The organism is Roseovarius halophilus (ex Wu et al. 2025), from assembly GCF_047086965.1.
Genome location: NZ_JBKOTX010000005.1, coordinates 1 through 57,671, shown reverse-complemented (window position 1 = coordinate 57,671; position 57,671 = coordinate 1). Strand labels below are relative to the sequence as shown.

Sequence of the window (57,671 nt, the reverse complement as noted above, 5' to 3'; positions counted from 1 at the left end):
GGATCAGTTGAAGGCCTTGTCGGTGACCTCATGCGTCCATGCGGCGTCGCCGGGATGCTCGGTGATAACAGGGTCCGACCCGCCCGAGAGCAGCGATTCGACCGTGCGCTCGAAATCGGCCGGGTCGAGAGCACCGTCGGATCCCTCCGTCAGCTTGGCGATCTCCTTCATCATGCGGATCTGGTGCTTTTCGGTCTGCGCGCCGGTCGCATCGTTGTCCAGCACGATCATGGCCGCTTGCTCGGGATTCTCCTCGGCCCACTTCCAGCCTTTCATCGAGGCCCGCACGAACCGCGCCAGCTTGTCGACTTCCTCGGGATCTTCGAGCATGTCCTCGTGCACGTAAAGCCCGTCCTCAAGCGTGGCGACGCCCTGATCCTCGTACTTGAAGGTGATCAGTTCCTCCGGGGAAATACCCGCGTCGATGACCTGCCAGTACTCGTTATAGGTCATGGTCGAGATGCAATCGGCCTGCCCCTGCAAAAGCGGGTCGACGTTGAAGCCCTGTTTGAGGACCTCGACACCATCCTCCCCACCGTCAGTCGGAATATTTAGCTGGCTCATCCAGCTCAGGAACGGATATTCGTTACCGAAGAACCACACGCCGAGCGTGCGCCCGGGGAAGTCCTCGGGGCTTTCGATCCCCGTGGATTTTAGACAGGTCAGCATCATGCCCGAGCGTTTGAAGGGTTGGGCGATGTTGACCAGCGGCAGGCCCTTTTCACGCGCCGACAGCGCGGCGGGCATCCATTCGACCGTGACGTCCGCGCCGCCGCCCGCGATCACCTGCGTCGGTGCGATGTCGGGGCCGCCGGGCTTGATCGTGACGTCAAGGTTCTCTTCCTCGTAGAACCCCTTGTCCTTGGCCACGTAATACCCGCCGAACTGGGCCTGCGTGACCCATTTGAGTTGCAGCGTCAGGTCGTCTGCCGCCTGCGCCATGCCGGCCCATAGCCCGGCTGTGGCGAGGCCGATTGTCTTGGCCAGTGTTTTCATGTCAGTCTCCCTTGTTGGTAGCGGTTTTCTTTTTATGCCCGGCCCCGTTGTGACGGGTGCCAGAATGTCACCGCTTTCTCGATCAACGCAACCCCGCCGTAGAACAGCGAGCCCGCGAGGGCGGCGACAACGATCTCGGCCCAGACCATGTCGATGGCAAGCTGGCCGACCGAGGTCGAGATGCGGAAACCCATCCCCTTGATGGGAGACCCGAAGAACTCCGCGACGATGGCCCCGATCAAGGCCAGTGTCGTCGCGATCTTGAGCCCGTTGAATATGAACGGCATCGCCGCCGGCAGGCGGAGCTTCAGCAGTGTCTGCCAGTAGCTCGCACCGTAGGTGCGCATCAGGTCGCGCTGCATGCTGTCGGTATCGCGCAGCCCGGCCACCGTGTTCACCAGCATGGGAAAGAAGACCATCACCACCACGACCGCCGCCTTGGACTGCCAGTCGAAGCCGAACCACATCACCATGATCGGCGCGACGCCTATGATCGGCAGGGCGGCCACGAAATTGCCCACCGGCAACAACCCCCGGGTCAGGAAGGGCGAGCGGTCGATCGCGATCGCCGCCAGCACCGCTGCCGTGCAGCCCATGGCGTAGCCGGTGAAAGCGCCTTTCACGACCGTCTGGACGAAATCAACCCAGAGCGTTCCAAGGCTCGCCCCGAAGCGTTCGGCAATGGCGGTGGGAGCCGGCAGGATCACCGGGCTGACGTCCAGCCCACGCACGATGAGTTCCCACATCACCAGTACGGTCAGACCGAAGATGACAGGGACGGCATAGCGCGCCCCGCGCACACCGCTTTCGGCAAGCCGCGCATTGGCCCACCACGCCACAAGCCAGATCAGAACTGCCATTGCTACCAGGGTCATCGGGCCACCCCCATGCGTCGGTCCGCCGCGCGCTGGATCGCGCCGACGATGATGATCAGGATACCCGCGAGGATCGCCGCGGCAAACAGCGCGGCCCACATGATGAGGGGCTGGCCGAACTGGCTACCGATCAACATCCGCGCGCCGAGACCGTTGATCGCGCCAGTGGGCAGCTCGCCCACGATCGCGCCGATGAGGCTGGCCGCGATGGCGACCTTGAGCGAGGCGAAGAAATAGGGCAGCGACGCGGGCAGGCGCAGCTTCCAGAATACCTGTCCTCGGCTCGCGCCATAGGTCTTGAGCAGGTCGAGCTGCATGCCGTTCGGCGACCGCAGGCCGGAAACCATGCTGACAAGAACGGGGAAGAACGACAGGTAGGCCGAGATGATCGCCTTCGGCACCAGACGGTCCTCGACACCGACGGCATTGGCCACGACCACGATCATCGGAGCGAGCGCGACGATCGGGATGGTCTGGCTGATTACCGCCCACGGCATCACCGACATGTCAACGGCGCGGCTGTGCACGATCGCGACAGCAAGACCGACCCCGGCCACGATGCCAAGCGCGAACCCCCACAGCGTCGCCTCCAGCGTGACGAACCCGTGGTAGACGAAACTGCGCTTGGACGTCACGGCATGGCCGAAGACACCGTCCCATAGCGTCGCGATCACCTGGTGCGGGGCAGCGACGACGGGCCGATCCTGCGTCATCGTGGCAACCACCAGATCGAAAAAGCTCATCTCGCGGCCCAGCCTCTCGGCCATTTGCAGCGCCCAGGTGGAATTCATCCAGATCGCCGCCAGGTACCAGATCACGACGATCACGGCGACGACGGTGAGAACGGGAAGCGCGTTGCGCATCAGGTATCCTCCTTGCCGGTTGGCCCGAGCGGGCGACGGTCACTCGTCATAGCCGTGCCCCGCGCGCAGGCCCTCGCGGACGCGATGGGCAACTTCGAGGAATTCGGGTGTGTCGCGGATATCGAGCGGCCGCTCCTTGGGCAGCGGACTCTCGATCACGTCGGTGATCCGGCCCGGGCGCGGCGACATCACCACGATCCGGGTCGAAAGGTAGACCGCCTCGGGAATCGAGTGGGTCACGAAACAGATGGTCTTGTTCGTCCTGTCCCAGAGATTCAGAAGCTGTTCGTTAAGGTGGTCACGCACGATCTCGTCCAGCGCGCCGAAGGGTTCGTCCATCAGCAGGATATCGGCGTCGAAGGCCAGCGCGCGCGCGATCGACGCGCGCTGCTGCATCCCGCCCGACAACTGCCATGGAAACTTTCTTTCGAACCCGGCCAGGTCAACCAACTCGAGGACGCGGCCAATACGTTGGTCCTGATCTGATTTTTCGTACCCCATGATCTCCAGCGGCAGCCTGACATTGCCGCCGATCGTCCGCCACGGGTAAAGCCCCGCGGCCTGGAACACGTATCCGTAGGCTCTGGATTGGCGGGCCTGCTCGGGGCTGACACCATTGACCGAAATATCCCCGCCGGTTGGATGCTCAAGATCCGCCATGCAGCGCAGGAACGTCGTCTTGCCACACCCCGACGGCCCGATGAAGCTGACGAAATCCCCGCGCTCGACCTCAAGGCTCACATCCTTGAGAGCATGAACCGGCCCGTCATTGGTTTGAAAGGTCAGCGACAAATCGCGCGCGCTGATCACTGCTTGGCTGCTCACTCCGCACCCTCCGCTTGCACAGCGCAATTGCGCTGCGCTGGCTTCGTTATGTCAATGGGCCGCGCCCGCCAAGCGGCGGGAACGGCGAAGTTTTTTCAGATTCCCGCCGGAATATTCATCGGGTCACGCTCGATCTGCTTGGGCGCAGTCAGCTCTTTCCACCTGCTCAGCGCCTGATGCGCCGACGGGAAGGCCGGGCGCGGCACGAACCGGCCGCGGCCGGGCTGTGGCTGGCTGTTCTGACCCCATGCCCAGATGACCTCGCCCCGGCTGATGGTGTAGCGGGCATTCGCCGTGACGTCGAAACCTTCGAAGACGTTGTAGTCGAGGATCGAATGGTGGTTGCTGGCCGAGATGGTGCGCGTGATGTTGGGATCCCAAACCGTGATATCCGCATCGGCGCCTTCCACGATCGCGCCTTTCCTCGGATATATATTGAGGATCTTGGCCACGTTGGTGGACGTCGCTGCCACGAATTCGTTCGGTGTCAACCTGCCAGTCTCGACACCCTTGGTCCAGAGAACCGACAGGCGTTCTTCCAATCCGTTGGACCCGTTCGGGATCTTCGTGAAATCGCCAACGCCCATGCGCTTCTGCTCGGTACTGAAAGCGGCATGATCGGTCGCGACCACCTGCAGCGAGCCCGCGGCAAGACCGTTCCAAAGGCCATCCTGGTTTTCCTTGTCGCGGAACGGCGGGGACATGACCCGCCGCGCAGCATGATCCCAGTCCTTGTTGAAGTACTCGGATTCATCAAGGGTCAGGAACTGGACCAGCGGCTCACCATACACCCGCATGCCTTTCTGGCGCGCACGCCGGATGGCCTCGTGCGCCTGTTCGCAGCTCACGTGCACGATATAAAGCGGCACGCCGGCAGCGTCGGCGATCATGATGGCGCGGTTGGCAGCCTCGCCTTCCACTTCGGGCGGCCGCGAATAGGCATGGCCCTCGGGGCCGGTGATGCCCTGCTGCAGCATCTGCTGCTGCAGATCCGCCACGATATCCCCGTTCTCGGCATGCACCATAGGCAGCGCGCCGAGTTCCTTGCAGCGCTTGAACGAGGCGAACATCTCGTCATCCTCGATCATCAGCGCGCCCTTGTAGGCCATGAAGTGCTTGAACGAGTTGACGCCCATTTCCACGGCGTCCTTCATCTCGTTGAAAATGGTCTCGTTCCACCCGGTGACGGCCATGTGATAGCCGATATCGGTGCAGATCTGCGGCGCCGACTTGCGGTGCCACTCGTTGATCGCGTTCTTGAGCGACCCGTCGGCGCCGGGCAGGCAGAAATCGATCAGCATCGTCGTGCCGCCACAGGCAGCGGCCCATGTGCCCGTTTCGAAAGTCTCCGCGGCCGTGGTGCCCATGAAGGGCATCTCCATGTGGGTGTGCGGGTCGATCCCGCCGGGAATGACATAGGCGCCTTCGGCGTCGATCACTTCGTCGCCTTTCAGGTCCTCGCCGATCTGCTTGATCTTCTCGTCCTCGATCAGGACATCGGCCTTCCACGTGCGGTCAGCGGTGCAGACGGTCCCGTTCTTGATGACCTTGGTCGTCATTTTCCATCTCCCTGTGTCAATCTCGTTCCCCGACAGCTTCTCATGGCTGATCCTATCCAGGGGAATATCGGTTGCGTTACTTGGCGTCGGCCAGATGTCATTCCACGATCTCCGCGGTCTCCACGACCGCGTGCATGAGAACGTCCGCTCCCGCCATGGCCCAATCCTTGGAAATCTCCTCGGCCTCATTATGGCTCAGCCCGTCAACGCAGGGGCACATCACCATGGCCGTGGGCGCAACGCGGTTGATCCAGCAGGCGTCGTGCCCGGCACCCGAGACAAGGTTGCGGTGCGAATAGCCCAGCCTTTCGGCGGCGTTGCGCACGGCCGTCACGCAGCCTTCGTCAAACTTGACGGGGTCGAAACCGCCGACCTTCTCGAATTCGATCTCGAGCCCCATTTCCTCGGCAATCTTGTTGCCCTCGGCGCGCAGCCGGGCTTCCATGTCCTCGATCACCTCGAGCTGCGGCGACCGGAAATCGACAGTGAACACAGCCTTTCCCGGGATCACGTTGCGCGAATTTGGATAGATGTCGATATGGCCTGCCGCACCGACGGCATCGGGCTTGTTGGACCAGGCGATCTCGTCCACCTTCTCCAGTACCCGCGCCATGCCGAGGCCCGCATTCCTGCGCATGGGCATGGGGGTTGAGCCGGTGTGGCTTTCCTTGCCGGTAATCGTCACCTGGGTCCAGCTCAGCCCCTGCCCATGCGTGACAACTCCGACATCCTTTTCCTCGGCTTCGAGAATCGGGCCCTGTTCGATATGCAACTCGAAAAAGGCGTGCATTTTGCGCGCACCGATCTTTTCGTCCCCGCGCCAACCGATGCGGTCCAGCTCATCCCCGAAGCGCCTTCCATCCGCATCGGTGCGGTCCTCGGCCCAATCTTGCGCGTGAACACCGGCAAACACCCCCGAGGCCAGCATGGCAGGGGCGAAGCGTGTGCCCTCTTCGTTTGTCCAGTTGGTGACGACGATCGGATGTTTCGTCCTGATATTAAGGTCGTTCAAGGTCCGGATGATCTCGAGCCCGCCAAGAACGCCGAGCACCCCGTCATATTTCCCGCCCGTCGGCTGGGTATCAAGGTGAGACCCCACGTAGACAGGCAGCGCATCAGGGTCCGTTCCCTCGCGGCGCGCGAACATGTTCCCGATCTCGTCAACACCCATGGTGCAGCCGGCCTCGTCACACCACTTCTTGAACAAATCGCGGCCTTCCGCATCGGCGTCGGTCAGGGTCTGACGGTTGTTGCCCCCCGCGACACCGGGGCCGATCCGGGCCACTTCCATGAGGCTGTCCCACAGCCGATCCGCATTAATCCTGAGGTTCTGACCGGGTGCGGTCATGGCAGTCTCCTTCCTGTTGTGACGTGGACCCGCATTTCCGGATCTCTTGCCTTCGGTCTTATCTTGACCGTATGGTCAGGGATGACAGCAGCACAGCTTGACCAACTGGTCAAGAAATTTCTCGGAGAGTTGTGATGGCACAATCCGCCCGCCCGCTCAGCAAAAAAGAAATCCGCCAAGAGAACGAACGGCTGATCCTCGACGCGGCTGAAAAAGTCTTTGCGGAAGCAGGGTTTGGCGGGGCAACGATGCAGTTGATCGCCGATCTTGCGGGCCTGCCCAAGGCGAACCTGCATTACTACTTTCCCACCAAGGAAGCGCTGTACCGGCAGGTGGTCCAGAATATCTTTCAGGACTGGCTCAAGGCCGCCGACTTCTTCGATGCGGCGTCGGGGCCGGCAGAGGGTATTGGCGCCTATATCGACGCCAAGATGGAAATCAGCCGACGGCACCCGGCCGGCTCCAAGGTCTGGGCGTCGGAGGTGATGCACCGCGCGCCGGTCATCCAGGATTACCTGGAAACCACGCTGGTCGAGTGGACGGAAGACCGCATGCGCATCATCGAGCGCTGGATAGACGAAGGAAAGATGGACCCGGTCGACCCGCGGCACCTGCTCTACATGCTATGGGCAACAACCCAGCATTACGCCGATTTCGGTCACCAGATCGAGACGCTGAATGGCAGCACCGCCTTGGACGAGGAACAATGGGAGGCGGCCAAGCAATCGGTAAAGGACATCATTCTCAAGGGCATCGGCGCACGCGGCACGGATTGATCCTGGCGCCACCTTTCCAGTCGATGAAAATTACATCATTCTTGCCAAGCCTTTTCCGCGACGGAGCCATAGATGAATGACGCGCAGCCGGCCCGCAAGCCGAGCCGAATCCAGCAGAAGAACCGCAAACGCATCCTCGACGCGGCGCTCGACGTGTTTTCACAACACGGGTACCGGGGCGCGACGCTCGACCAGATCGCGACACAAGCCGGCCTGAGCAAGCCAAACATCCTTTACTATTTCGGCGGCAAGGAGGAGATTCACGTCACGTTGCTCAACCAGCTCATGGATGCATGGCTGGCCCCGCTGCGCGAGATCGATCCCGATGGTGACCCGCGCGAGGAAATACTGCATTACGTCCACCGCAAACTCGACATGAGCCGAGAGTTTCCCCGCGAAAGCAGACTTTTCGCCAACGAGATACTGCAAGGCGCCCCACGGATGGCCCCGCACCTGGAAAGCGGTCTGAAACCGCTTGTTGATGACACCGCCGCCCTGATCGAACGCTGGATCGCCGAGGGCAGGCTGGCCCCTGTCGATCCGCGGCACCTGCTTTTCTCGATCTGGGCGACCACGCAGCATTATGCCGATTTCGAGGCGCAGGTGCGCGTTTTGGCGGGGGGAAAGCCCGTCCATGACGAGGCATCCGCCTTTCTCGACACGCTCTACGGCCGGTTATTGCAACCAATCACGTGAAAGGGCCCGGACGACGCCCAAGCCCTGCCACGGCGCAAGACGGCCGCCCCGCGCGATGCGCGAAAGCCGCGGAGACGGTACCCCGCGGCTTTCCCGGCAGTCTTGTTATAGCCTAAAGGCCGCGGGGGGCCGTGGCTACTCGGCCGCGCATTTTCCCGGGTTGTTGGGATGCGTCGTCCAGTTGGCGTACTCCTCTTGTACAACCTCCCTTGTACGCTCATCCATGGTTCCGGGTGCCAGACGTTCCATCGTGATGCACCCTTCGACGGGGCAGACATTCACACAAAGATTGCAGGCCACGCATTCACTGTCATCCACGTCGAAGACCCTGTCTTCGGACATGGTGATCGCTTGGTGGCTCGTGTCCTCACAGGCGGCAAAGCACCGGCCGCATTTGATGCACAGGTCCTGATCAATCCGCGCCTTGGTCACGTAATTGAGGTTGAGATGCTGCCAATCGCTGCAATTGGGCACCGCACGCCCCACCAACTCGTCAACGGATGTGAAGCCCTTTTCATCCAGGAACTCGCTCAGGCCCGAGATCATCTCCTGCACGATCTTGAAGCCATAGGTCATCGCGGCGGTACAGACCTGCACGTTGCCCGCGCCAAGCGACATGAACTCGGCCGCGTCACGCCACGTTGTGACCCCGCCGATGCCGGAAATCGGCACCCCGTTCAGATCAGGGTTCCGCGCGATTTCCGCCACCATGTTCAACGCGATAGGCTTGACTGCCGGACCGCAATAGCCGCCATGCGCCCCCTTTCCGTCGATCATGGGCTCCGGCGCGAAGCTGTCGAGATTGACCGACGTGATGGAGTTTATCGTGTTGATGAGCGAAACCGCATCGGCGCCACCGTCCTTGGCCGCCTGTGCGGGTTTGCGGATATCAGTGATGTTCGGCGTGAGCTTGACGATCACCGGCAGGTCCGAATGTTTCTTGCACCATTCCGTGACCTGCTGAACGTAGTCGGGAACCTGCCCCACTGCCGATCCCATGCCACGTTCGCTCATCCCGTGGGGACAACCGAAATTGAGCTCCACCCCGTCACACCCGGTTTCCATCACGCGTTCAAGAATGGCTTTCCAGCTGTCCTCGTTCACAGGCACCATCAGGGACGCGATCAGCGCGTGATCCGGATAGTCCTTCTTCACACGCGTCATCTCCTCTAGGTTCACCTCGAGCCTGCGGTCGGTGATGAGTTCGATGTTGTTCAGACCCAGAAGTCGCCGGTCCGCCCCCCAGATCGCGCCGTAACGGGGGCCGTTCACGTTGACGATCGGCGGGCCGTCTTCCCCCAGCGTCTTCCATACAACACCGCCCCAGCCGGCCTCGAATGCGCGGCGGACGTTGTATTCCTTGTCCGTTGGCGGCGCGGAGGCCAGCCAGAACGGGTTTGGGGATTTGATCCCGATGAAGTTCGATTCGAGATTGGCCATCTTGCTGATCTCCCTGTTTGAATTTGGCGCGGCGTTACCCGCGCGCGCCTGTCAGGCTGGCGTGGATATCCTCGGCGGCGTCGCGTCCCTCGGCAACTGCCGTCACGGTCAGGTCATCACCGCCCGCAGCACAATCACCCCCGGCCCAGACACCTTCGACGCTGGTACGTCCGGCACCGGTGATCTTGATCTTGCGACCGTCGAGCTCGGGAAGGCCGTCCGCTTCGAGCGTCTGGCCGATTGCCTTGAAAACCTGATCGGCCGGGAGGCGGAAGGTTTCGCCGGTCGGCGCCAGATCGTCATCCGTGAACTCGAATTCGACTTCGCGCACCGACCCGTTGCCGTGGATGGCAATGGGGACCGCGTTGGTGATGATCCGGACCCCCTTGGAGGCTGCGAGATCCCGCTCGTATTCGCTGGCATTCATGCGGTCGTGGCCGCGCCGGTAAACAAGGCTGACATTCAGGGCGCCCAGCAACTTGGCCTGAACGGCCGCGTCAACCGCCGTCATGCCCCCACCGATCACGACGACATCGCGCCCGATGGCAAGCTCGGACAGGTCACCCGCCTGCCGCAGATCCGAAATGAAATCAACGGCATCAAGTATGTTGTCCTTCTCCTCGTCCTGCAAGCCGAGCGCATTGACGCCCCCGAGCCCGACCCCGAGGAACACGGCGTCGTAATCCGATTTCAACTGATCAAGGGACAGGCCCTGCCCCAGTTGCTTGCCCGTTTCAACGGTAATGCCCCCGATACCGAGAAGCCAGTCGACCTCGCGCTCGGCAAACCCGTCGACCGTCTTGTAGGCCGCGATACCGAATTCGTTCAACCCGCCGGGCTTGGCGCGGCTATCGAAAACAGCTACGTCGTGACCGCGCATGGCCAGCCGATGCGCACAGGCGAGGCCCGCGGGGCCCGCCCCGACGACGGCCACGCGTTTTCCCGTCGGCGCGTCCCGCGTAAACGGGTGACCCTTGTTTTCCATAATCGTATCAGTGGCATAGCGCTGCAACTGCCCGATGAGAACCGGCTTGCCCTCGGCCGCCTCACGGACGCATGCCTGCTCGCACAGGGTCTCGGTCGGACAGACACGCGCGCACATGCCGCCGAGAATGTTCTGATCGAGGATGGTCTTGGCGGCGGCCTCGGGGGTGCCGGTGGCGATCTGTCGTATGAACAGGGGGATGTCTATCTCGGTCGGGCACGCGGTGATGCAGGGGGCATCATGGCAGAAATAGCAGCGGTCAGCCGCCACGAGCGCGGCGTGATCATCCAACGGCGGATGCAGATCGGCGAAATTCTGTTCGTATTGCGGCGCGTCCAGCCGGCCAGGATGAATGCCGGGGTTTAGCGTCTTGTCAGTCATGGCTTGCTCCGAATGGGTGGCTCCGACAGGGGCAGTATCCCACGTTTTGAAATTTTATCAATTGGTAAAATTTATCCAATCCAAAAGGATTGGGATTGACGCCCCGTTCGGGTAGCCAAGCCGCGAATCACGGCTCAACCCCTTGGTAAACGTGGAAAACGGGGGGCCGCATCGCGGGCGTATCGCGTCGGTAACGCGTCAGCGCGGAACGCGAGGGCGGGCATCGTGAAGGCGGCGTGCGTTGCACCGCGCCGCATGTCATGCGCGTCAGCGAGAGCGTTCGTGTTCGAACCGTTGGCGCGCGATCGACTCGTGACGGTCGGCTTTCTGCTGGTTGGCCAGGGCCTGTTCCACGTAATCGAGATGGGCAATCACGGCGCGGCGCGCGGCGTCGGGATCACGTGCCTGCAACGCGGTATTGATGGCGCGATGCTGGTCAAGCAGGGCGCCGCGCGTGGTGCGCTGTTTGAACATGACCTGCCGGTTGTAAAACACGCCTTCGCGCAGAAGCTGAAACATCGACCGCATCATGTGCAGCATCACGACGTTGTGGCTGGCCTCGATGATGGCCATGTGAAATTCGGCGTCGAGGCGGGCCTCGTCCTTGGGCCCTGTCTTGTCATGGGCCGCCTGCATCTTGTCGAACACCGTCTGGATCACGCGCAGGTCGGTGTCCGAGGCCAACCGCGCGGCACGCTCCGCCGCCAGCCCCTCGAGGTCACGGCGGAACGCGATGTAATCGAAAACGGCCTCGTCGTGATCCGCGAACAGGCGGACAAGCGCCGGTGAGAACGCGTTGCCGAGCACGTCCGCCACGTAAATTCCCGAGCCCGCCCGCGTGGCCAGCAACCCCTTTTCCTGCAACTCCGAAATCGATTCGCGCAGCGACGGCCGGGACACGCCGAGCTTGTCGGCGAGGTCGCGCTCGGGCGGGAGGCGTTCCCCGGGCCTCAGGATGCCGCGAAGGACAAGTTTCTCGATCTGCCGGGTGACGGCCGACGAGAGCTTCTCCGGGGTGACTTTCTGATAGGGCATGTCGCGGCTTCCGTTCCTCAGACCGACGTGGTTATAAGGCCGCACGCCCCGCACCAACAAGAGGTTTCGAACGCCGTCGGCCATGCTGGCCCTGCGCCGGACGCAACCGGGCCGTCATGCGGGCCGGTTCCCGCGTCAGGCCAGCATGCCCCCGTCGCTGTCATCACCCGCCTCTTGCAACAATTTCTCGAAATCCGGCACGGTCACGTGCCGCTTGCCTTCGAGTTCGATCACGCCCTCCTTCCTGAGGACGGACATCTGGCGGCTGACGGTTTCCAGGGTCAGGCCAAGGTAATCCGCCATCGCCTCTCGCGTGAGGGGAAGATCGAACACGATCCTGCCCTTGATTCCCTGCATCTTGAGCGAGGCATCACGGCGCGCGATGATGGAAAGCAGTGACGCGATCTTCTCCCGGGCTGTCTTGCGGCCCAGAACCAGCATCCATTCGCGGGCCGCGTCGAGTTCATCAAGCGTCATCTCGAGAAGCCGCTGCGCGATGTGGGGCGTGCGCAGCATCATGTCCTCGAACGGTTTGCGCCGGAAACAACACATCACCACGTCGGAGGTCGCCACGACGTTATAGGCGGCCGCGTCGCGGCCGGGCCGACCGACGAAATCACTGGGCAGCAAAAGCCCCACCATCTGGGTGCGCCCGTCTTCCATCGTCTGGGTCAGGGTCGCGATCCCCGATACGACGGACCCCACGAAATCCATCGGATCACCCGACCAGATGACAGTCTGGCCGGCCTCGAAATTGCGGTAGTATTTTATCTGGTCCAGACGCTCGAGCTCGTCCGCCTCGCAGCGCGCGCAGACGGCCCGGTGCCTGATGGGACAATCGCCGCATTCGCGCGGTATCGAATTCGTTTCTTCCTTCAACATCGCACTCACTTTTTGCTTTCTTGATCTGGGTCAAGGATTTCGCCGCAGCGCGCGTCTTACATGGATGACATGATGACCAAAGCACAAATGAAACGGCTGGGGCTCTTTGACGCAAAGGTGCCCCGCTACACGAGCTACCCGACGGCCCCTCATTTCTCGAACAACGTGGGCGCCTCGGATTTCGCGGGCTGGATCGAGTCGATCCCCCCGGCTGCGGAGATCTCATTGTATGTGCATGTACCCTTCTGCCGTCGGCTGTGCTGGTTCTGCGCATGCCGCACGCAGGGAACGCAGAGCGATGCCCCCGTACGGGCCTATCTCGAGACCTTGAAGGCCGAGATGGCGATGCTTGCGCGTCATTTGCCCGAAGGTGTGCGCTTGTCAAGGCTGCACTGGGGCGGTGGAACGCCAACCCTCCTTTCTCCCGATATGATGCAAGAGCTGGCGGAGGTTATCAAGCAGGTCGTCCCGTTTTCCGAGAAAACCGAATTTTCCGTGGAAATCGATCCGAACGAGATCGACGGCGCCCGGCTGGACGTGCTGGCGGCGGCGGGCATGAACCGCGCCTCAATCGGCGTGCAGGATTTCGACGATGCGATCCAGCAAAGCATCGGGCGCATCCAGGGCTACGACGTGACCCGCGATGCCGTGCAGGAGATCCGGGCGCGCGGAATCCGCAGCCTCAATGCCGACATCCTGTACGGCCTGCCGCACCAGACGCCGGCCCGTATCACGGAGAGCGTGCAGAAGCTGCTGTCGCTCGACCCGGATCGTGTCGCGCTTTACGGGTATGCGCATGTTCCGTGGATGGCCAAGCGCCAGCAGCTCATCCCGTCGGACAGCCTGCCGACACCCGAGGAACGTCTGGACCTTTTCGAAACGGCGCGCCGCCTTTTCCGCTGGGACAATTACACGGAAATCGGCATCGATCATTTCGCCACCCCAAAGGATGGGCTGACCGTCGCCCGCGACGCCGGTACGCTGCGGCGCAACTTTCAAGGATATACCGACGACACGGCGGATGTATTGATCGGGGTCGGCGCGTCGTCGATATCGCGGTTCCCGCAGGGTTACGCGCAGAACGCCCCCGCGACGGGCGCGCATACCGGCGCGATCCGGCAGGGGCGGTTCTCGACCACGCGCGGCCACGTCTTTTCGGGTGACGACCGGATGCGCAGCCGGATGATCGAGGCCTTGATGTGCGATTTCCGGATCGACTCCGCCGAAATCACCGCCCGCTTCGGCATTTCGCACCGCGCCCTGCGCGGCATGTTCGATGGCGTTTCGGCCGCATTCGCGGGGTTGGTGCGGGTCGATGACAGCGGCCTTTTCATTCCGCCCGAGGCACGACCCCTCGCCCGGATGATCGCCCGCAGCCTCGATGCCTACGAGATGGACGAGGCCGGTCACAGTTCAGCCATCTAAGCCCGGCGCGGGGCGGTGCGCATCGCCAGTTTCAACCTGCAGAACCTGCGGCTGCGGCACGGTGCGGGCGGCCCCCGTCTTGACGGGGCCCGCGACAGGGATACCGGCGAAAGCGCGGCGCCCCGGCTCGATCAACGCGACCGCGAATTGACGGCGCGGGTGATCGCCGCGCTCGACGCCGATGTGATCGCGCTGCAAGAAGTGTTCGACCGGGCCACGCTGGAGCTTTTCCACGATACGTACCTGCTGCCCACAGGGATCGCCGCCTATACCCATCGCATCTGCCTGCCGGGCAACGACGGGCGGGGGCTGGACCTTGCCCTGCTCAGCCGCGTTCGCCCGGCGGACATCAGGAGCCACGCGAAACTGCGTCCGGGGGATCTGGGGTTGACCGCACCGGCGGGACATGCCGCGGAAACGCCCGTCTTTCGGCGCGATTGCCTCGTGGTGGATATCGGCGCGCTCATGCTGGTGATCGTGCATTTCAAGGCGCCCTACCCCGACGCCGCGGCGGCGTGGCCCGTTCGCCATCTCGAGGCTCTGGCGGTGCGCCGACTGATCGAACGGCGGTTCGACGATCCGGCGCGCGGCCTGTGGATGATCCTCGGCGATCTCAACGATCCGGCCCGGCAGACGGAACAGCGCGCCGTGTCACCCGTATTGCCGCCATTTTCGGTCAGCTTGCTGGACCGTCTGCCCGGGCAAGAGCGGTGGACGTATTACGATGCGTGGTCGGGGGGGTATGGACGGCCCGATGACATGCTGGCCAGCCCGGCCCTCGCTGCCGCCTTTCCCGACAGCCGGCCGGATGTGCACCGCGAAGGGCTGGGGCTGGAGGCAAGGCGCCATACCGGCATACACCTGCCGCAGACGGGGCGCCACCGGCCCCATGCCAGCGACCACGCCGCACTTGTCATCGAGTTTCCGGGGCTAGGTGCCCCGACGCACGACCGCGCATGAAGGTCACCGCCCAAGCGGGATTTCGCGGGTGCCGGCGCGAGGCGCCGGTCACCGGCGTTCGCGCTCAGTCGTCGGTTTGTTCGGCCATCGGCGCGTTCACGAAGGTGATCACCGGCCATTCCCCCGCGCGCATCGCGGACTTGGCCATCCAGCCGTTGGCCTCGTTGAACTGGGCCCGGCACCAAATTCCGTCGGACGTGGTGAGGCAGGCATTGACCGTGACCTCGGACTCCGCCGGGATCGTTCCGATGACCTGCGCATCGCGACGGGGCTGGCTGCGCGCATTGAGGTTCACCAGCACCTTGATCCGGGCGAGGCCATCCTCGAATGCGGGCGCCTCTGTCGCCGACGGCTCGGCACAATCCTGCGTGAACCCCAGGTAATAGCAGCCGTGCAACTTGATGGCCGCCGTCAGGTCGGCCTTGGCGCCGCTGCCGCTTTGGCGTTCGAGCACCAGAGCATTCGGCGGGCGCACGTAGTCACCTGACAGGCGCTGCGGGTTCCCGCCAAGCGCCGCCACCTGCTGACCCGACGACGTTTCCAGCAATATCTTGCCAGACTCGACACGCCACGAGATCTCTTCGGTCAGCGGCGCGGCGCAGCCCTCGGTGGCCCCCTTGAGAAGGAGGGTTCCATCGTCCGACACGCTCTCGTTGCTCAGGTATATCCGGCACGGGCCGTTGCCGTCGCTGTAGGAGTCCTCGAATGCGAACCAGGCACCCGAGAAGGCTTGGCGCAGTTCCTCTTCGGTCTGCGCGAGCGCGCCCTGCGCGAAAAACGGAAGGGCCAGCGCTGAAAGAACAGCATTTCTTAAACCGACGTTCATTTACGTGGATTTCTCTCTTGTTATGGAATTTCGCGGGTGACTTCGTGACTTTCACGATAAACGGTGCGGTCGCCCTCGGACAAGACCAATGTGACCTTCAGCGTCCCCTCGTCCGCCAATGAAACGGTGCTCGTGGCGACCTCGTCGCTCTGGCCCTTGCGCGTGCGGATGCGGCGGGATTGCTGCGTCTGGACACGCCCGTTGCCATCCTGTTTCAGCACCGTCATCTTCGCCTCTATTGTCCCGCTGCCGCGACCGTCGAGCGACGCGGTGATCCGGTAGCCGCCGTCAGTCGGCACGACGTTCAGGGACCCTGTGGCGGAGATGTCCCCGGCGAAGGTGGGCGCCGCCGCCATCAGCGCACATCCCGCCGACGCAAGAACCGACCTCAGGTACCGGCGCAGGTTCTGGTGTCCCATGTCGCTGCCCGGATTGTCACTGTGATCCCAACGGCCGCTGTATGATCGTGACCTGGCCGCCACCGGACGTCGAGACGACGCTTGCCGGCAACGAGGTGCTGGTGTTGTTGCCTTCGACGGTGAAGGAAACCGATGCGCCCGCCGTGGTGACGTCAAGGGACGTGTTGTTGCCGTCGCCGACCTGCGTCAACAGGCCCTCGGCATCGGTACCGACGACAGCGACAGTGCCCACGTTGTTGTTGCCTTCCTGCAGGAGCGAGGCGCGTGACGCGCCGCCAGCCGTGGACAAGGTGCCGGAATTGTTGTTTCCCTCCTGATACAGCAGGACCTGACCGGACCCCGCGTCGATCGATCCATCGTTGTAATCCCCGGACTGAAACATCCCGACTTGCGTATCGCTGCCCGCGACAATACTGGCCGAATTGCCGATCCCGCTCTGCGTGGCGGCACCGTTCGGATCGAAGGAAATCAACGGATCCTCGATGCTGAGAAACTGCGTCTCGTCCGGCGCCGGAGCAAGCGAGATGATATTCGTTGCATCGTTGGGATCGACACTGTTCCGGGACACGCCCGCGACGGACGAATTGCTTGCGCCCGATTGGTCGATGCTCAACGAGTTGCCATCCGATACGTTCGGGGGCGTCTCTTGTATCACGAACGCGTTGTTGCCGCTACCGGCGACAGCAGCGCCGCCGGCGCCAAGAGACAGGGCGGCAGTGAGTGATGCTGACAAAATGTTTTTCACGTAAGGTCTCATGGCAATCCCTCCATATTAAGGAAGGATAACATCAGTTCTGGATCATGACCACCGAATTTCGCGTGCCGGCCTGCGAAACGCCGGCGCTGTTGCCGTGACCGGTCTGCGCGATGCTGACCATGTTGGCCGTCCCGTCGGACAAGATGGTGGCCCGGTGGGCCTGCCCGGTCTGCAGGACCGCGAGCTGATTGGCCTCGCCCGTGATGCTGGCGGTCAGGATGTGCGCGCTGCCGGTTTGCGCGATTCGGCCCGGTTCGAGCAACGACGGGGTTCTCCGTGCCCAGTTCGCACCGGGAAGGACCGCCTGCTCGGCCCCAAGGTGCAGGCGGGCCGTATGACCCCCGTCCGCGGACTGGTCGATCATCAGCCGGTTTTCCGACGGGGCCCCGGTCCGGTCGAGAATGTTCGGATTGTCCTCCGCGCCGGCCGCGCCGCCAAGGCCGGCCGATGCCACGAAAAGCGTCACCCAGAATCCGCGTGAAAACTGCCGCGTGTTGCGCACCATTGATCTTCCCCGTTTGATCGTCGCCTGTAGGGACATACAATCAGGGAATTCTGCCCAAATTTTGGCATGCGGGTGCGAAAATACGAAAAAGGCGGCCTATTTCGGGGCCGCCTTTCGCGTCTTTCGGTGCCGTCCGGCTTTACCCCAGGACCTCGTCCTGCCTCGGCGGCGGCGGCGGATCGGGCTCTGCCTTGGGCCTGTTCCGGCGCGTGCGTATATCTTCGGCGCGCTTGACGGGGCGCGTTTGCGGAATGGCGGCCGCCTTGCGCGTGGCCGGGCGCGCCGCGGCGGCGCGGGCCGAGGGCGGGACCTCTCCGTTGAACAGCTCCTGCCGGTAGCCGGAAATGAACTTGCGCTCGGCCTCCTCGCTGTCGAAGCTCCAGATGTTGCGCATTGCCCCCTCGGCGATCAAGCCCATCACCGCCTTCTCAACCGATTGCTGCACCGCGATCTGGCGCGGTTCGTTGGTGCTGTAGCCGGCTTCGGCTTCGAGCAGCTTGTCCAGCTCGATGTAGCGGAAGACGTCGCCCTGATCCTTGATCGACGCGATCGGCTTGCGCGCGACGACGTTCGCCAGCACCTCGCCGGTCTCGGTGGACACGGCCCGGATATTGACGCTGACCACGTCGTATTTCCATTCGCGGTTTGCACCGATACCGAGATACCGCGCCCCGACACCGCCGGTATTCATGTTCGTGTCGTAGCCCACGACACCGCCGGTGATGATGATTCCCGCATGCATCAGCGGCCCGAGCACGGCGGGATTGACGTTCTGTTCGCCGCGGTACTGCTGACGCATCCGTTCGATGATCTGGCGCTCCTGCACGACGGCTTCGAGGCTGGAGCGGTCCAGCACCGAGAACCAGCGCCCGTTGGACGCGTCCTGCAACGCCTTGATGAGCAGGGGCGCGCCGGCCTGTGTCACGGCGCGCGAGAGGCTCTGCACCCTGTCACGTTCCTTGTACTGGCCGGTCAGGTCGGGGAAGTCGTAAACGGCAACGATCTGGCGCTGCGCGGGGGGCGCGATTTCGCGCAAGGACCTGTTCTGCGCCGTGAGGTTCCCGACGCTGGCGACATGTGTTCCCTCGTAAAGCTGTTCGCTACGCACGCAACCGCCGATGACGGCCACGGCTGCCAGTGCGAGAAGAATTCTTGAAATACGCGATGTCATGCGAAGCACTCGTTCCAATATGTTCCATTCCCTTGGTGGCGCCCGGACCCGCGCAACGCGCGCGGGTGACGCAGTTGACGCGGATCAACCACCGGAGGTGACCAGCTGCGGCACCGAGATCGTCGTCGAGGTGCCATCCAGCAGGTCGATGATGTCCAGCGTGATGGCCTCGGGGGTGCGTTCGAAGGTGATCGTGGTATCGCCGAACTCGACCGTTCCCTGATCCTGCGGGTCTTCGCCGAAGATCGCGTCAGTCACCTCGGCGGACAGGGCGGAGAGAAGCCGTCCCTCCAACTGCCGGACGAACAGGTCGGCGCGGCTGTTGCGGGCATCATCCCCGGTGTCGTCCCCCGTCCCAAGCACGCCGTCGCCGTCATCGGCGTCCGACGCCGTCGCCTCGCGTTGCGCGTTGGCGATCGACAGCAGGTGCCCGCTGTTTCCCGGGTTGCCGCCGAAACTGGGATTGATGAACTGGAAGGTCAGGTCCCCCGCGGACGCGGACCCGCCGGCGAGCCCGAGAGCGATGGCCATGACCGGTAAGAAAGACCTTTTGTAACGCATGAATACCCCCGTGATTCACATTCACCATGATGCAGAACCGGATGAATTTCCAGCTTACTAGCAGCAAATGCTGGCAAATATGTGTCCGCGTGCGATGCGGCGTTATATCACGCGCTCGGTGTTGCCCACGCACAACACCGAGCGCCGCGAAAGGCCATGGCAGATGGCGGGCCCGCCGCCATCCCGAAGGCGCCGCCAGATTGCTGCCCCAATTGCGCCCGAATTCGACGCGCAGGCGAATCTCAAGTGTGCATTTTTGGCAACAATAACAACCCAAAGGACGACTTGTTGTTTTTGCGTCGACAAACACGAGGCCGCCCGGCAACCCAAGGTTGAAAAGCGGCGAAACTTGGGCGCAATCGCGAAAAACTGTTGTCAGTCATGCGGCACGTTAAGTATCGTTAACACACTTTCGTTGCGCTGATTCATCAATGGATGATGCCTTTTTAACCAAGTGGGGGTCGGTATGACCACGAAGACAGCAAAACCGAGCCCCGATCCGGGCTGCTCACATCCATTCGATTTCGAAGCGTCAACGAATCTTAACCGTCGGGGTGGCGGGCAGCCGGCCCTCGACCGGCACAGTCAGAAAGCGGGGAAAACCCGCGGTATCGAGCAGTTGACGACGCCGCTATCCGCTTAGCCCGGACGGTGGCACGGAAATATATTTTTCACCCAAGTGACGAGGACATTGTCATGAAACTCTCCAAACTTCTTCTCACCTCCACAACCGCACTTGGCCTGTCGATGACGGCGGCGGTTGCGGATAACAACGAGGCCCTCCTGAATCAGGATGGCGCCGATAACTCGGCCATTATCGATCAATCGGCAGCGACCAACAGCACCGCCGGCGTGCATGGCGGGTCGAACCCGAACTCGGAAATCAACCAGGACGGCGACGACAACGATCTGGACTTCACGCAGATCGGCGATTCGAACAGCATCGGCACTGGCGATGCCTTCGTTCAGGATGGCAACCAGAACTCCGCCAACGTCACACAGGACGGTGACGGAAACAACTTCACCTACATGATCCAACGGGGCGGTGCGGCTTCCAGCCTGTCGAACCAGCTGGACCTGATGCAGGACGGTGATAACAACCGGACCAAGGAAGTGCGCCAGACGCTCTCGGGCGGCAGCACACCGAACACCATGTCGATCACTCAGGACGGCAACGACCTCGTGGCCGGCGGTCGCCTGCGCCAGAATGGCAACGGCAACTCGCTGACCATTGATCAGTCGGGGACCAACAACCGGATCGCGCCGGCCAACAACATCGTTGGTGCGCCTTCCGCGTCGCCCGCCTATTCAAGCCTGAACCAAGACGGCAAGAATAACTCGATGAACCTGACGCAGAGCGGCACGAACAACGAGGTCCGTCAGGCGCAGCAGATCGGCGATTCCAACACCACCAATGCCGATATCAGCGGGATGGACAACGGGATTGATCCGCTGACCACGTCGAGCGCGACCCGTGTGCCGACCAGCCTGACGTCAAGGATCTATCCGGGCGCATCCGGCGAAAGTGGTGCCATGGCTGGCGCTCTCGATCAGTTCGGAAACGGCAACAATGTCGACCTGATGATCACGGGTAACAGCAACGCCTATGGCACCCTGCAGATGGGCGACGACAACCTTGCCGTCAACATGATGGTGACCGGCGACGATAACTCGATCGGTGTTGGGCAGTACGGCAATCGCAACGAAATCGATCTGGCCGTCGTTGATGGCGACGAAAACAGCATCGGCTTCAACCAGGACGGTGACGACAACTTTGCCTCGGCGGATGTCGACGGCCGCCGGAACAACTCCCTGATCGGTCAGGACGGCGACCGGAACACGACCTATCTCGAAGTGAGCGGGACCAGCAACGAGGCGTCTCTCAAGGTGACCGGGAACGACAACTACCTCAACGCCAACCAGGCTGGGCGCCGTCATGAGATGGACGTCGACTTCCAGGGCGACGACAATAACAATTTCCCCACCGCCAACGCGCTTAGCGGGAGTGCACTGATCGCCCGCGACTTCGTGCGCGCCAACGGGGATCCTGTTGCTGCAAGCTTCCGTCAAGGCGATCTGATCCAGCGGGGCAATTCCAGCAACACTCCGACCTTGCTGACCCTGACCGGCGTAAATGCCGACAAGAGCAGCTTCGCGATGTACCAAGAGGGAACAGCAAATACCATTGTCGGCTCTATCTCGAACGGCAGCTACAACCAAGCGGTCGTCGGTCAGATCGGCAGCTTCAACTCTGCCAGCTTCAGCCAGACTGGCAGCGGCAACAACGTCGGTATCATGCAATAATCGCCTGATGATCGCGACGATCATTCATTCATGATCCTTCGGGTGCCCGGCTCAGAGCCGGGCACCCGTTCCTTGTCGGCTCTTTCGAGGACATTTTCATGAAAATCTCCAGACTTCTTCTCACCTCCACCACCGCGCTCGGCCTGTCGATGACGGCGGCAGTCGCAGATGACAACGAGGCTCTCCTGAATCAGGATGGCGCTGGAAATACCGCTTCCATCGACCAGACCGTGGGCGTCAAGAACCGCGCTGGCCGGCCGGGCCAGCCGATGACGCAGGACGGTGATGACAACGCCATCACCCTCATCCAGCGCAATGACGGCAGCGCTGGCAACCAGAACAATTTCGGCCGCACGAATGTGGCTGCCGGCGAAGTGACGCAGACAGGGTCGCGAAACGTGCTGGATGCCATCCAGGACGGCCGTCGCAACCAGACGGCAACCGTGCTTCAGACCGCGCCCGACGGGCTTGCCGGCACCTCGAACAGTGCGACGATCCGGCAGATGTCGAACTTCGGCGGCATCGGCACGGTCGATCAAAGCAGCGCCGTTGCATCGCCCTCGCTGATGAACACGTTGACGCTGGAACAGCTGAGCGGAAACAGCAACAAGATCGGGACGGCCGAACAGGAATTCACCGGCGCCCCAGGTGCCGCGGCGAACGAGATGACGATCACGCAGGCCGGACCGACGAACAAGGTGAACACGGCCAGCCAGAGCGGGTTCGACAACAATGCGACTGTGCTGCAGACCGGCGGGCGCACAAACATGCTCGATGTGCTTCAGCAGGTCGGATCGGAGAACGACGCGACCGTCACGATCACGGGCAATTTCAACGGCGTGAATGCAAGCAGCCTGTGGGACGTTCTGCCGCTCACCGATGATTTCTCCGGGGCCAGTGGTGCGATCGAATCGCAGGTTCTGCAGAACGGCATCGGCAACAGCACGGATCTCACCCTGATCGGTGACCGCAACGCATACGGCGTGTCGCAGCAGAGCGAGGGCAACCTCGCGCTCGGAATTGAGGTGACTGGCAATGACAACTCGGTCGGGGTCGGCCAGTTCGGGGACTTTAACAGGATCTTTCTGTCGAGCGTGACTGGCGACCGCAACAGCACCGGCTTCAACCAGACCGGCGATGGCAACTTCGCCGAGACGGATGTGTCGGGTGACGACAACGATTCGCTGGCGAAGCAGACCGGCGATGCCAACGATAGCTTTATCTTTGTCAGCGGTGACGGCAACACGACCAACGTGGCACAGGACGGTCAGCTCAACTCTGGCATTGCTGATGTCCTTGGCGACGGCGACAACGTGACGCTGATCGACCAGACCGGTCAGCTAAACCAAGGCGACGTCGGTATCAACGGCGCTGGCAATAACGTTGCCACGGTGATGCAGAGCGGTGACTTCAATTTCGGCGAGGCCAATGTTCAAGGCGGTGGCTCCAATACCACCCTCGTTGACCAGACCGGCAGTCAGAACGACGGATTCGTCGATGTCAGCGGTGCCGGCAACAACGTCACAACGCTGACGCAGGATGGCTTCCGCAACGTGGCGACAGCGCGCGTCACCGGGGCCGGCAGCAACACCCTCGACGCGTCGATGACCGGCGAATTCAACCGTCTGCAACTGGCGCAGGACGGCGGCGGCAACCTCATGGACGTGTCGGTGACAGGTAACCGCAACAACGCCACGTCCTTGCCCGCGTTCTCGGGGGATGCGCTGGCGGCCAACACCATGGCCCTGGACAAGGGTGACCTGTTCCAGCGCGGTGACGACAACGACCTTCTTCTCGACGTTGACGGCGACCAGAACAGGTTTGCGATGCTGCAACAGGGCAGCACCAACAGCATCGACGGGACGATCAGCGGAAATGGCAATCAGGCCGTTGTCGCCCAGCTGGGCAACGGCAGCTCGACCACCTTCACCCAGACCGGCAGCTTCAACAACCTCGGCGTGACCCAGTAAGCCGGGTTTGAAATTCCCCGGGGCGGTCCGCCGCCCCGGGACTTGATATGACCAGCAATTTACGGGAGAGTCCGATGACATTCAGCAAAGTCTTTCTTACCAGCACCACGGCGCTCGGGCTTTCAATGGCAGCCGCTTATGCAGACGACAATGAAGCATTCCTCGATCAAACAGGTGCCGACAACACCGCGCTGATCAATCAGGACCTCGGCGCAGATGGCTCGGTCGGCGGCGGCGCGAACCAGGTCGCGACGGTCGATCAGGATGGCGACGACAATGAAACCGACGTTCTGCAGCAGGGCGACGGCAATACCGCTACCGTCACACAGGTCGGCGACGACAACGATACGAACGTCACTCAGCAGGGCGACGGCAACCGTGCCGACAACCTGTCGGTCGGCGACTCGAACACGGTGACCGTCAGTCAAGAACCCGAGACGGTGATTATTCCGGCCGTGCAAATTCCGAACCCGTTGTTTCCGTCAGTCGGGCCCGAGTTCCTCGTGAACACCCCGGAGACCACACAGCTCCTAGGCGGCGATGACAACGAATCGGACGTCACCATCGACGGCGACGACAACACCGTCGACGTCACCCAGATCCGCGACGCCAACGACTCGAATGTCGAGATCGAGGGCAACACCAACGATGTCGACGTGGTGCAGGACGACAGCGCGGCGGGCGACGGCAACACTTCGACCGTGGTGATCGACGATAGATTCAACCGTGGCGACGACAACATCGTCAGCATCGACCAGGACGGCGACAACGAGTCGGCTGTCGACATCCACGGCGACGATAATATTGTCGGCGTCACTCAAACCGGGCTCGGCAACGAGTCGGATGTCGACATCGAGGGCGACCGCAACGATGTGAATGTCGCGCAGGACACCATTGCCCTGGGCAACGACTCGGTTGTCGATGTCATCACCGGCGACGACAACCAGGTCGATATCCTGCAGACCGGTGACAACAGCTCGGTGCTGCAGATTCTCGGCAACGGCAACCTCTTCGAAGCCGATCAGGATGGTGTCGGCAACAGCTCCACCGCCGGGATCCTCGGCTCGGGCAACGACGCGTTCATCGATCAGGACGGCGACAACAACAGCTCCGGCCTGCAAATCGGCGGGGTCCTGCCGGGCGGCGACGACAACTTCGTGACCGTCGATCAGGCCAGCCTCGCCCTCGGCAACGCGTCGGGTATCGTCATCCTTGGCAACGCCAACAAGGTCGACGTCGATCAGGACGGCAATAACACCGCCAGCGTCAGAATCGATGGTTCCGGGCTCTTTTTAAGCTTCGTTTCCCCGGGCGAAGGCGACACCAACAGCGTGACGATCGACCAGATCGGCCAGAACACCGCCGCCGTCGGCATCACCGGCGACACCAACGACGTGTCGGTGACGCAATCGGGCTTCAACTCGGCCAACGTGCAACTGAACGGCAACTTCATCGGCAGCCTGGAGAGCGACAACAACCTGCTGGTGATTGACCAGTCAGGCGGTGCTCTCGGCCAGAACACGCTCACTGTCAGTCTCTGGGGTGACGACAACAACAGCGCATCCGCCGGTAACAATGGCGATGGCACCTTCTTCGGTGACGCGGCCACGGTCGCGACGCTCGACGGGCGTCTCGCACCGGGCACCCTGACGCAGGATGGTTCGGACAACTCGATCCTGCTCAATGTCGGCGCCTCGGGCACCGAATCGGATGACAACCTGTTCTCGTTCCTGCAGGACGGCAACGGCAACAGCATCACCGGTACAATCACCTCGGGCTTCGGCAACGAGGTTGCTGTGGCCCAGGTCGGCAACGGCAGCTCGACGACGTTCAGCCAGATCGGCAGCTTCAACAACCTCGGCGTGTCGCAGTAAGCCGTAGGCCTTGCTCAGGGTCACGCCAACGTGACCATTCGGGTCCCCGGCGCAAAGCCGGGTGCCCATTTTCCATTCAGACCGGGAAGTCGCCATGTCTTTTGCAAAGTTTCCTTTCGTCGCCCGTTGCCTTGCCTCCGTTTTCGGGGTGATCGTCTTGTCAAGCGCCGCGCAGGCGCAGGCCGTGTCCGACAACGCGGCGGTGATCGACCAGATCGGTCGCGACAACGCCGCCCGGATCGAACAGACCGGCAGCCTTAACCGTGCCGGGGCCGAAAGCCTGCCGATGGTGCAGGACGGGATTTTCAACGATCTCGACATTCGCCAGACGGGCACGGTCAACACCGTCGGGCTGGCGGCGCCGGGGCTGCGGCAGCTTGGCCGCGAGAATACCGACAGGATTTTCAACAGGATCCGGATCGAGCAGACGGCAGACGGCAATTCCGTCGGGAGTGTTCAACAGCTCTCGCGCGGGAGCGTGACGAACGGGGCGAACACGCTGATCATCCGCCAATCCGGCGACGGGGCGCACAGCGTCGAGGAGGTCCGGCAAGAACAGCTTTCGGGTCAGGCCGCGCAGACCGCCGATATCACGCAAGAGGGCGATGGCAACCGTATCGCCCTGATCGACCAGTTCACCAACAGCGTGGCACAGGGGCAGCCCAACCAGATCACCGTCGTCATGCGCGGTGTGCGCAATGGCACCAATCCCCTGACAGGCTACGCGGATGTGCCCGGCATAACCAGCAGCGGCCTGATCCAGGAGGCCGGCACCCAAGACGAACGGGGCAACGGCCACTTCATGAACCTGTTGATCATTGGCGACGGGAACGATTTCGGCGTTCGCCAAGCTGGACGCATGAACTCGGTCGGGTTCATCACGGTCAGCGGGGACGACAACCAGTTCGGGCTGCGGCAGGACGGGACGGAGAACGATATCGCGCTCGCCCCGATCGAGGGGGATGACAACACGATCGGCGTCGACCAGCTGGGCACGAACACGGCCTTGATCGACCTCGACACCCGCCGGCCGAGCCGCCCCGCCAGCCTGAGCGACCGCAACCAGATACTGGTGACACAGGTCGGCACGAATACCGCCGAGCTCGCGATCAGCGGTGACGACAACGATTTCACGGTTCAACAGGGCTTTGACGGCGGTCTTGGCGGCGACAACATGGCCGAGATAACCGTGGTGGGCCACGCGAACCTCGGCCGGGTGAGCCAACGCGGCAGCAATTTCTTCGAGCTCGACATTCAGGGATCGGACAACAACAATGCCGGCGGTTTCACGGGCGCCGTGGCGTCACCGGTGCTGGTGCCGGGTGACTTCCGGCAGACCGGGACGGAAAATTTCTCGATCATCTCGGTCACGGGCGACGCCAACCACTTCGCGACGCTGCAGGACGGCAGCCGGAACGCCGTCATCGCCAGCGTCAACGGGAACGGCAACCAGTTCAGCGTGAGCCAGGACGGAAACGGCAACATCGCCGACATCCGCCAGACGGGCACGGGCAACACGGCAACCGTGCGTCAGTGACTGGCGAGGACGGGCACCATCCGGCGCGCGGTCAGGCCTGAACGGCCAAGTCGAGCGCCGCGTGCAACAGGGTGCGCGCGTACTCGGTTCTCGGGTTGTCGAAGAGGGCCTGCGCCGCGCCGGCCTCGACGATGTCGCCCTGTTTCATGACGACCACCTGGTGGCTCATGGCGCGCACCACGTTCAGGTCGTGACTGATGAACAGATAGGCCAGACCGTGTTTCACCTGCAGGCGTCGCAGCAGGTCGACGATCTGCACCTGCACCGTCATGTCGAGCGCGCTCGTGGGTTCGTCCAGCACCACCAGACGGGGCCGGAGGATCATGGCGCGGGCGATGGCGATGCGCTGCCGCTGCCCGCCCGAGAACTCGTGCGGGTAGCGGTCCATGGTCGCCGGGTTGAGCTCGACCTCCTCCATAACCTCGGCCACGAGATCCCGCACGGCGCGGTCATCGGGCTTGCCGTGAACGCCGAGCCCCTCGGCGATGATCTGTTCGCAGGTCATCCGCGGACTGAGGCTGCCGAACGGATCCTGGAAGACGATCTGCATCTGCGCCCGCCGCTTGCGCAGGCGCCGGGTGGACCACGTGTTCACGTTCTCGCCGCCGAAGGTGATCCGCCCCTCGGACTGGATCAGCCGCATGATGGCCAGCGCCAGCGTTGTCTTGCCCGATCCGCTCTCGCCCACGAGGCCCAGCGTCTCTCCCGCCCGGACCGAGATGCTGGCATCGTTGACGGCCTTGACGTGATCGACGGTGCGCCGCAGGAATCCCTTGTGGATGGGGAACCAGACGCGTAGCCCCTCAGTTTCGACCAGCGTCTCGGCCTCGGCGGGCACCGGCGCCGGTTCCCCCGAGGGACGCGCGGCAAGCAGTTTACGGGTATAGTCGTGGCCCGGGTTGGCGAACAACTCGGCCGTGGGGCCGCTTTCGACGATCTCGCCGTCCTTCATCACGCAGACGCGATCGGCGAAGCGTTCCACGATCGCGAGGTCATGGGTGATGAACAGCAGGCCCATCCTTTCTTCCCGCTTCAGTTCGGCCAGCAGGTCGAGGATTTGCGCCTGAATCGTGACGTCGAGCGCCGTTGTCGGCTCGTCCGCGATCAGGATGTCGGGCTTGTTGGCAAGGGCCATCGCGATCATCACCCGCTGCCGCTGCCCGCCCGACAACTGGTGCGGGTAGGCACCCAGCCGGCTTTCGGCATCGCGTATCCCGACCCGGGTCAGCAGTTCGACGATCCGGTCGCGCACCTTGTCGCCTGTCAGGCCCTGGTGGATTTCGAGGCTTTCACAGAGCTGTTTTTCCAGCGTGTGAAGCGGGTTGAGCGATGTCATCGGTTCCTGGAAAATGAAACTGATGTCATTGCCGCGTACCTTTCGCAGCAGCTTGTCCGAGGCACCGATCATCTGCTGGCCATCGTAGGTGACGTGCCCCGACACCCGCGCCGACGGCCCAAGAAGCGACACGGTCGAAAGCGCTGTCACCGACTTGCCCGACCCGGACTCGCCCACGATCGCGACGGTCTCGCCGCGGTCCACCGAGAACGAGACCCCCCGGACCGCCGGGATGGTCGCGCCGTCCTGCTTGAAGGCGACGGAGAGGTCCTTGACTTCGAGCAGGCTCATTCGAAGGTCTTCCGCGGATCGAAGGCGTCGCGCACGCCTTCGAAGATGAAGACAAGCAGCGACAGCATGATGGCGAAGGCGAAGAAGGCGGTGAAGGCCAGCCACGGCGCTTGCAGGTTCTGCTTGGCCTGCAGGGTCAGTTCGCCGAGCGACGGCGCCGAGGACGGCAGGCCGAAGCCGAGGAAATCGAGCCCGGCCAGCAACGAGATCGTCCCGGTGATGACGAAGGGCAGCATGGTCAACGTGGCGACCATCGCGTTGGGCAGCATGTGGCGGAACATGATCGTCAGGTTGCCCACGCCAAGGGCCTTGGCCGCGCGGACATATTCGAGATTGCGCGCGCGCAGGAACTCGGCACGCACCACGCCCACGAGCGCCATCCAGCCGAACAGCACCGTGATCCCGACCAAAAGCCAGAAACTGCGCGGCAGGATCGCGAAGAGGATGATGATGACGTAGATTTGCGGCGTCGCCGCCCAGATCTCGATGATGCGCTGGAAGATCAGGTCCAGCCAGCCCCCGAAATAGCCCTGTATCGCGCCGGCGAAGATCCCGATGAGCGAGGACAGCGCGGTCACGATGAGGGTGAACATCACCGACAGGCGGAACCCGTAGATGACCCGGGCCAGAACGTCACGCTTGGTATCGTCCGTCCCAAGCAGGTTCTGAGCGTTGGGCGGCAGCGGCGCGGCACCCGGGCGGTCAACGGGCGTGTCGAAGCTGTAGGGGATGGGGGGCCAGAGGGTCCAGCCCTTCTGGATCGGCGTGCCCGCGACCTCCCCGTCACTGGCGTCGGCGATGATGCCCGCAGGGTCGTCGAAACACTCGGTCAAGCCGCCCGACACGATCAGGCATTCAACCTCGGGGTCGCGGTATATCGCCTCGGTGGCGAAGTCGCCGCCGAATTCCTGCTCCGAGTAGAAATTGAAAATCGGCATGTAATAGCCGCCGCGATACTGAACGAGAATTGGCTTGTCATTCGCCACGAACTCTGCCGGCAGGGCCACCGCGAAGAGCACGGCAAACAGGATGAGCGACCAGAAGGCGCGCCGGTTGCGCCGGAAATTGCGCCACCGGCGCCGGTTCAGCGGTGACAGCCTCATGCCCGGCGCACCGTTTTGTGTTGCCCGAGAACATCCCGGTGACCGGCGCGCATCACGAGCGGCCAACGCCCCCGTGCCGCTGCCACGCGCGGGGTCTGTATGCCGAGCCGCGTCATCGCCTCAGCCCTCCCGCTTCTCGAAGTCGATGCGCGGATCGACAAGCACGTACATCAGGTCGGACAGGATGTTGACCACGAGCCCGATCAGACCGAAGAGGAACAGCGTGCCGAACATCACCGGGTAGTCGCGCCCAACCGCCGCCTCGAAGCCAAGGCGGCCAAGACCGTCAAGCGAGAAGATCGTCTCGATCAGGACCGAGCCGCCGAAGAAGATGCCGATGAACACCGTCGGGAAACCCGCGATCACGATCAGCATGGCGTTGCGGAAAACATGCCCGTAGAGTACCCGGCTTTCCTTGAGCCCCTTCGCGCGGGCCGTCATGACGTAATGCTTCTTGATCTCGTCGAGGAAGCTGTTCTTGGTCAGCAGTGTCAGGGTCGCGAAGGCCGCGATGGTGGAGGCCAGCACCGGCAGCGTGATGTGCCAGAGGTAATCCACCACCTTGCCCCAAAGGCTGAACTGTTCCCAGTTGTCCGAGGTCAGCCCTCGCAGCGGGAAGAGTTGAAAGTAGCTGCCGCCTGCGAACAGGACCAGCAGCATGATCGCGAACAGGAAAGCCGGGATGGCATAGGCCGCGATGATGACCCCGCTCGTCCAGCTGTCGAAACGCGACCCGTCATGCACCGCCTTGCGAATGCCGAGCGGGATCGAAACGAGATAGGCGATGATGGTGGACCACAGCCCGAGCGAGATACTGACCGGCATCTTTTCCAGCACGAGGTCCGTCACGCTGATGGAACGGAAATAACTCTCCCCGAAATCGAAGCGCATGTAGTTCCACATCATGTCGATGAAGCGTTGCAGCGGCGGCTTGTCCAGACCGTACTGCGCCTTGAGCTCCTCGATGAATTCCGGCGGCAGGCCACGGGCACCGGCGTAGCCTTCGCCCTCGCTCTCGCGGAGCGTGGAATCCTCGCCCCCGCCGGCGAAACCGCCGAAGACGTCGCCCTGCCCCTGCATCTGCGCGATGGCCTGTTCGACCGGGCCGCCCGGCACGAACTGGACCAGCACGAAATTGATCACCATGATCCCCAGAAGCGTGGGAATGATCAGCAACAGTCTGCGCAGGATATAGGCGCCCACCTAGACGGCCCTCCCCGCCGCGCCGCCCGGCGCGGGATGACATGCGCGCGCATCCGCCGCGACGGGGAGCAGCGTCATTGCAAGGCCCCCGAGGTTTCGAGCGCCTGCGCCTTTTCGGGGTCCTCCCACCAGAAGTCCAGAGTGCCGAGGCTGTAGGGCGGTATCTGATCGGGGTGGTCGTACTTGTCCCAGTAGGCGACCCAGTGATCTGGCGCGAACCCGTCCGGGATCAGGAAGAATGCGTGTCGCAGCGCGCGGTCGAGGGCGCGCATGGTCATGTCCTCTTGCTGCTGGCTTTCGGTGCGCAACGACCGCTCGATGATGCGGTCAACGAGCGGGCTGGCCAGCCCGGCCGGGTTGAACAGGCTGTACGCGGCCGCCTCGGAGCCGAAGCGCTGTGCAAGCCCGGTGCCCGTACCCAGAAGCGAGGGATAGCCATCGAACACGAGGTCATAATCGCGATCCCGCTCGCGCTTGGTGTACTGGGCCGAATCCACGGCCTCGAACCGGGCGTCGATGCCCAGCTTCTGCAGGTTCTGGACGAATGCCTGCCCGAGTGCTTCCTGCGTGGGCTCACCGCTGGCGTTGAACAGGAAATCGAGCCGCATCACCCTGCCCGCGTCGTTGCGCAGCTTGCCGTCGTCACCGACTGTCCAGCCCGCATCGCCCAGAAGGCGGATCGCCTTGCGCATGTTGCCACGGCTGAGCAGGCGATCGGGGTCGGAGTCATGCGGCAGGTAGGGGGCCTCGGTCAGTACCTCGGGCGGCACGAGATCGCCCAGTGACTCGAGGAATGCCAGCTCGTCGCCCTCGGGCAGGCCCTCGGCCTCGAGATGCGTCCCGTGCGAGAAGGACCGCTGCTGTTCGTAAAGGCCGTAATAGAGCGAAGCGTTGGTCCATTCGAAGTTGAAGGCATAGGCGATGGCCATGCGAACCCGTTTGTCCTGCAGCACCTCGGACCCGAGGTTGAACACGATGCCCGTCATGGTCGGCGGGGAGCCGTCGGGCAGTTCCTCGCGTTTGACAAGGCCGTTCTCGACTGCCGGAAACTCGTAGAAACTGGCCCATTTCTTGGGGTCGGATTCGCCGCGAAAGGTGACCTCGCCCGCCTTGAAGGCCTCGAACGCGGTCGTGGCGTCGGTGAAATATTCCAGCCGTATCTCGTCGAAATTGTGCCGTCCCCGGTTGATCGGCAGGTCCCATCCCCAGTAATCGGGATTCCGCTTGTAGACGACGCGCCGGTTCACATCGACCTTGTCGATCACGTACGGGCCTGAACCGGGCGAGACTTCGAGCCTGCTTTCGTCAAGCCGCGCGCCGGTTTCCTCGTACCATTTCCTCGACCAGACGGGCACCGTGCCGACCTGGTCGATCAGGGAGCGGCGCGAGATACCGTCGGCGAAGCGGAACTTGATCGTGTGGTCGTCGATGACCTCGACTTCGGGTATGCGCTTGCGGACCGCTTCGGCATAGCTCTGCAGCCCCTGATCCAGCAGCAGGTTGTGCGAGAAGGCCACGTCGTGCGCCGTGACGGGGGTGCCGTCGGAAAACCGCGCCTCGGGGCGCATGTGAAAGATCACCCACGACTTGTCCTCGGGATATTCGACGGTGTGGGCCAGAAGACCGTACATCTCGTCATAATCGTCGGCGGGCAACGAGCCGTTTCCGGCCAGCGTCTGGCCGAGGAGGCTTTCGTACATGACGGTGGCCAATGCCGCGGCGCGCCCCTTGCGCGTGTACGGGTTCATCGAATCGAACGTGCCGCTGAGCGCGATGGAAATCTCGCCGCCCTTCGGTGCATCGGGGTTCACATAGTCGAAATGCTTGTAATCGGGTGGGTAGTTCAGGTCGCCGAAGAAGGAATAGCCATGGCTGCGGATGATCTGCTGTTCGTCCGCCGCGGCGGGCGCAATGGCAACGATCGCCATCGCAAGCCACAGGCCAACGGCCGGAACGACCATTTGACCAAGATGGCCGAGCGCCCGGGCCTTGGCCCGGCTGCGGGGTCGGGTCATGCGCATCTCCTATTTGCCCACCGAGGTGGCGCTTTTCCTGTTACCGGCAAGCTAAATGAGGGCGGGGCTGTCTTTCAAGCGCCGAAACACCCGCATGACCTCTTGCATGGACCTGACATGCGGAGGGCCGCCGACACGGGCAGCCGGCGGCCCTTGTAACCAGTGTCGGAGTCGGCGTGGCCGATCAGCCGCCGAGCGACTCGAGATAGGCGATGACCGCCGCGCGCTCCTCCTCGGACCGGAGGCCGGGGTAGCTCATGCGGTTACCGGGCGCGTAACCGCGCGGATCCTCCAGCCAGGCGTTCAATTCATCCACTGTCCATCCGCCGTCGAGACCGGTCAGCGCGTCGGAATAGTTGAAGCCGTCCACGCTGGCGATCTCGCGGTCGATCAGGTTCACGAGGTGCGGCCCGACGCGATTCTGTTCCTTGTCGGCCACGTGGCAGGCTTGGCATTGGCGATACACTTTCTTGCCTTCCGCCGGGTCGGCTGCCGCGACCTTGGCGGCGAACCCTGATTGCCCGCTGTCCGACGTATCGGCTTGCGTATCGGCTTCGGCCATGCCCTCGGCCGCGCCGGATTCCTCGGTGGTTTCGGCCGCATCCGCCGTTGCGCCGTCTTCGGTTTCCGTGGTCATTTCCGTCGCGGCTGACGCGTCCGCGGTTTCCTCGGCCATGTCCGCGCCGGAATCGCCGGCCTCGGCCTGTTCCTCGGGCAGATCCATCTCGTAGGTGTCGCCGTCGGTCTGATCAAGGTAAGCGATCACGTTGGCACGATCCTCGGGCTTGCGCAGACCCGCGAAGCCCATCGACGTACCGGGCGCGTAGCCGGCCGGGTTTTCCAGGAAGGCGTCCAGTTCGCGCGGGGTCCATGCATCCGTGACTTCGCCCAGGGCGCCGGAGTAAGTCGTGTACCCCTCGGCACCGCCGGTTTCCCGGCCAACCACGCCATACAGGTAGGGACCAACACCGTTGGCCCCCTGCTCAAGCGCGTGGCACGCCTTGCACTTGTTGAAAACACGCTCGCCCTTGCCGGCATCCGCGCTGACGAACAATTCCGCGAAGGTCGGGCCGGTATCCTCGGCCGCCGCGGTGTCCTCCTCGTCCTCGCCAGTGTCGATCACGTATGCCTGTTGATGATCGCCGCCGTGGCCGCCACCCATCGAATAAAGCGTTTCCGCCGCCCAGTTGCCCATCATGAACACCAGCAGCGCCCCGCAGAAGCTGCCGACGATCTTCGTAAGTGTCATCGTATCGAACATAGGCCCGTTTCCATTTGGTATCCCTTGACGGGGTATCTATCCGCTTCCCCTTGTCCGACGCAAGGTGTAGTTTGCGCGACCAAACGCCCGGTCCGGGCCGCGACAGGATTGACCACAATGACAGACCGCATTGCTTTTCAGGGCGAACCAGGCGCCTATTCGCACCAGGCCTGCCGGGAGACCTATCCCGAGATGGAAGCGATGCCCTGCCGCACCTTCGAGGATGCGATGGACGCCGTGCGCACGGGGCGTGCCGAACTCGCCATGTTGCCGGTAGAGAATTCCACCTTCGGGCGCGTTGCCGATATCCATCACCTTCTGCCGTCCTCGGGGCTGCATATCGTGGGCGAAGCCTTCGTGCGCGTGCACATAAACCTGCTGGCGCTGCACGGCGCCAAGCTGGGGCAGATCGAACGCGCGATGAGCCACACCATGCTTCTGGGGCAGTGCCGCGAATTCCTTGAACGGCACGACATCCGCCGCGTCAGCGGTGCCGATACCGCCGGGTCGGCCCGGGAAGTGGCCGATCGCGGAGACCCGGCGCTGGCCGCGCTCGCCTCGGAACTGGCCGGCGAGATCTACGGGTTGGACGTGCTGGCACGGCACATCGAGGACGAAGGCAACAACCGCACGCGCTTTCTGGTGATGTCGCGCCATCCGGATCATTCCCGCCGGGGCGATGACGGGATGATGACCACCTTCGTTTTCCAGGTCCGCAACATCCCCGCCGCGCTGTACAAGGCGATGGGCGGCTTCGCCACCAACGGCGTGAACATGACCAAGCTCGAAAGCTACATGTTGGGGGGATCGTTCCACGCGACGCAGTTCTACGCCGACATCGAGGGGCATCCCGAGGATCCGGCGGTCAAGCGCGCCCTGGACGAACTGGATTATTTCACGTCGGAAATCACGATGCTCGGGGTTTACCCGGCGGATCCGCGCCGTCACTAGGCGCCGGCCGCGTGGCGGGGGCTGTCAGGCCGCCTTCGTGCCGATCGGCCGGAATTTCGGCCGTGGCAGCGCCAACCTGCGATCACCAAATGGTGATCTACGCACCCTCCGCCGCTCACATGCGCGAGAATGTGCGTGAGCGCACTTTCACGGTGCGAGTACCGATCCTTTCAATCCCGCTCGGGGCTCCCAGATCGTTGGTACGAAAGGCGGGCGCCAAGCCAGCCTTAACCCCGGCAGGACACGCCGGGACAACGATGGAAAGGAAGAAGCCATGCGTATCCTCAGCTTTACAGCAATCAGCGCTGCTCTTGCACTGTCAGCAACCACCGCGATCCAGTCGGCCACGGTCACGGCCGAGCTCAGCGCCGACGAGCGCCCGACGCATATCGCCGAGCTCAGCGCGGATGAGCGCGGGAACCACATTGGGTGACACCACGCAAGCCTGCTTCACGGCATCCGATGAAAGTGGGTGTTCCCCAACCAGACGCGCCGCCTTGTCACAGGCGGCGCGTTTTGCCATGCGTCACCGCATGTCGCCGACCGCCCCCTTGTAACGGTCCTCGATATCGTTCGCGAAATCCGCTACACGCAGCCGGAAGCGCTTGCGCAGGTTGCCACGGGCCAGTTTGAGCGATTGCACCAGCAACTTGGCCGAAAGGGTCTTGGGGACCAGCTCGATATCGAGCGCCATCCGTGTGCGCCCCCGGGAAAGCGCGACAAGATCAACCGTCATCGTGCCGCCCATCGAGGTGGATCGCGAGGAAAAGACCATGCGCGTGGGCGGTTCATAGGCGCTGAGTTCCATCTTGATCTTGCGCTGCTTGCCCCTGAGACGAAAGGAGATGTCCCACGCCATGCCCGGTCCGACGGCTTTCAGGGTGTCAACCCTCTGAACGTCGGCCCCGCGCCGCAGCGCCGATCTTTCGAAGGCGTGGAAATCGGACAGCTCGGCGAACACGTGATCAACCGGCGCTGCGATGTCTTCCCTGGTGCCGAACTGCATCATGTGCTGCCACTCTTTTCATACAACTGCCCGTCGCGATCATTCTCGCGTCAATCGAGGGTGTCCGCAAGCCAGTTGCGCAGAAGGAAATGCGCGATCGCGCCTTCGCGCGCCGGTTTGAGGAAAGGATGCTCACCGGCATGGGCGGTCAGCATGTCTTCCCGCGTGATCCACATGGCGTCCTCGATCTCGGCGGGGTCGATGCTGATGTCGCGGTTGAGCGCCTCGCCACGGCAGCCGAACATCAGGGACGCCGGAAACGCCCAGGGCTGGCTTGCAAGATAGGTCACCGCGCCCACCTCGATGGCGGTTTCCTCGCGCACCTCGCGCCGCACGGCGGCCTCGATCGTCTCGCCCGGCTCGACGAAACCGGCGAGCAGGGAATACATCCCCTCCGGCCAGCCCGGCGAACGCCCCACAAGCACGGAATTGCCCCACGTGACAAGCATGATCACGACAGGATCGGTGCGCGGGAAATGCTGCCCCCCGCACGCGTCGCACCGCCGTTGCCAACCGTCGAGGACCAGCCGGCTTTCGCCGCCGCAGCGCGCGCAGAAACGATGGCTGACATGCCATCCTGCAACGGCCCTGGCCGTCGCGGCCAGTTCCGCGTCCCGCGGGCTCAGGCGCGCCATGATGCGCCGAAGCTCGGCAAAGACGCAGTTACGCGGCGCCAATGGATGCCGCTGTTCGGTCTCGTCGGAAAACCCGTCTAGACACGCCGGATCGACCCCGTCGGGCTGCCACCCCGAGATATCGTGGGCATAGATGAGCCGGCCGGATGCCTCGCGCCCCAGCAGGATGCGCGGCAAGGCAGGGCCGGCCAGCAGCGGATGGTCCATCGGCAGCAAGGCCAGGCTGTCGCGCTGGCTGCCGGCCACCATCGGCTTGCCCCGCCACAGCACGATTGTCGCCGCAAGCCCTTCGTCAATGCGCATCTGCTGGGCCTGCGCGTCGCCGCGCAGATCGGCGGCCCTGTCGAGACCGGATCCTCCGAATGTGACTGATTCTGCTCGTTGCATCACGCCTCCCTTGGCCCTTGTTTGCACGTGGGGCAGCGAGGAACAAGGCAGCTCCTGGAGACGCCGCCAACCGTGTGCAGCGGCATAATTTTCGCGCTTGGGTTGCATGATGCCGCCTGTTGCACCAATCATACGAAAGTGTAGGGTCCAAATCTTTCGGTTCAGCCTCAATGCCAGCACCCGCCTATTTACCGGGCCACACATCAGACGCAGACGCGCGGCGCCGGCCGCGGCCCGGCGCCCTGCCCGCACGGCCATCACTGAGGCTTCGCCTGCTGGAAACGACCGATGTGCATGCCAACCTAGTGGCGCATGATTATTACGCCGATCTGGCGGCGCGGCCTTACGGCCTGACGCGTACCGCCACGCTGATCGCGGAAGCCCGCCGGGAAGCGCGCAACTGCCTGCTTTTCGACAACGGCGACTTCCTGCAGGGGACCCCGCTGAGCGACCTTTTGCCGCATTCCTCGGGCCGGTGGGCAGGGCCGCACCCGGTGATGCTGGCGATGAACGCGCTGCGCTACGATGCGGCGGCGCTTGGCAATCACGAGTTCAACTTCGGATTGACCCGGTTGCTGCAAGCGGTGTCCGAAGCGGAATTCCCCGTTACATGCGCCAACGCGATAACGTGCGAGGGCGCGACACCGGCCGACGACGACACGCTGCTGCCGCCCTATGTCATGCTTGATCGATGCTTCACCGACGATGCGGGCGCGCGCCACGACCTGCGGATCGGCATCATCGGCCTTCTGCCGCCGCAGGTCATGGTCTGGGATCACGCGGCCCTGAGCGGCGAGGTCACGAGCCGTGACATCGTCGACACGGCGCGGGCCCGCGTGCCGCAGGTGCGCGCGGCGGGCGCGGACATTGTCGTGATCCTTGCGCATAGCGGCATTGATCCCGGCCCTGCCCGGCCGGGCATGGAAAACGCGCTCAGACCGCTCGCGCGGGTTGACGGCATCGACGCGATCCTTGCCGGGCACACGCACGAGACCTTCCCCGTGCCGGATCGTGCGGGGGGGCCACCTCCGGACGGTGTCGACCCTCTCAATGGCCGCCTTCACGGGGTGCCGACGGTAATGGGCGGGTTCAAGGGGTCGCATCTGGGCGTGATCGACCTTGACCTTCGCAAAACGCCGGATGGCTGGCAGGTCGCGTCGCATCGCTGCGAGGCACGCCCGGTGGCGCGGGACGCGCAAGACGCGCTCACCCCCGAGGACGGGACGCTGCGCAAGGTCCTGAAACCCGCGCATGACCGGACACGGCAACTTATCCGGAAACCGATCGGGCACAGCGCCACGGCGCTGCACAGTTACCTGTCGCTCGTGCGGGATGATCCGGCGCTGCGCCTTGTCACCGCGGCGCAGCGTGCCGCGCTGACCGAGGCGTTGTCGGGCAGCCCGCATGCCGGCCTGCCCGTCCTGTCGGCCTCGGCCCCGTTCCGAACAGGCGGCCGTGGCGGCGCGGAACACTATACCGATATTCCGCCGGGGCCGCTCAGCCTGCGGCATGCCGCTGATCTGTACTGTTTTCCCAATACGTTGTGCGGCCTGCGCCTGACCGGGGCGGAAGTGCGCGACTGGCTGGAACGGGCCGCGATCTGCTTCAACCGGCTGATACCGGGCGACACCGACCAGAGACTGCGCGACATGACGATACCGGGCCACGACTTCGACGTCATCGACGGGCTGAGCTATCGTGTCGACCTGTCGCAACCGGCGCGCTACGATGGCACGGGTAACTTGGTTGACGCGGGTGCGCGCCGGATCCGCGCGCTGCACTTCAACGGGAAACCGCTGGACGACAAGGCAGAATTCATCCTTGCCACGAACAGTTACCGCGCGTTCGGGTCCGGCCCTTACGCGGACCTGACCGACGGCAGGCTGGTGCACGTGGGAAACCGGCCGGTTCGGGACCTCGTGGCGCGGCACGTGGCCCGGCTGGGTACGATCCGGGTATCGGCATCACCGCCCATATGGCACTTCCGCGCCCTGCCCGCGGGAACATCGGCACTTTTCGACACCGGGCCGGGGCTACGGCGCTATCCCGAAGAGCTTGAAAGACTGGCGGCCTCGGTGACCGGCCAAACCCCGGCGGGCTTCCTGCGCCTTCTTCTGCCCATGGATCGGGGCCCGCATGTCGCGGCGGCTTGCGAATCCGTCGAATGACCCGTATATCACAATCGAGAGGTTGGCGCGGGCAAGCGCCTCGCCAACCCGGTCAGGTCCGGAAGGAAGCAGCCGTAACGAGCCCCGCTTGGGTCGTTGTCCAACCTCTCACCCCGGTGCCACGCGCGCGTCGTCGCAGCCGCTGACGGCCCGGCGACTTCTTACCAGTCACGGGCCCATGCCAGCTGTTCCTGCGTTTCCACGGCACAGGGGCGTATCGCCCTGAGCCTATCCAGCGCCGCATCGGGCGCCTCCCCCGATTCGACCATCAGGCGCAGCGCCGCCATGCCGGACCGTCCACAACCGCCCATGCAATGGATCAGAACGCGCCCGCCGCCCTGCAGCGCGCCAAGCGCGGCATTGCTGGCGCGATGCCATGCCTCTTCTGCCTCGGCGCCCGGAATTCCGAAATCGCTCACCGGCACGAGCACCCAGCGTGTGCCCATGTCCTGCACGTCGCTGCCCAGCATTGCCGCGCCGTGTGCCGCCATCTCGGTTTCGGTGGCCATGGAAACCACGAGGGCCGGCTGCCAGTCATGCAGGTGGGCGATGTCCTCGCGGTAGTGGCCGCCCCGCCCCGGCAAGGGCGCGAGCGCCAGTATGCCGCCGGCCAGTGGCAGTGCGAAAATGACGAAACCGGACACCGGTTCAGCCCGCGCCTCGGGCCGTGATCGTTTCGGCCACGTCGCGTGGCAGGATCGTTTTCGCGTGCATGTCCCCCTTCCGTTCGTCGGTGCGTCACCCCGGCGCAGCCTCGCCGCTTCGCGCCTCAAAAGCAAGCTGGACGGCCCTGATCGCCCGCTTTACGTTGCCCGCAGCACACGCATCCGGAAAGGCGGACATGACGGACACCCCCGACACGCGCTATCAGGTTCTGGCCCGCAAGTACCGGCCGGAAACCTTTGCCGACCTGGTCGGGCAGGACGCGATGGTCCGGACGCTGAAGAACGCCTTCCGGGCCGATCGCATCGCGCAGGCCTTCATCATGACGGGCATCCGCGGCACCGGCAAGACGACCACCGCCCGCATCATCGCCAAGGGCATGAATTGTATCGGCACGGATGGTCAGGGAGGCCCCACGACAGACCCCTGCGGTGTCTGCGAACATTGCCGCGCCATCATGGAGGGACGTCACGTCGATGTGCTGGAGATGGACGCCGCCAGCCGTACGGGCGTGGGCGACATCCGCGATATCATCGAGTCGGTGCATTACAGGGCGGCCTCGGCGCGGTACAAGATCTACATCATCGACGAGGTTCACATGCTGTCGACAAGCGCGTTCAACGCGCTTCTCAAGACGCTGGAGGAACCCCCCGAGCATGTGAAGTTCATCTTCGCGACCACCGAGATCCGCAAAGTGCCGGTCACGGTACTGAGCCGGTGCCAACGGTTCGACCTGCGGCGGATCGAACCCGAGGAGATGGTCGCCATGCTGCGCCGCATCGCGCAGGCCGAGGCCGCGCAGATCGCGGATGACGCGCTTGCCATGATCACCCGGGCGGCCGAAGGCTCGGCCCGCGATGCCACGTCATTGCTGGATCAGGCGATCAGCCACGGCTCGGGCGAGACGACGGCGGACGAGGTCCGCGCCATGCTCGGGCTGGCGGATCGGGGCCGGGTTCTGGACCTGTTCGACATGATCATGAAGGGTGATGCGGCGGGCGCGCTGGACGAGCTGTCGGGCCAGTACGCCGAAGGCGCTGACCCGATGGCGGTGCTGCGCGACCTGGCCGAGATCACGCACTGGATTTCCGTCGTAAAGATAACGCCCGCGGCTGCCGAGGACCCGACCGTCAGCCCGGACGAGCGTGCACGCGGCCAAGCGATGGCCGATGCATTGCCGATGCGCGCACTGACCAGAATGTGGCAGATGCTGCTCAAGGCGCTGGACGAGGTGGCGGAAGCGCCCAACACCATGATGGCCGCCGAAATGGCGCTCATCCGGCTGACACATGTGGCCGACCTGCCCGCGCCCGAAGACCTGGTGCGCAAGTTGAAGGACAGCACGCCGCCCCCGGGACCGCCCGGCGGCGGCCCCGGGCCGGGCCAGCACGGCGCCGCCGGTACGTCCGAAACATCCGCGCGATCCGCGCGCGCGGGGCATCAGGCCGCCCCCCACGACGTGCCGACCGGGCCGCAAGCCTCGGCCAACGGGAACGGTCAGAACCTCGCCGTCGCGGCACAGCCCGCGCTGGCCGATTACCCGACGTTCGAGCACGCGGTTGACCTGATCCGAGAAAATCGCGACGTGAGGTTGCTGGTCGAGGTGGAAAGCTGCCTTCGTCTTGTCGATTACAGGCCCGGGCGGATCGAATGCCAACTGACCTCGGCGGCCCCCGGTGACCTCGTGCAACGGCTGGGCGCATCGCTGCAAAGGTGGACGGGCAATCGCTGGGCCGTGACAGTGGTGAACGAGGGCGGCGGCGAAACCATCGCCGAGCGGCGCGATGCCGCCGAAAACACGCTCAAGGCCCAGGCCGCGGCGCACCCGCTTGTCCGCGCCGTCATGGAAAATTTCCCGGACGCCACGATCACCGCCGTCCGCACGCCCGAGGAGCAGGCGGCCGAGGCCGAGGCACAGGCCCTGCCGGAAGTCGACGAGGAATGGGATCCTTTCGAAGAGGATTGATCAGTCTCGGGCAGGCTCGATCAGGTCGGGGCCGCTGGCCCGGTTCGAATTGACCGCCGTTCCGACGCGCCAGAAATCAAGGTCATCGTCGGCGGGCGCATGCATAAGCCGGGCCGCGCCCTTGCCCTGTTCACCCAGCCAGAGGGGCCAGTCATCGCGCGACAGGACGACGGGCATCCTGTGGTGGATGTTGCTTATTGCCTTGTTCGCCTCGCACGTGACAATGGCGCAGGTGATTAGCGGCGTCTCGCCCTTGTCCCAGCTTTGCCAGACCCCGGCAAGGACCATCGGCGCGCCATCGGCCCGCGTGATGTACCACGGAAGGCGGTTGCCGTCGGCGTCCCTTGTCCATTCGTAGAACCCCGCGGCCGGGATCAGGCAGCGCCGGGCACGGCATGCATCGCGGAATGCCGGCTTCTCGGCAACGGTTTCGGCCCGCGCGTTGATCAGGAGGGGGCCATCGGCGGGGCTCCTGTACCAATGGGGCAAAAAACCCCACCGCATCGCGCCCAGCCGGCGCTGCCCCGCCTGCAGGAAAACCGAGTGGATCCTGTTCGTGGGACAGACATTGTAATTCGGCAGTGGCGGCAGATCATTTGCCGGCGCGGCCGAGAAAAGACGCGCCATCGCATCATCCGGCAGGGTGACAGCGAAACGTCCGCACATCCGCCTATCCCCGGGCGCCCCTGCCGGAAGCGGGGCGATGCTTGGCGCAAACCGGCGGTCGGGTGGTTGTTCCACACAGATGCGGGAGGTGCGGCGCGCGGATCATCATCCGGTCAACCCGACAGCCCCCATGCCGCGGCAACGGCGCCGAGGCCTGCCGCGAGCAGTGTTTCAGTCTTCTCCTCGATCACCGGAACACCCTGCGCGGACAGCGCGGCGGCATATCCCGCGGCTTGGCCCGGTTCCGATATGATCGCGACCTGTTGGCCCAGCCAGTAGGGCCGCGCGGCCGCCAGTTCGGCACCGATCAGGTACCCCGCCATCGCCGCGCCGTCACCGCCGACCTGCGCGGCACGCAGATGCGCGGCAAGGCGTTCGGGCCGACTGAGGCAATCGGCAATCGCGCCCGTATCCGCCGGCCCGCCGGCATCAAGCGCGTTGATCAGACGTCTTGTCAGAAAACTCTGGCTGCTGACGGCCTCGTCGGCGCTGATGTGAATCCAGTGGGTCACCTCGTCCTCGACCACGCAGAGGACACCGTCCCAGTTCGGATGACCGCCAAGGAACCCGGCGATCCGCACCCGGACCCAGGCCCCGATCACGTCCGCCGGCGTTTCCTGCGTGAAGCCTGCCACCGTCCCGGCGCGGGCCGGCATCACCGCCGCCGGAAGCCTGTCCGGTGCGCCGTCACCGACACGGATGATGTTTTCCGCCCGCGTGCCCAGCCGGGTGACCGCCGCCGCCTCGTCCGGGGCGACAAGGCTGGTATCGACCCGGCCGCCGCGCATCGCCACCGCGCGCGTGCCGCCGGTGTCAGGCCCTATCGCGATCCAGTCCGTCACGCCGCGATCACCCCTTGCCAAGCTGCCGGAGCAGGCCGGACATGTCGTAGCCGGCGTTGCGGGTCAGCCGGAGAATTTCATCCGCGTCCCGCTCGTCGATCTCCGAAATGCTCCAGAGCATGGTGCAGCGCGTGCCGGAGCGGCAGTAGGCGAGGATCGGCTTGGGCATCTCGCGCATCGCCGCGGAAAACGCCTCGGCATCCTCCTGCCGGACGACGCCCGACACGATCGGCACGGACCGCGCGTCAAGCCCCGCGGCACGGGCCGCATCGGCAACGTCGTCGTAGGCGGCCTGCCCGGGCTCTTCCCCGTCGGGGCGATTGCAGAGTATCGACCGGAAACCGGCCCCGGCAATCGCGGCGACGTCGTCGGGCGTGATCTGCGGCGCAACCGAGAAATCGTCGGTTATCTTGTGCACTTCCATCCGGTTCTCCTTTGGCTGACATCGGCATATGGGCCGAATCGCCGTGGCTTTTCAATAGGTGCCCGCTGCAGGGCGTCGTTGACATTTCCCGGCCATCGACCAAACGTGGCGCCACAATCGCGAACGGGGGCATGATGAGCGGGGCATGGGAATTCTGGATCGACCGGGGCGGCACCTTCACCGACATCGTGGCGCTTGATCCCGAAGGACGCATCCACACGCACAAGCTGCTGTCCGAGAACCCCGAACGCTACCGGGATGCCGCCGTGCAGGGCATTCGCGAGATGACGGGCACGACCGGAGCTTTCGCCAATGGCGCGATCCGCGCGGTCAAGATGGGCACGACGGTGGCCACGAATGCGCTGCTGGAGCGCAAGGGCGAACGCGTGCTGCTGCTGATCACGAAGGGTTTTCGCGACCTGCTCAAGATCGGGTACCAGACGCGGCCCCGCCTGTTCGACCTGCATATCACGCGGCCCGACTTGCTGTACGAGGACGTCGCCGAACTGGACGAGCGGCTGGACGCGCAGGGCAATGTCGTGCGCCCCCTCGACGAGGACGCCGCGCGCGACGCGCTGCAGGCAGCGCACGAGGCCGGCATCCGCGCCGTGGCCATCGCCGGGCTGCACGCCTATCTCAACCCCGCCCACGAAGAGCGCGTGGCCGAGATGGCGGCGGAGATCGGGTTTGATCAGATCACGGCCAGCCATCAGGTGAACAGGCTGGCCAAGCTGGTCGGACGTGGCGACACGACGGTGGTGGATGCCTACCTGTCGCCGACCCTGCGCCGGTATGTCGACCAGGTGGCGGGCGCGCTCGACCTCGGGCGTGCCTGCGGCTGGCTGGGATTCATGCAGTCCAATGGTGGCCTGACCGACGCGCGGCTGTTCCAGGGCAAGGATGCCATCCTTTCCGGGCCGGCCGGCGGGATCGTCGGCATGGTCAAAACGGGCGAGGCAGCGGGGCACGACCGGCTCATCGGGTTCGACATGGGCGGCACGTCGACCGATGTCAGCCATTATGCCGGCGCCTACGAGCGCAGTTTCGAGACCGAGGTGGCCGGCGTCCGGATGCGCGCGCCGATGATGGACATCCACACCGTCGCGGCGGGCGGCGGCAGCATCTGCAAGTTCGAGGACGGCCGATTCCAGGTGGGGCCGGAAAGCGCGGGGGCCGATCCCGGCCCGGCCTGCTATCGCCGGGGCGGGCCGCTGACGGTCACCGATTGCAACGTGATGCTGGGCAAGCTCAACCCAGATCACTTCCCCGCGGTCTTCGGCCCTGACGGCGATGCGCCGCTGGACGCGGCCGTGGTGCGCGAGAAGTTCGGCCAGCTTGCCGACACCGTCGCCGCCGACACGGGCGAACCGCCCCGCGCCCCCGAGGAAATGGCCGAGGGTTTCCTGCGGATCGCCGTCGACAACATGGCCAACGCGATCAAGAAAATCAGCGTTCAGCGTGGCCATGACGTGACGCGTTACACCCTGCAGTGCTTTGGCGGCGCGGGCGGGCAGCATGCCTGTCTCGTGGCCGATGCGCTCGGCATGACGCGGGTTCTGATCCACCCCCATGCCGGCGTGCTGTCGGCCTACGGCATGGGCCTGGCCGAGGTGCGGGCGATGCGCGAGGTCCAGATGGACGCGCCGCTGGCGGATATCGGCAAGGCGCGGGACACGCTGGATGGTCTGTCCGCCGATGCCCGTGGCGAAGTCGCCGGACAGGGGATCGAGGATATCGTCCTGCAACCACGTGCGCATCTGCGCTACGACGGCTCTCACCAAGCGCTCGAGGTGCCGTTTGACGACATCGCCAAGATGCAGGCCGATTTCGAGGCGGCGCATCGCCAGCGGTTCGGGTTCCACAGCCCGGAGCGCGCGATCCTGTTCGACATGCTGAGCGTCGAGGCCGTCGGCCGGACGGGACAGGCGCCGAGGCCCGAGCGCCCCGGGGGCGATGGCCGGCCGCGGGCGCATATCCCGATGCACGTGGACGAGGCATGGCAGGACGTGCCGCTTCATGACCGCGACACGCTCGACCCGGCAGCAACGGTGAAGGGTCCGGCGGTGATCGTCGAGCCGACGGGCACGAACGTCGTGGAGCCCGGCTGGGCGGCCTCTGTCGATGCCATGGGGAACCTGCTGCTGGAACGTATCGCGGCCAAGCCACGCGACCACGCGGCAGGCACCGAGGCCGATCCTGTTCTGCTGGAAGTGTTCAACAACCTCTTCATGTCCGTGGCCGACCAGATGGGCGTGACGCTGGCCAACACGTCTTGGTCCGTCAACATCAAGGAAAGGCTGGATTTTTCCTGCGCAATTTTCGACGGCAACGGGGATCTTGTGGCCAATGCGCCGCATGTGCCGGTGCATCTCGGCTCGATGGCCGAGTCCATCAGGACGGTCATGCGGCGCAATCCCGACGTGCGCCCCGGCGACGCCTTCATGCTCAATTCGCCCTACCACGGGGGCACGCATCTGCCGGATGTCACGGTCGTCACGCCTGTCTTCATCGGGGACAGGCCGGTTTTCTGGCTGGGCGCCCGCGGCCACCACGCGGATATCGGAGGGCGCACGCCGGGCAGCGCGCCGCCCGACAGCCGTCGTATCGAGGACGAGGGCGTGCTGATCGACAACGTCAAGCTGGTCGATCAGGGCAACTTCTTGGAATCACGCGCGGAATCGGTGCTGTCTTCGGGCCGGTACCCATGCCGCGACATCGCGCAGAACCTTGCCGACCTCAAAGCGCAGGTCGCCGCGAACGAGACCGGGCGCCAAGAGCTTCTGAAAGTTGTCGAGACCTTCGGGCTGGACGTGGTGCAAGCCTACATGGAGCACGTTCAGGACAACGCGGAGGAAAGCGTGCGCCGCGTGATCGACCGGCTGACGGACGGGCGGTTCAGCTACCCGATGGATCACGGCGCGACCATCGAGGTCGCCATTACCGTGGATCGCCAGAACCGGAAGGCAAAGATAGATTTTTCAGGCACTTCCGCGCAGCATCCGGGCAATTACAACGCGCCCGAATCCATTTGCCGGGCGGTCGTGCTGTACGTGTTCCGCACCATGGTCGGGGCCGAGATACCCTTGAACGAGGGGTGTCTGAAACCGCTCGAGATCAAGGTTCCCAAAGGATCGATGCTGAACCCCGAATACCCCGCCGCCGTCATCTCGGGCAATACCGAGGTCAGCCAGGCCACGTGCAACGCGCTGTACGGGGCGCTGCACGTGATCGCCGGAAGCCAAGCGACGATGAACAATTTTGTCTGGGGTAACAATGATTTCCAGAACTACGAGACGATCGCCGGCGGCACCGGGGCGGGGCCCGGATTCGACGGGTGCGACGCGGTTCAAAGCCACATGACCAACACGCGGATGACCGATCCGGAAATCCTTGAAAAGCGGTTCCCCGTCCGGCTGGAGGAATTCGGCATCCGCCCCGGCTCGGGCGGGGCGGGCCGCTGGCACGGCGGCAACGGGGTGCGGCGGCGGCTGCGGTTCCTTGTGCCCGTTATGGTCACTACCCTTTCCAATCACCGTAAAATCCCGCCCTTCGGCGTGGATGGCGGTGCGCCGGGCGCCGTCGGGCGGAACTGGGCCGAGCTGCCGGACGGCACGATCCGCGACATGGACGGCAACGACGAGATCGACCTGCCAGCCGGCGCCGTCTTCGGCATGGAGACGCCCGGCGGCGGGGGCTGGGGGCGGTCCGGATAAGCGCGGGAATCGCGGGTCTGCAGGCCATCGGCATCGCGTCGGCATCGCGACGGTCGCGCCCGGCGCCAGAGCGATATCTGTTGAACGGCGCCCGAACGAGTCATATTTTCGTAAAGGCCGCTGCGACGCGGCGCGAAACCATGACGAAAGGGATTTGAGAAATGGAAGAGAAAGACGCCTACGAGAAGAAGCTGAAGGCACAGCTGGACGAATGGCAGGCCAATATCGACAAGATGAAGGCCGAGGCGCAGCAGGCGACGGCCGACGCGCAACTGAAGTACAAGGAGCAGATCGACGAATTGCGCAACCGTCGTGACGCGATGGAGTCCCAGCTCAAGGAGTTGCAGAACGCGCAGGCCGCCGCGTGGAACGACGTGAAAGCCGGCGTGGACAAGGCGTGGGACAACATGCAGAAGGCGATGCAGGACGCGTGGCGCCGTTTCGACTGACGACGTCGCGCACCAGCGGATGTACCGCGCGGGGCACCCCCCGCGCGGCACTAGGTCACTTGTCGCGGAACTGGGCCTGACGTTTCTCGGTGAAGGCTGACATGCCTTCCTTCTGGTCCTCGGTCGCGAACAGCGAATGGAAGACCCGCCGCTCGAAGAGCAAGCCCTCGCGCAGGGTCGTCTCGTAGGAGCGGTTGACCGATTCCTTGACGGCCATGGCCGACAGCATCGACTTCTCGGCGATCTTGTCGGCGGCTGTCCGGGCCTCCTCCAGCAGTTTCTTGGCCGGCACCACGCGCGAGACGAGGCCCGATCTTTCGGCCTCCTCCGCGTCCATGAACCGGCCCGTCAGGTTCATGTCCATCGCCTTGGATTTGCCGATGAACCGCGTGAGCCGCTGCGACCCGCCAAGGCCCGCCATGACGCCGAGGTTGATCTCGGGCTGGCCGAACTTGGCGGTCTCGGCCGCGATGATGAAATCGCACATCATGGCAAGTTCGCACCCGCCGCCGAGCGCATAGCCCGACACGGCGGCGATGATGGGCTTGCGAAACCCGGCGATCGCGTCGGCCTCGGGGCCGAAGAAGTCGGCGGCGAAAACGTCGGCGAAGTTCTTGTCGCTCATCATCTTGATGTCGGCGCCGGCGGCGAAAGCCTTTTCCGAGCCGGTCAGGATCACGCAGCGCACCTTTTCATTGGCCTGCGCATCCGACAACGCCTTGCCGAGTTCCTTCAGCAACTGGTCGTTCAGCGCGTTCAGCGCGTCGGGGCGGTTCAGTTTTATCAGGGCGACGTGGTCTTCTATTTCGACGATGATCGTCTCATAGGCCATGAAATCTGCTTTCGCTTGTTTCGATCAGGCTTGAGTCCTTACCACTGTGGCGGACTGGATCAACCTTATCTTTGGCATAGCCCACAGTAGAAACTGGAGCGCCCCGATTGCACGATACGCCGGATGCTGCCCGCACAGCCGGGCGTTCTGCATGGCTGCCCTTCCCGGCCGTAGACGTCGAAGGCGTGCTGGAAATAGCCCAGTTCCCCGTCGGCCTGCCGGTAATCGCGCAGGCTGGATCCGCCGGCGGCAATGGCGTCGCGCAGCACGTCGCGGATGGCCGGCACGAGCCGGCGAAGGCGCTGCGCGGATACCCGTCGCGCCCGGCGGACCGGATGGATGCGCGCGCGGTAAAGTGCCTCGCAAACGTAAATATTTCCGAGCCCGGCCACGAGCCCCTGATCCAGAAGCGCGGACTTGACCGGCATGTTGCGCGGCTTGAGCGCGCCCACGAGATAGGTTTCGTCGAACCCGTTGCCGAGCGGTTCGGGCCCCAGCCGGGCCAGCAGCGGGTGATCATCGGCGGCCCCCGTCGGGACGAGGTCCATCGCGCCGAACCGGCGCGGGTCATTGAAGGTGACGCGCGCGCCGTTGGCCATGTGCAGCACGACGTGATCATGCTTTTCGGCCGCCGGATGGTCATGCGTGAAACGGCCCAGCGGATCACCCGACACGAGGATGCGGCCCGACATGCCAAGGTGAACAAGCAGCGTTTCCCCCGAATCGAGGTCGGCGAGGATGTACTTGGACCGCCGGCGCAGCGCCAGCACCGTGACCCCCGTCAGCCGCGCGGCCATGTCCGCCGGCAGGGGCCAGCGCAGATCGGGGCGGTTCACGTCGGCACCGGCGATGGTTTGGCCCTCCATCACGGGGGCGAGACCGCGGCGGACTGTCTCGACTTCTGGCAGTTCGGGCATAACTTCACCTTCACGGGGCCGCGGCGCATTGTACCGCTCTTCGGCGGCCTATAGGAAGGGCGAGACAAAGGAACGGCAAGGCCCATGACCGAGAAAACCACGCATTTCGGATATCAGGAAATCCCCGAGGCCGAAAAGGCGGGCCGCGTACGCGGGGTGTTCGGCAGCGTCGCCTCGAAATACGACGTGATGAACGACGCCATGTCGATGGGCATCCATCGCGTCTGGAAAGACGCGATGATGGACTGGCTGGCGCCGCGGCCGGGCCAGCGCCTGCTGGACGTGGCGGGCGGCACAGGCGACATCGCCTTTCGCTTTCTCGACAGGGCGGGGCACGGTCACGCCACGGTGTTGGACCTGACCGAGCCGATGCTGGTCGAGGGGCGCAAGCGCGCCGAAGCCGAACACATGGCCGACAGCCTTTCGTGGGTGGTGGGCGACGCGATGGCCCTGCCCTTCGACGATGCGAGCTTTGATGTCTACACGATCAGCTTCGGCATCCGCAACGTCACCCGCCCGGCGGCCGCGCTGGCCGAGGCGTTCCGCGTGCTGCGGCCCGGCGGGCGGCTGATGGTGCTGGAGTTCAGCCAGATCCCCAACGACCTGATGCAGAAGGCCTATGACCTTTATTCCTTCAACATCATTCCGCGCATGGGGCAGGCGATTGCCGGCGACCGGGACAGTTACCAGTACCTTGTCGAATCGATCCGCCGCTTCCCCGATCAGGAAAGCTTCCTCGCCATGGTGCGCGAGGCCGGGTTCGGCAACGCCAGGTACCGCAACCTGTCGATGGGCATCGCCTGCCTGCATTCGGGCTGGAAACTCTGACAATGCGGGGGCCGCACAACCTTCTTCGCCTGATCCGCACGGGCGCGACGCTGGAACGCACGGGGGCGATGCAGCTCATCATGGACGCGTTCGAGGCGCCGCCACTGGTGCGGGGCACGATGCGGTTCCTGGCGTGGCCGTTCCAGTGGCTGGGCTATCGCGGGGACCCTGCGATGCCGGCGGCGGTACGGGCGCTCACGGCGCTCGGCCCAGCCTACATCAAGTTCGGCCAGATCCTGTCGACGCGTCCGGACCTCGTGGGCGAGGACCTGGCGACCGAGCTGCGCGTGCTGCAGGACAAGCTGCCGCCCTTCCCGGCGGAGGTGGCCAAGGACAGTGTCGCGCACGAGCTGGGCCGCGACGTGGACGAGGTTTTCGCGGATTTCAGCGCGCCCGTCGCCGCCGCCTCGATCGCGCAGGTGCACAAGGCGCGGCTGCGCGCGGGCGGGGACCCGGTGGCCGTCAAGGTGCTGCGCCCCGGGATCGAACGGGCCTTCCGGCGTGACATCGACGCCTTCTATTTCGCCGCGCGCATGGTGGAACTGCTTTCGCCGTCGTCGCGCCGGTTGCGGCCGACCGAGGTGATCGCGCATTTCGAGGGCGTGGTCATGGGGGAGCTGGACCTGCGGCTGGAAGCCGCCTCGGCCAGCGAGTTCGCGGCCAATACCGGCGACGACGACGGGTTCGACCTGCCGCAGGTGAAATGGCAATTTTCGAGCCGGCGTGTGATGACCCTTGGCTGGGCGGACGGGATCCCGCTGGGCGACAATGCCGCGCTGGACGCGGCAGGGCACGACCGGGTCGCATTGGGCGAGCGGGTGCTGCAACTGTTCCTGAGCCACGCGCTGCGCGACGGGTATTTCCACGCCGACATGCACCAGGGCAATCTGAAGGTGGCCGCCAACGGCGACATCATCGCCTTCGATTTCGGCATCATGGGCCATATCGACGAATATACACGGCGGGTCTATGCCGAGATCCTGTACGGTTTCATCAAGCGCGATTACCGCCGCGTGGCCGAGGTGCATTTCGAGGCCGGCTACGTGCCCGCCGACCGCGATGTCGACGAGTTCGCGCGCGCGCTGCGCGCGGTGGGCGAGCCGATCTTCGGCATGGACGCGTCGAGGATCTCGATGGGCAACCTGTTGAGCTATCTTTTCGAGGTGACCGAGAAATTCGGCATGGAGACCCGCACCGAGCTGATCCTGCTGCAGCGCACCATGGTGGTGGTCGAGGGGGTTGCGCGGTCGTTGTCGCCGCAGATCAACATCTGGCAGGTCGCCCGGCCGGTGGTGGAGGATTACATCCGCAAGAGTATCGGGCCGAAGGCGGCCCTTGGCGATCTGCAGAAGGCGGTGGCGGTGCTGTCGCGCTATGGCCCGCGCCTGCCGATGATCGTCGAGAACACGCTGATCCGGCAATCCGCGATGCCGCCGCCCCCGCCACGGCGATCGTGGCTGCCGCATGCCGCGTGGGCCGTCGCCGGCGGGGTGGCCGGCGCGGCGGCGACGATGGCGGTCGTGGTTCTGGCCGGGTGAGACGACGGCAGTCACCGTCGGTCAAAGTTTCATTGTTGTCCTGCCGCTTAGGCGATAAAGTGCCCGAAAACAGGGACGAGGGTGGAGTGTCGCACGTGATCCGAAGACTCAGCCGGCTGACGGCCGTTGCAATTCTGGTTGCGCCGTCCGGTGCCATGGCCGACAACCTGACAACGGCGCGCACGAACAACTACGGCACGCCCGGCAAGCTGGTGGACATGCCGACGGCGGAAATGGCGCCGGACGGTCAATTCTCGACCACGGTGACCCATTTCGAGGGGTTCACCAAATCGACGCTGACCTTCCAGATCCTGCCGTGGATGAGCGGCAGCTTCCGCTACTCGGCCACCGATGACCTGACGCCCAATTTCTCGACCTTCTACGACCGCAGTTTCGATTTGCGGTTCCGGCTTTTCAAGGAAGGCCCCTATCGCCCGGCGGTGGCGCTCGGCCTGCAGGATTTCATCGGCACCGGTGTACTGGGCGGCGAATACATCGTCGCCAGCAAATCCGTGGGCGACCGGCTGACCGTGACGGGCGGCCTTGGCTGGGGCCGGTTGGGCAGCTTCAACAGCCTTGGCAGCACCGGGACGCGTGACACTTTCCAGCCGGGCGATACCGGCGGCGACCTTCGCACGGAAAGCTGGTTCCGGGGCGACGTGGCGGCCTTTGCCGGGCTCAGCTACGACGTCACGGACAAGTTGACTTTCAGCGCCGAGTATTCGTCTGACGGCTACGATCAGGAAGAGGCGGCCGGCATCTTCGATCATGAGTCGCCCTGGAATTTCGGACTGGACTACAAGATCAATGAAAGTTTCGCACTGAGCGCGTTTTCGTTGCACGGCTCCGAATTCGGCGCGCGCCTGACCCTGAGCTTCAACCCCAAGGATGCGCCGGCGCCCGGCGGCCTCGAGGAGGCACCGCTGCCCGTGCGGGCACGCCCCGAAAGCGCGGCCGCCGATCTGGATTGGGCGCTGAACGACACACGCAAGGCACGTGTCGGCGAATCGGTCGAACGGACCCTCGCCAGTTCGGACCTCGAGGTCGAAGGCCTTCGGCTGGGGGCGCACACGGCGCATGTCAGGTTGCGCAACCCGAAATACGACGCCACGGCGCAGGCGCTCGGGCGCACGCTGCGCGGGCTCACCCGCACCCTGCCCGATTCCGTCGAGACGCTGCGCGTGACGCTCGTCTCGAACGGGATCCCCACCAGCACGGTCACGTTCGACCGGGGCGATCTGGAACGGCTGGAGAACCGCGCCGCGGCGGACGCGCTCGCCGCGGCGGAATTCGACGACGCGCTGACATTCGCGGATCTTCCCGCACCGTTGCCGGGTAAGTACCCGCGCGTGAGCTGGAGCGTGGGGCCCTATCTGCGCACCAGTTTCTTCGATCCGGACAATCCGCTGCGCGGCGAGGCCGGGCTGCGCTTCAAGGGCGAGTACATGGTGGCGCCCGGCCTGCTGGCGTCCGGGTCGGTTTCCGTCAAGGCTTTCGGGAACCTCGATGATTTAACCCGGACGAGCAATTCGAGCATCCCGCGCGTTCGCTCGGAAGTGGCCAATTACCTTGCCACCGAGGAGCCCGTGATCGACAACCTGACGCTGGCCAAGTACGCGCGGCTCGGGCGCAATGTCTACGGGCGTGTCACGGCCGGGTACCTGGAAACGATGTATGCCGGTGTCTCGGGCGAGGTCCTGTGGAAACCTGTGGACAGCCGTTTCGCGCTCGGGGTCGAGGCGAATTATGTCGAGCCACGCGATTTCGACCAACTGTTCGGCCTTCGCTCCCGCGACACGCCGGGCGGGACGATCCCGCAGTTCAACGGCCATGTCTCGGCCTATTACGATCTGGGCCGCGGATTCCATACGCAGCTTGACGCGGGGCGATACCTCGCGGGGGACTGGGGCGCGACGCTCAGCCTCGACCGGGAATTCGCCAACGGCTGGGAGGTCGGTGCCTTCGTGACACGCACGGACGTGTCGTCGGAGGATTTCGGCGAAGGCTCCTTTGACAAGGGGATCCGGTTGACGATCCCGCTGTCGTGGTTCCTTGGCAAGCCGACCAAGGACAGCCTGACGACCTCGATCCGGCCGCTGACCCGCGATGGCGGGCAACGCGTCTTCGTCAAGGACAGGCTCTATGACGTGGTGCGCGGGCAGCACCAGCCGGAAATTGCCAAGAGCTGGGGAAAATTCTGGAGATGACCTTGAGAAACATGGCAAAAATCGCCCTCGTGTCTCTTGGCATGGCTGTGGCGGGATGCACGAACAACCCGTCGGATCAGGTTGTGCTGACGGCCGTAAAGGACATTGCCGACGGCAGGAACCCGCCGGCGCAGCCCAGCGAGGCGGAATTGCAGCAGCAACTGCGCCAAGCAATGGCAAGCACGGATGGCCCGCTTGGCCTTGTACGGTTCGAGAAGCCGGGCACCGTCGCGATCATCCGGGTGGTCGAGACGAACGGCCCCTACCGGACATGGGGCAGCTGGGGGCTGAGCGAGCGGCGAAGCCTGACCACGCGGAACGGTTTCGTGACGGCGACACGCGGATTGGGGCAGGATCTGATGTCATCCGATATCGCGGGGTCCTTGGCGCTTGTTTCGGCGCGGCGCGCGGGGCAGGCCACGCGCACGCAACGCTACCTGGACGGGAATAACCAGACTTACGCGGTCACGGCGACCTGCACCATCACGAATCGCGGCGCTGCCGGGGGCAACCTGACGCTGATGCGGGAACGCTGCGTTGCCGACGACCAAGAATTCACCAATGCCTACAAGGTGACCGACAGCGGCGTCATCACCGAATCGAGCCAGTGGCTCGGCGGCTATTTCGGCAAGACCGTGCTGCAACGGCTTCGCTAGCACCGGGGCCCGTCGGGCCGTGGTGACCATGGGCGGCGGCCTGGTCGCGGACGGAAAGGGCCGGGGAGCGCGCCACCCCACAAAAAAATGACCCGGCAAAGCCGGGTCATATCATGTTCATGCGATCTTCAGGTGCGCGCACCCGGAACCTTTAGCGTGGATTCAGTTGCCCACGTTGGTCGTCGTGGTGCTGGCGCCGGCGGAATCCGAATCGGACGCGGCCGCGATCGCCCCGACCGCGATCACACCGCCGGCAACGGCCGCAGCGGTGCCAGCGGCACCGAGGCTTGCGGACGAGCCGACGGGCTCGGCGACGACGAACGGATCTTCTTCTTCTTCGACGGGCTCAACGGTACCTGCCCACAGAGGTGCGGCAGTAACCGATGTCATCGCAGCAAGGGCCGCGATCGATGCATACTTTTTCATAGTCTTCTCCAAACCGGTTCAATATCACGGTAATCCTAGAGGATCGGACGAAATATTGCACAATTCCCCGACCAAAAAAACCCGTAATTTCCCGGTGGCCCGGTGTCGCGGGAAACCGCGCAAAAATACCACAACGCGCGATGTCCCTGCCCGCTGTCGGCGGGTGCGCGCTGTCAGACACCCGGTGTTTCAGGAGGCATGACGGCACGAATATCACCTGCCGGGACCGTCTGGCCTGTGGTCATGACGACCATCGGCTGACCCGCCTCCTGCCGCGCCTCTGCGATCGTGCCGTGGACTTCGACCGGGGTCACCGACACCACCTCTTCGCCCACCATCGATTCCGTCTCGAGGTGGTACTCACCCGGCGGCAGCGGGTACCCGTCCGCATCCAGACCGGCCCATGACACGCGTGTGAGCGCCGGGTCCATCGGCGCGCGTTGCACCACCGCCCCCGCCGCATCGCGGACGACGAGGCTGGCCGCCTCCGCCTCGGCAGCGGGGGACACCGACAGCGTCACCGGCGCGCCATCGAAGCGCACGGGCATTTCAGCGGCCGCGTCCATCCCGATCCAACCTGCGAGCTGGCCCATGCTCTGCGCGGTTACCTGCTCGCCCAGGGACGTAAGAAGCTCGTTGGTCTGGACCTGTTGCTCCACGCTGGAAAACGTGGCCAGTTGCGCGGCGAAATCCGAGGATTTCACGGGATTGAGCGGGTCCTGGTTTTTCATCTGCACGGTCAGCATGTTCAGGAAGGTCTCGAAATCCGACGTCAGGCCCGCCGGCCCGTCGGTACCGTCTTTCGACGGCGTGGCATTCGTCAAAGCGGGGTTCTGCGTCGCTGTCGCAAGTTCCATGAGTCGCCTTTCTAGAGTCTGATATCTACGCGGTCGTCGTTGGCCAAGACGGCGGGGCGGCCCGTGTCAGGCCCGGTGGCGTCCGGCCCGGGCCCGGCGACGGAAGTTTTGCCGGGCGGATCATCCTGGGTGCCGGCAAACCCGTCGCCGCCAAAGGTGAACGACGCCTGCTCATAACCGAGGTCGCTGAATTCGGCAGCAAGCGAGCCGACATGGCGCTTGAGCAGTTCCAGCGTTTCCGGACGATCCGCCGCGATGTTCACCGAGACCGAGGATTCGCCCCCGGACAGGGCGATTTTCACACGCCCGAGTTCCCGTGGATCGAGCAGGATGTCGATCTGGCGATCAGCCTTCTGCGCATGTTTGTGACCATGCAGAAGTTCCGAAATCTGCACGGCCATCTGCCGCGGCAGGTCGCGCGCGGATGTCGCGGGCTCGGCCCCGGCTCGTGCCGTGCCCACCGGGTCGGCCTGTAACCGCCCGGCATCGGCAAGTGCGCTCTCGCCTCCGACACGGCGATCGATTCCCTCGCCCGGCCGGGCGAAGCTGCCGTCAGGCGCGGCGAGATGGGATGCTCCGGTTGGCGTCGCAATAACCGCGGCGGCCGGTGTCGGGGCGGTGGGGGCCGAGGCCGGAGCGCGGAACATCCGGTCCGGCTGCGACGGGCCGTCGGGTACCGCGGCCCCGCGCGGGGGCGTTTCCACGGCCCCATCGGCACGTCCCGGCGAAATGGCGCTGCCCGCGACCTGCCCGGGCATCATTGCGTCACGCGGTGACCCCCTTGTGATGTCCGGCGGCTGCCCGGTCTGGCGCGACACCGGCCACGTCACGTCGCGGTTCGTGTTCAGCGCGCCCCGGTCCCTTGGCATGTCCGGCATGGCCGCATCGCGCACGGCAAGCTGGGAGACGGCCGCGTCATGTGTCCCGGCAGCAGGCGGCGCGGCCGCTCCCGCCGCGTGACCGTCGGCCCGCGCCTGCCCGTGCGCGGTGACACCCCGCATCACGCCCATGTCTGGACGCTGCCCGGGCTGCAACGCCGCTGAGCCGACACCATCGGGCAACCTCGCGCTCCCGCCTGTTTCTCGGCTGTTGCCCGGCATCGGGTCGGGCGTGGCCGCTGCGACAGGTCTCATCATGCCATGGCCCGTGGCGCCCGACATCATCCCGGGTGTCGGCACGGCCCCCGGACGCGGCTGCCCGGTGATCGCCACCGCATTCCGGCCATCCGCGGGTGCAACCCCGGGAACCGTGCCAGACTTGGCGCGCCGGGCCGCCTGGGGCGCCACGCCGCGCGGCGTGGCGGGAGCAGGCGCCGACAGGTCAGAGGCGGCCGGCGTGCGCATCACCGGAAGGGCGCCGGC

General features: G+C 64.4%; 50 protein-coding genes and 1 other RNA gene. 19 read left to right on the top strand and 32 right to left on the bottom strand.

Annotated elements, in window-relative coordinates; translation table 11 throughout:
* Positions 1 to 3: 3 nt before the first annotated feature.
* The 6 genes from ACH107_RS01855 to ACH107_RS01830 all read right to left on the bottom strand — a co-directional run bounded on the left by ACH107_RS01855 (position 4) and on the right by ACH107_RS01830 (position 6,466).
* Entirely contained in the window at positions 4 to 996 is a 993-nt protein-coding gene (locus ACH107_RS01855) for an ABC transporter substrate-binding protein (RefSeq protein WP_412504402.1), read from the bottom strand.
* Positions 997 to 1,028: 32 nt separating this feature from the next.
* Positions 1,029 to 1,871 (bottom strand): ABC transporter permease, encoded by an 843-nt coding sequence (locus ACH107_RS01850; protein ID WP_412504401.1) that lies wholly within the window; start codon positions 1,869 to 1,871, stop codon positions 1,029 to 1,031.
* Positions 1,868 to 2,734, bottom strand: a complete 867-nt coding sequence (locus ACH107_RS01845; protein ID WP_412504400.1) for an ABC transporter permease — start codon at positions 2,732 to 2,734, stop codon at positions 1,868 to 1,870. Before ACH107_RS01845 ends, ACH107_RS01850 begins: the two co-directional genes overlap by 4 nt.
* A 39-nt stretch (positions 2,735 to 2,773) precedes the next feature.
* Positions 2,774 to 3,559, bottom strand: coding sequence for an ABC transporter ATP-binding protein (locus ACH107_RS01840; protein WP_412504399.1), 786 nt, complete (start codon positions 3,557 to 3,559; stop codon positions 2,774 to 2,776).
* Between the two features lie 95 nt (positions 3,560 to 3,654).
* A complete protein-coding gene (gene hydA / locus ACH107_RS01835) occupies positions 3,655 to 5,118 on the bottom strand; it encodes a dihydropyrimidinase (RefSeq protein WP_412504398.1) in 1,464 nt (487 codons plus the stop codon).
* A 97-nt stretch (positions 5,119 to 5,215) separates the two neighbouring features.
* On the bottom strand, positions 5,216 to 6,466 hold the full coding sequence (locus ACH107_RS01830; protein ID WP_412504397.1) for a Zn-dependent hydrolase: 1,251 nt from the start codon (positions 6,464 to 6,466) through the stop codon (positions 5,216 to 5,218).
* A gap of 134 nt (positions 6,467 to 6,600) precedes the next feature.
* Here ACH107_RS01830 and ACH107_RS01825 point away from each other — a divergent pair, with 134 nt between their 5' ends.
* Together ACH107_RS01825 and ACH107_RS01820 are read left to right on the top strand one after the other, a co-directional pair.
* Positions 6,601 to 7,242, top strand: a complete 642-nt coding sequence (locus ACH107_RS01825) for a TetR/AcrR family transcriptional regulator (protein ID WP_412504396.1) — start codon at positions 6,601 to 6,603, stop codon at positions 7,240 to 7,242.
* 72 nt (positions 7,243 to 7,314) lie between these two features.
* Positions 7,315 to 7,938, top strand: a complete 624-nt coding sequence (locus ACH107_RS01820; protein ID WP_412504395.1) for a TetR family transcriptional regulator C-terminal domain-containing protein — start codon at positions 7,315 to 7,317, stop codon at positions 7,936 to 7,938.
* Positions 7,939 to 8,073: 135 nt separating this feature from the next.
* On the opposite strand, the gene preA is transcribed toward ACH107_RS01820, so the two are convergent.
* The 4 genes from preA to fnrL form a co-directional block, all read right to left on the bottom strand.
* Positions 8,074 to 9,378, bottom strand: coding sequence for an NAD-dependent dihydropyrimidine dehydrogenase subunit PreA (gene preA / locus ACH107_RS01815; RefSeq protein ID WP_412504394.1), 1,305 nt, complete (start codon positions 9,376 to 9,378; stop codon positions 8,074 to 8,076).
* 34 nt (positions 9,379 to 9,412) lie between these two features.
* On the bottom strand, positions 9,413 to 10,744 hold the full coding sequence (locus ACH107_RS01810) for an NAD(P)-dependent oxidoreductase (RefSeq protein ID WP_412504393.1): 1,332 nt from the start codon (positions 10,742 to 10,744) through the stop codon (positions 9,413 to 9,415).
* Positions 10,745 to 11,011: 267 nt separating this feature from the next.
* Complete coding sequence (locus tag ACH107_RS01805; RefSeq protein ID WP_412504392.1) at positions 11,012 to 11,779, bottom strand: FCD domain-containing protein; 768 nt, start codon at positions 11,777 to 11,779, stop codon at positions 11,012 to 11,014.
* A 135-nt stretch (positions 11,780 to 11,914) separates the two neighbouring features.
* Positions 11,915 to 12,661: a transcriptional regulator FnrL gene (gene fnrL / locus ACH107_RS01800; RefSeq protein WP_412504391.1), complete on the bottom strand. Its 747-nt coding sequence runs from the start codon at positions 12,659 to 12,661 to the stop codon at positions 11,915 to 11,917.
* Positions 12,662 to 12,730: 69 nt separating this feature from the next.
* Between fnrL and hemN the strand changes: the two genes are divergently transcribed.
* Positions 12,731 to 14,086: an oxygen-independent coproporphyrinogen III oxidase gene (gene hemN / locus ACH107_RS01795; protein ID WP_412504390.1), complete on the top strand. Its 1,356-nt coding sequence runs from the start codon at positions 12,731 to 12,733 to the stop codon at positions 14,084 to 14,086.
* Positions 14,087 to 14,101: 15 nt separating this feature from the next.
* A complete protein-coding gene (locus tag ACH107_RS01790; RefSeq protein WP_412504389.1) occupies positions 14,102 to 15,046 on the top strand; it encodes an endonuclease/exonuclease/phosphatase family protein in 945 nt (314 codons plus the stop codon).
* 64 nt (positions 15,047 to 15,110) lie between these two features.
* Here ACH107_RS01790 and ACH107_RS01785 read toward each other — a convergent pair whose 3' ends face one another.
* From ACH107_RS01785 to ACH107_RS01760, 6 genes are all read right to left on the bottom strand, one after another.
* Positions 15,111 to 15,872: an AprI/Inh family metalloprotease inhibitor gene (locus ACH107_RS01785; RefSeq protein WP_412504388.1), complete on the bottom strand. Its 762-nt coding sequence runs from the start codon at positions 15,870 to 15,872 to the stop codon at positions 15,111 to 15,113.
* Between the two features lie 20 nt (positions 15,873 to 15,892).
* Complete coding sequence (csgH, locus tag ACH107_RS01780) at positions 15,893 to 16,291, bottom strand: curli-like amyloid fiber formation chaperone CsgH (RefSeq protein WP_412504387.1); 399 nt, start codon at positions 16,289 to 16,291, stop codon at positions 15,893 to 15,895.
* A 16-nt stretch (positions 16,292 to 16,307) separates the two neighbouring features.
* Positions 16,308 to 17,036, bottom strand: coding sequence for a hypothetical protein (locus ACH107_RS01775; protein ID WP_412504386.1), 729 nt, complete (start codon positions 17,034 to 17,036; stop codon positions 16,308 to 16,310).
* A gap of 43 nt (positions 17,037 to 17,079) precedes the next feature.
* A complete protein-coding gene (locus tag ACH107_RS01770) occupies positions 17,080 to 17,553 on the bottom strand; it encodes a hypothetical protein (RefSeq protein WP_412504385.1) in 474 nt (157 codons plus the stop codon).
* A gap of 139 nt (positions 17,554 to 17,692) precedes the next feature.
* Positions 17,693 to 18,724, bottom strand: coding sequence for a CsgG/HfaB family protein (locus ACH107_RS01765; RefSeq protein ID WP_412504384.1), 1,032 nt, complete (start codon positions 18,722 to 18,724; stop codon positions 17,693 to 17,695).
* A gap of 84 nt (positions 18,725 to 18,808) precedes the next feature.
* Positions 18,809 to 19,285 (bottom strand): curli assembly protein CsgF, encoded by a 477-nt coding sequence (locus ACH107_RS01760; RefSeq protein ID WP_412504383.1) that lies wholly within the window; start codon positions 19,283 to 19,285, stop codon positions 18,809 to 18,811.
* A gap of 696 nt (positions 19,286 to 19,981) precedes the next feature.
* On the opposite strand from ACH107_RS01760, the gene ACH107_RS01755 reads away from it, so the two are divergent.
* From ACH107_RS01755 to ACH107_RS01740, 4 genes are all read left to right on the top strand, one after another.
* Complete coding sequence (locus ACH107_RS01755; protein ID WP_412504382.1) at positions 19,982 to 21,589, top strand: hypothetical protein; 1,608 nt, start codon at positions 19,982 to 19,984, stop codon at positions 21,587 to 21,589.
* Positions 21,590 to 21,687: 98 nt separating this feature from the next.
* Positions 21,688 to 23,559 carry a beta strand repeat-containing protein gene (locus ACH107_RS01750; RefSeq protein WP_412504381.1) on the top strand — a complete coding sequence of 624 codons (1,872 nt, stop codon included), beginning with the start codon at positions 21,688 to 21,690 and terminating at the stop codon, positions 23,557 to 23,559.
* A 74-nt stretch (positions 23,560 to 23,633) separates the two neighbouring features.
* Positions 23,634 to 25,433: a beta strand repeat-containing protein gene (locus ACH107_RS01745; protein ID WP_412504380.1), complete on the top strand. Its 1,800-nt coding sequence runs from the start codon at positions 23,634 to 23,636 to the stop codon at positions 25,431 to 25,433.
* 94 nt (positions 25,434 to 25,527) lie between these two features.
* Positions 25,528 to 26,970 carry a hypothetical protein gene (locus ACH107_RS01740; RefSeq protein WP_412504379.1) on the top strand — a complete coding sequence of 481 codons (1,443 nt, stop codon included), beginning with the start codon at positions 25,528 to 25,530 and terminating at the stop codon, positions 26,968 to 26,970.
* A 31-nt stretch (positions 26,971 to 27,001) separates the two neighbouring features.
* Here the strand turns inward: ACH107_RS01740 and ACH107_RS01735 are convergent, their stop codons facing one another.
* The 5 genes from ACH107_RS01735 to ACH107_RS01715 all read right to left on the bottom strand — a co-directional run bounded on the left by ACH107_RS01735 (position 27,002) and on the right by ACH107_RS01715 (position 34,167).
* Positions 27,002 to 28,597 carry an ABC transporter ATP-binding protein gene (locus ACH107_RS01735; protein WP_412504378.1) on the bottom strand — a complete coding sequence of 532 codons (1,596 nt, stop codon included), beginning with the start codon at positions 28,595 to 28,597 and terminating at the stop codon, positions 27,002 to 27,004.
* Positions 28,594 to 29,700, bottom strand: a complete 1,107-nt coding sequence (locus tag ACH107_RS01730; RefSeq protein ID WP_412504377.1) for an ABC transporter permease — start codon at positions 29,698 to 29,700, stop codon at positions 28,594 to 28,596. The genes ACH107_RS01735 and ACH107_RS01730 overlap by 4 nt, the downstream gene beginning before the upstream one ends.
* 120 nt (positions 29,701 to 29,820) lie before the next feature.
* Complete coding sequence (locus tag ACH107_RS01725) at positions 29,821 to 30,903, bottom strand: microcin C ABC transporter permease YejB (protein WP_412504376.1); 1,083 nt, start codon at positions 30,901 to 30,903, stop codon at positions 29,821 to 29,823.
* A gap of 74 nt (positions 30,904 to 30,977) precedes the next feature.
* Positions 30,978 to 32,918, bottom strand: coding sequence for an extracellular solute-binding protein (locus ACH107_RS01720; RefSeq protein WP_412504375.1), 1,941 nt, complete (start codon positions 32,916 to 32,918; stop codon positions 30,978 to 30,980).
* A 184-nt stretch (positions 32,919 to 33,102) separates the two neighbouring features.
* Positions 33,103 to 34,167: a c-type cytochrome gene (locus tag ACH107_RS01715; protein ID WP_412504374.1), complete on the bottom strand. Its 1,065-nt coding sequence runs from the start codon at positions 34,165 to 34,167 to the stop codon at positions 33,103 to 33,105.
* A 129-nt stretch (positions 34,168 to 34,296) separates the two neighbouring features.
* On the opposite strand from ACH107_RS01715, the gene ACH107_RS01710 reads away from it, so the two are divergent.
* Both ACH107_RS01710 and ACH107_RS01705 read left to right on the top strand, forming a co-directional pair.
* The gene (locus ACH107_RS01710; protein ID WP_412504373.1) at positions 34,297 to 35,130 is read left to right on the top strand and encodes a prephenate dehydratase; all 834 of its coding nucleotides are present in this window, start codon (positions 34,297 to 34,299) and stop codon (positions 35,128 to 35,130) included.
* Positions 35,131 to 35,404: 274 nt separating this feature from the next.
* A complete protein-coding gene (locus tag ACH107_RS01705; RefSeq protein WP_412504372.1) occupies positions 35,405 to 35,563 on the top strand; it encodes a hypothetical protein in 159 nt (52 codons plus the stop codon).
* Positions 35,564 to 35,656: 93 nt separating this feature from the next.
* On the opposite strand, the gene ACH107_RS01700 is transcribed toward ACH107_RS01705, so the two are convergent.
* Entirely contained in the window at positions 35,657 to 36,139 is a 483-nt protein-coding gene (locus ACH107_RS01700) for an SRPBCC family protein (RefSeq protein ID WP_412504371.1), read from the bottom strand.
* Between the two features lie 47 nt (positions 36,140 to 36,186).
* Positions 36,187 to 37,158: an NAD(+) diphosphatase gene (nudC, locus tag ACH107_RS01695; RefSeq protein WP_412504370.1), complete on the bottom strand. Its 972-nt coding sequence runs from the start codon at positions 37,156 to 37,158 to the stop codon at positions 36,187 to 36,189.
* Positions 37,159 to 37,328: 170 nt separating this feature from the next.
* On the opposite strand from nudC, the gene ACH107_RS01690 reads away from it, so the two are divergent.
* Together ACH107_RS01690 and ffs are read left to right on the top strand one after the other, a co-directional pair.
* Positions 37,329 to 39,326, top strand: a complete 1,998-nt coding sequence (locus ACH107_RS01690; RefSeq protein WP_412504369.1) for a bifunctional 2',3'-cyclic-nucleotide 2'-phosphodiesterase/3'-nucleotidase — start codon at positions 37,329 to 37,331, stop codon at positions 39,324 to 39,326.
* Positions 39,327 to 39,341: 15 nt separating this feature from the next.
* Positions 39,342 to 39,440, top strand: an RNA gene (gene ffs / locus ACH107_RS01685) — signal recognition particle sRNA small type.
* Positions 39,441 to 39,487: 47 nt separating this feature from the next.
* On the opposite strand, the gene ACH107_RS01680 is transcribed toward ffs, so the two are convergent.
* Complete coding sequence (locus ACH107_RS01680) at positions 39,488 to 39,970, bottom strand: protein phosphatase (protein WP_412504368.1); 483 nt, start codon at positions 39,968 to 39,970, stop codon at positions 39,488 to 39,490.
* A gap of 197 nt (positions 39,971 to 40,167) precedes the next feature.
* Here ACH107_RS01680 and ACH107_RS01675 point away from each other — a divergent pair, with 197 nt between their 5' ends.
* Positions 40,168 to 41,955 carry a DNA polymerase III subunit gamma/tau gene (locus ACH107_RS01675; protein WP_412504367.1) on the top strand — a complete coding sequence of 596 codons (1,788 nt, stop codon included), beginning with the start codon at positions 40,168 to 40,170 and terminating at the stop codon, positions 41,953 to 41,955.
* Here ACH107_RS01675 and ACH107_RS01670 read toward each other — a convergent pair whose 3' ends face one another.
* The 3 genes from ACH107_RS01670 to ACH107_RS01660 all read right to left on the bottom strand — a co-directional run bounded on the left by ACH107_RS01670 (position 41,956) and on the right by ACH107_RS01660 (position 43,887).
* Entirely contained in the window at positions 41,956 to 42,621 is a 666-nt protein-coding gene (locus tag ACH107_RS01670; protein WP_412504366.1) for an SOS response-associated peptidase, read from the bottom strand. It abuts the gene before it with no gap.
* A 113-nt stretch (positions 42,622 to 42,734) separates the two neighbouring features.
* Complete coding sequence (locus ACH107_RS01665; RefSeq protein WP_412504365.1) at positions 42,735 to 43,463, bottom strand: 2-dehydro-3-deoxygalactonokinase; 729 nt, start codon at positions 43,461 to 43,463, stop codon at positions 42,735 to 42,737.
* Positions 43,464 to 43,470: 7 nt separating this feature from the next.
* Positions 43,471 to 43,887 (bottom strand): TIGR01244 family sulfur transferase, encoded by a 417-nt coding sequence (locus ACH107_RS01660; protein WP_412504364.1) that lies wholly within the window; start codon positions 43,885 to 43,887, stop codon positions 43,471 to 43,473.
* A 134-nt stretch (positions 43,888 to 44,021) separates the two neighbouring features.
* Here ACH107_RS01660 and ACH107_RS01655 point away from each other — a divergent pair, with 134 nt between their 5' ends.
* Together ACH107_RS01655 and ACH107_RS01650 are read left to right on the top strand one after the other, a co-directional pair.
* A complete protein-coding gene (locus ACH107_RS01655; protein ID WP_412504363.1) occupies positions 44,022 to 47,600 on the top strand; it encodes a hydantoinase B/oxoprolinase family protein in 3,579 nt (1,192 codons plus the stop codon).
* A gap of 161 nt (positions 47,601 to 47,761) precedes the next feature.
* Positions 47,762 to 48,049: a hypothetical protein gene (locus ACH107_RS01650; RefSeq protein WP_412504362.1), complete on the top strand. Its 288-nt coding sequence runs from the start codon at positions 47,762 to 47,764 to the stop codon at positions 48,047 to 48,049.
* 55 nt (positions 48,050 to 48,104) lie between these two features.
* On the opposite strand, the gene ACH107_RS01645 is transcribed toward ACH107_RS01650, so the two are convergent.
* Positions 48,105 to 48,881, bottom strand: coding sequence for an enoyl-CoA hydratase (locus ACH107_RS01645; RefSeq protein WP_412504361.1), 777 nt, complete (start codon positions 48,879 to 48,881; stop codon positions 48,105 to 48,107).
* A 65-nt stretch (positions 48,882 to 48,946) separates the two neighbouring features.
* Positions 48,947 to 49,798, bottom strand: a complete 852-nt coding sequence (gene mutM / locus ACH107_RS01640) for a bifunctional DNA-formamidopyrimidine glycosylase/DNA-(apurinic or apyrimidinic site) lyase (protein WP_412504360.1) — start codon at positions 49,796 to 49,798, stop codon at positions 48,947 to 48,949.
* Positions 49,799 to 49,882: 84 nt separating this feature from the next.
* Between mutM and ubiE the strand changes: the two genes are divergently transcribed.
* From ubiE to ACH107_RS01620, 4 genes are all read left to right on the top strand, one after another.
* Positions 49,883 to 50,626 (top strand): bifunctional demethylmenaquinone methyltransferase/2-methoxy-6-polyprenyl-1,4-benzoquinol methylase UbiE, encoded by a 744-nt coding sequence (gene ubiE, locus ACH107_RS01635; RefSeq protein WP_412504359.1) that lies wholly within the window; start codon positions 49,883 to 49,885, stop codon positions 50,624 to 50,626.
* A 2-nt stretch (positions 50,627 to 50,628) separates the two neighbouring features.
* Positions 50,629 to 52,164 carry a 2-polyprenylphenol 6-hydroxylase gene (ubiB, locus tag ACH107_RS01630; protein WP_412504358.1) on the top strand — a complete coding sequence of 512 codons (1,536 nt, stop codon included), beginning with the start codon at positions 50,629 to 50,631 and terminating at the stop codon, positions 52,162 to 52,164.
* Between the two features lie 95 nt (positions 52,165 to 52,259).
* Positions 52,260 to 54,371, top strand: a complete 2,112-nt coding sequence (locus tag ACH107_RS01625; RefSeq protein WP_412504357.1) for a YjbH domain-containing protein — start codon at positions 52,260 to 52,262, stop codon at positions 54,369 to 54,371.
* A gap of 11 nt (positions 54,372 to 54,382) precedes the next feature.
* A complete protein-coding gene (locus ACH107_RS01620) occupies positions 54,383 to 55,027 on the top strand; it encodes a YjbF family lipoprotein (protein WP_412504356.1) in 645 nt (214 codons plus the stop codon).
* Between the two features lie 162 nt (positions 55,028 to 55,189).
* On the opposite strand, the gene ACH107_RS01615 is transcribed toward ACH107_RS01620, so the two are convergent.
* The 3 genes from ACH107_RS01615 to ACH107_RS01605 form a co-directional block, all read right to left on the bottom strand.
* Positions 55,190 to 55,453, bottom strand: a complete 264-nt coding sequence (locus tag ACH107_RS01615) for a hypothetical protein (RefSeq protein ID WP_412504355.1) — start codon at positions 55,451 to 55,453, stop codon at positions 55,190 to 55,192.
* Positions 55,454 to 55,626: 173 nt separating this feature from the next.
* Complete coding sequence (locus ACH107_RS01610; protein ID WP_412504354.1) at positions 55,627 to 56,310, bottom strand: flagellar hook capping FlgD N-terminal domain-containing protein; 684 nt, start codon at positions 56,308 to 56,310, stop codon at positions 55,627 to 55,629.
* Positions 56,311 to 56,321: 11 nt separating this feature from the next.
* Positions 56,322 to 57,671, bottom strand: a 1,350-nt coding sequence (locus ACH107_RS01605) for a flagellar hook-length control protein FliK (protein WP_412504353.1), incomplete at its 5' end; no start/stop codon positions are given.

Excerpts from the sequence above, each read along its gene's own strand:
- ACH107_RS01805 (WP_412504392.1), bottom strand. The coding sequence starts at position 11,779 with ATGCCCTATCAGAAAGTCACCCCGGAGAAGCTCTCGTCGGCCGTCACC.
- ACH107_RS01785 (WP_412504388.1), bottom strand. The coding sequence starts at position 15,872 with ATGAACGTCGGTTTAAGAAATGCTGTTCTTTCAGCGCTGGCCCTTCCG.
- ACH107_RS01810 (WP_412504393.1), bottom strand. The coding sequence starts at position 10,744 with ATGACTGACAAGACGCTAAACCCCGGCATTCATCCTGGCCGGCTGGAC.
- ACH107_RS01620 (WP_412504356.1), top strand. The coding sequence starts at position 54,383 with ATGGCAAAAATCGCCCTCGTGTCTCTTGGCATGGCTGTGGCGGGATGC.
- ACH107_RS01855 (WP_412504402.1), bottom strand. The coding sequence starts at position 996 with ATGAAAACACTGGCCAAGACAATCGGCCTCGCCACAGCCGGGCTATGG.
- ACH107_RS01765 (WP_412504384.1), bottom strand. The coding sequence starts at position 18,724 with ATGACATCGCGTATTTCAAGAATTCTTCTCGCACTGGCAGCCGTGGCC.
- ACH107_RS01660 (WP_412504364.1), bottom strand. The coding sequence starts at position 43,887 with ATGGAAGTGCACAAGATAACCGACGATTTCTCGGTTGCGCCGCAGATC.
- ACH107_RS01825 (WP_412504396.1), top strand. The coding sequence starts at position 6,601 with ATGGCACAATCCGCCCGCCCGCTCAGCAAAAAAGAAATCCGCCAAGAG.
- ACH107_RS01700 (WP_412504371.1), bottom strand. The coding sequence starts at position 36,139 with ATGATGCAGTTCGGCACCAGGGAAGACATCGCAGCGCCGGTTGATCAC.
- ACH107_RS01755 (WP_412504382.1), top strand. The coding sequence starts at position 19,982 with ATGAAACTCTCCAAACTTCTTCTCACCTCCACAACCGCACTTGGCCTG.
- ACH107_RS01650 (WP_412504362.1), top strand. The coding sequence starts at position 47,762 with ATGGAAGAGAAAGACGCCTACGAGAAGAAGCTGAAGGCACAGCTGGAC.
- ACH107_RS01850 (WP_412504401.1), bottom strand. The coding sequence starts at position 1,871 with ATGACCCTGGTAGCAATGGCAGTTCTGATCTGGCTTGTGGCGTGGTGG.
- ACH107_RS01655 (WP_412504363.1), top strand. The coding sequence starts at position 44,022 with ATGAGCGGGGCATGGGAATTCTGGATCGACCGGGGCGGCACCTTCACC.
- csgH (WP_412504387.1), bottom strand. The coding sequence starts at position 16,291 with ATGGGACACCAGAACCTGCGCCGGTACCTGAGGTCGGTTCTTGCGTCG.
- ACH107_RS01690 (WP_412504369.1), top strand. The coding sequence starts at position 37,329 with ATGCCAGCACCCGCCTATTTACCGGGCCACACATCAGACGCAGACGCG.
- ACH107_RS01745 (WP_412504380.1), top strand. The coding sequence starts at position 23,634 with ATGACATTCAGCAAAGTCTTTCTTACCAGCACCACGGCGCTCGGGCTT.
- ACH107_RS01820 (WP_412504395.1), top strand. The coding sequence starts at position 7,315 with ATGAATGACGCGCAGCCGGCCCGCAAGCCGAGCCGAATCCAGCAGAAG.
- ACH107_RS01830 (WP_412504397.1), bottom strand. The coding sequence starts at position 6,466 with ATGACCGCACCCGGTCAGAACCTCAGGATTAATGCGGATCGGCTGTGG.
- hydA (WP_412504398.1), bottom strand. The coding sequence starts at position 5,118 with ATGACGACCAAGGTCATCAAGAACGGGACCGTCTGCACCGCTGACCGC.
- ACH107_RS01670 (WP_412504366.1), bottom strand. The coding sequence starts at position 42,621 with ATGTGCGGACGTTTCGCTGTCACCCTGCCGGATGATGCGATGGCGCGT.
- ACH107_RS01735 (WP_412504378.1), bottom strand. The coding sequence starts at position 28,597 with ATGAGCCTGCTCGAAGTCAAGGACCTCTCCGTCGCCTTCAAGCAGGAC.
- ACH107_RS01610 (WP_412504354.1), bottom strand. The coding sequence starts at position 56,310 with ATGGAACTTGCGACAGCGACGCAGAACCCCGCTTTGACGAATGCCACG.
- ubiB (WP_412504358.1), top strand. The coding sequence starts at position 50,629 with ATGCGGGGGCCGCACAACCTTCTTCGCCTGATCCGCACGGGCGCGACG.
- ACH107_RS01645 (WP_412504361.1), bottom strand. The coding sequence starts at position 48,881 with ATGGCCTATGAGACGATCATCGTCGAAATAGAAGACCACGTCGCCCTG.
- ubiE (WP_412504359.1), top strand. The coding sequence starts at position 49,883 with ATGACCGAGAAAACCACGCATTTCGGATATCAGGAAATCCCCGAGGCC.
- mutM (WP_412504360.1), bottom strand. The coding sequence starts at position 49,798 with ATGCCCGAACTGCCAGAAGTCGAGACAGTCCGCCGCGGTCTCGCCCCC.
- ACH107_RS01730 (WP_412504377.1), bottom strand. The coding sequence starts at position 29,700 with ATGAGGCTGTCACCGCTGAACCGGCGCCGGTGGCGCAATTTCCGGCGC.
- ACH107_RS01705 (WP_412504372.1), top strand. The coding sequence starts at position 35,405 with ATGCGTATCCTCAGCTTTACAGCAATCAGCGCTGCTCTTGCACTGTCA.
- fnrL (WP_412504391.1), bottom strand. The coding sequence starts at position 12,661 with ATGTTGAAGGAAGAAACGAATTCGATACCGCGCGAATGCGGCGATTGT.
- ACH107_RS01770 (WP_412504385.1), bottom strand. The coding sequence starts at position 17,553 with ATGGTGCGCAACACGCGGCAGTTTTCACGCGGATTCTGGGTGACGCTT.
- ACH107_RS01715 (WP_412504374.1), bottom strand. The coding sequence starts at position 34,167 with ATGACACTTACGAAGATCGTCGGCAGCTTCTGCGGGGCGCTGCTGGTG.
- ACH107_RS01615 (WP_412504355.1), bottom strand. The coding sequence starts at position 55,453 with ATGAAAAAGTATGCATCGATCGCGGCCCTTGCTGCGATGACATCGGTT.
- ACH107_RS01710 (WP_412504373.1), top strand. The coding sequence starts at position 34,297 with ATGACAGACCGCATTGCTTTTCAGGGCGAACCAGGCGCCTATTCGCAC.
- hemN (WP_412504390.1), top strand. The coding sequence starts at position 12,731 with ATGATGACCAAAGCACAAATGAAACGGCTGGGGCTCTTTGACGCAAAG.
- nudC (WP_412504370.1), bottom strand. The coding sequence starts at position 37,158 with ATGCAACGAGCAGAATCAGTCACATTCGGAGGATCCGGTCTCGACAGG.
- ACH107_RS01675 (WP_412504367.1), top strand. The coding sequence starts at position 40,168 with ATGACGGACACCCCCGACACGCGCTATCAGGTTCTGGCCCGCAAGTAC.
- preA (WP_412504394.1), bottom strand. The coding sequence starts at position 9,378 with ATGGCCAATCTCGAATCGAACTTCATCGGGATCAAATCCCCAAACCCG.
- ACH107_RS01750 (WP_412504381.1), top strand. The coding sequence starts at position 21,688 with ATGAAAATCTCCAGACTTCTTCTCACCTCCACCACCGCGCTCGGCCTG.
- ACH107_RS01845 (WP_412504400.1), bottom strand. The coding sequence starts at position 2,734 with ATGCGCAACGCGCTTCCCGTTCTCACCGTCGTCGCCGTGATCGTCGTG.
- ACH107_RS01760 (WP_412504383.1), bottom strand. The coding sequence starts at position 19,285 with ATGCGTTACAAAAGGTCTTTCTTACCGGTCATGGCCATCGCTCTCGGG.
- ACH107_RS01720 (WP_412504375.1), bottom strand. The coding sequence starts at position 32,918 with ATGACCCGACCCCGCAGCCGGGCCAAGGCCCGGGCGCTCGGCCATCTT.
- ACH107_RS01740 (WP_412504379.1), top strand. The coding sequence starts at position 25,528 with ATGTCTTTTGCAAAGTTTCCTTTCGTCGCCCGTTGCCTTGCCTCCGTT.